55 protein-coding genes, 1 tRNA gene, 1 pseudogene and 1 other annotated feature (2 of these 58 cut by a window edge) are annotated in these 57671 nt (G+C 51.2%); of the genes and pseudogenes, 24 read left to right on the forward strand and 33 right to left on the reverse strand.

The genetic code is table 11. From position 1 onward, the window contains the following. Both rfaG and rfaQ read right to left on the reverse strand, forming a co-directional pair. Nucleotides 1–721, reverse strand: the 5' portion of a protein-coding gene (gene rfaG / locus C3D30_RS15255) for a lipopolysaccharide glucosyltransferase I (RefSeq protein ID WP_105287088.1). It extends 404 nt beyond the left edge of the window; 721 of the gene's 1125 nt are visible here — the first part of the coding sequence; its start codon is at nt 719–721; its stop codon lies beyond the left edge, outside the window. A gap of 2 nt (nt 722–723) precedes the next feature. After that, the gene (gene rfaQ, locus C3D30_RS15260) at nt 724–1788 is read right to left on the reverse strand and encodes a lipopolysaccharide core heptosyltransferase RfaQ (protein ID WP_010351059.1); all 1065 of its coding nucleotides are present in this window, start codon (nt 1786–1788) and stop codon (nt 724–726) included. Nucleotides 1789–2200: 412 nt separating this feature from the next. Here rfaQ and waaA point away from each other — a divergent pair, with 412 nt between their 5' ends. Both waaA and coaD read left to right on the forward strand, forming a co-directional pair. Further along, a complete protein-coding gene (waaA, locus tag C3D30_RS15270; RefSeq protein ID WP_000891556.1) occupies nt 2201–3478 on the forward strand; it encodes a lipid IV(A) 3-deoxy-D-manno-octulosonic acid transferase in 1278 nt (425 codons plus the stop codon). Nucleotides 3479–3485: 7 nt separating this feature from the next. Beyond that, nucleotides 3486–3965 carry a pantetheine-phosphate adenylyltransferase gene (gene coaD / locus C3D30_RS15275; RefSeq protein ID WP_001171866.1) on the forward strand — a complete coding sequence of 160 codons (480 nt, stop codon included), beginning with the start codon at nt 3486–3488 and terminating at the stop codon, nt 3963–3965. A gap of 38 nt (nt 3966–4003) precedes the next feature. Here coaD and mutM read toward each other — a convergent pair whose 3' ends face one another. The 4 genes from mutM to radC form a co-directional block, all read right to left on the reverse strand. Beyond that, nucleotides 4004–4813 (reverse strand): bifunctional DNA-formamidopyrimidine glycosylase/DNA-(apurinic or apyrimidinic site) lyase, encoded by an 810-nt coding sequence (gene mutM, locus C3D30_RS15280; protein WP_016159945.1) that lies wholly within the window; start codon nt 4811–4813, stop codon nt 4004–4006. A 97-nt stretch (nt 4814–4910) separates the two neighbouring features. Then, on the reverse strand, nt 4911–5078 hold the full coding sequence (rpmG, locus tag C3D30_RS15285) for a 50S ribosomal protein L33 (protein ID WP_001051798.1): 168 nt from the start codon (nt 5076–5078) through the stop codon (nt 4911–4913). A 20-nt stretch (nt 5079–5098) separates the two neighbouring features. After that, complete coding sequence (rpmB, locus tag C3D30_RS15290; RefSeq protein ID WP_000091955.1) at nt 5099–5335, reverse strand: 50S ribosomal protein L28; 237 nt, start codon at nt 5333–5335, stop codon at nt 5099–5101. Between the two features lie 216 nt (nt 5336–5551). Further along, nucleotides 5552–6220 carry a RadC family protein gene (gene radC / locus C3D30_RS15295; protein WP_010356042.1) on the reverse strand — a complete coding sequence of 223 codons (669 nt, stop codon included), beginning with the start codon at nt 6218–6220 and terminating at the stop codon, nt 5552–5554. A gap of 171 nt (nt 6221–6391) precedes the next feature. Between radC and coaBC the strand changes: the two genes are divergently transcribed. From coaBC to slmA, 3 genes are all read left to right on the forward strand, one after another. Continuing rightward, complete coding sequence (coaBC, locus tag C3D30_RS15300; protein ID WP_000050164.1) at nt 6392–7612, forward strand: bifunctional phosphopantothenoylcysteine decarboxylase/phosphopantothenate--cysteine ligase CoaBC; 1221 nt, start codon at nt 6392–6394, stop codon at nt 7610–7612. After that, nucleotides 7590–8048, forward strand: coding sequence for a dUTP diphosphatase (dut, locus tag C3D30_RS15305; RefSeq protein WP_000976068.1), 459 nt, complete (start codon nt 7590–7592; stop codon nt 8046–8048). Before coaBC ends, dut begins: the two co-directional genes overlap by 23 nt. A gap of 106 nt (nt 8049–8154) precedes the next feature. Next, on the forward strand, nt 8155–8751 hold the full coding sequence (gene slmA / locus C3D30_RS15310) for a nucleoid occlusion factor SlmA (protein ID WP_000818603.1): 597 nt from the start codon (nt 8155–8157) through the stop codon (nt 8749–8751). Nucleotides 8752–8787: 36 nt separating this feature from the next. Here the strand turns inward: slmA and pyrE are convergent, their stop codons facing one another. Both pyrE and rph read right to left on the reverse strand, forming a co-directional pair. Beyond that, a complete protein-coding gene (pyrE, locus tag C3D30_RS15315; RefSeq protein ID WP_000806178.1) occupies nt 8788–9429 on the reverse strand; it encodes an orotate phosphoribosyltransferase in 642 nt (213 codons plus the stop codon). 65 nt (nt 9430–9494) lie between these two features. Beyond that, a complete protein-coding gene (gene rph / locus C3D30_RS15320; RefSeq protein ID WP_001247086.1) occupies nt 9495–10211 on the reverse strand; it encodes a ribonuclease PH in 717 nt (238 codons plus the stop codon). A gap of 126 nt (nt 10212–10337) precedes the next feature. On the opposite strand from rph, the gene C3D30_RS15330 reads away from it, so the two are divergent. Next, complete coding sequence (locus C3D30_RS15330; RefSeq protein WP_000621334.1) at nt 10338–11201, forward strand: YicC/YloC family endoribonuclease; 864 nt, start codon at nt 10338–10340, stop codon at nt 11199–11201. Between the two features lie 249 nt (nt 11202–11450). Further along, a complete protein-coding gene (locus C3D30_RS15335; protein ID WP_000924289.1) occupies nt 11451–12068 on the forward strand; it encodes a trimeric intracellular cation channel family protein in 618 nt (205 codons plus the stop codon). Here the strand turns inward: C3D30_RS15335 and ligB are convergent. Next, complete coding sequence (ligB, locus tag C3D30_RS15340; RefSeq protein ID WP_105287090.1) at nt 12065–13750, reverse strand: NAD-dependent DNA ligase LigB; 1686 nt, start codon at nt 13748–13750, stop codon at nt 12065–12067. The two genes, C3D30_RS15335 and ligB, sit on opposite strands and share 4 nt — an antisense overlap. A gap of 257 nt (nt 13751–14007) precedes the next feature. Between ligB and gmk the strand changes: the two genes are divergently transcribed. Genes gmk through recG form a run of 5 tightly spaced genes read left to right on the forward strand, consistent with a single transcriptional unit; the run spans nt 14008 to nt 19871 of the window. After that, nucleotides 14008–14631, forward strand: coding sequence for a guanylate kinase (gene gmk, locus C3D30_RS15350; RefSeq protein ID WP_010344504.1), 624 nt, complete (start codon nt 14008–14010; stop codon nt 14629–14631). Nucleotides 14632–14685: 54 nt separating this feature from the next. Further along, the gene (gene rpoZ, locus C3D30_RS15355; protein WP_000135057.1) at nt 14686–14961 is read left to right on the forward strand and encodes a DNA-directed RNA polymerase subunit omega; all 276 of its coding nucleotides are present in this window, start codon (nt 14686–14688) and stop codon (nt 14959–14961) included. A gap of 18 nt (nt 14962–14979) precedes the next feature. Next, nucleotides 14980–17088 (forward strand): bifunctional GTP diphosphokinase/guanosine-3',5'-bis pyrophosphate 3'-pyrophosphohydrolase, encoded by a 2109-nt coding sequence (spoT, locus tag C3D30_RS15360; protein WP_000280472.1) that lies wholly within the window; start codon nt 14980–14982, stop codon nt 17086–17088. A gap of 6 nt (nt 17089–17094) precedes the next feature. After that, nucleotides 17095–17784, forward strand: a complete 690-nt coding sequence (gene trmH, locus C3D30_RS15365) for a tRNA (guanosine(18)-2'-O)-methyltransferase TrmH (RefSeq protein WP_001070180.1) — start codon at nt 17095–17097, stop codon at nt 17782–17784. 5 nt (nt 17785–17789) lie between these two features. Beyond that, on the forward strand, nt 17790–19871 hold the full coding sequence (gene recG, locus C3D30_RS15370; protein ID WP_105285026.1) for an ATP-dependent DNA helicase RecG: 2082 nt from the start codon (nt 17790–17792) through the stop codon (nt 19869–19871). A gap of 190 nt (nt 19872–20061) precedes the next feature. Here the strand turns inward: recG and gltS are convergent, their stop codons facing one another. Continuing rightward, nucleotides 20062–21267, reverse strand: coding sequence for a sodium/glutamate symporter (gene gltS, locus C3D30_RS15375; protein WP_000468835.1), 1206 nt, complete (start codon nt 21265–21267; stop codon nt 20062–20064). A gap of 279 nt (nt 21268–21546) precedes the next feature. Between gltS and xanP the strand changes: the two genes are divergently transcribed. Together xanP and C3D30_RS15385 are read left to right on the forward strand one after the other, a co-directional pair. Next, nucleotides 21547–22938, forward strand: coding sequence for a xanthine/proton symporter XanP (gene xanP / locus C3D30_RS15380; RefSeq protein ID WP_010352595.1), 1392 nt, complete (start codon nt 21547–21549; stop codon nt 22936–22938). A 120-nt stretch (nt 22939–23058) separates the two neighbouring features. Continuing rightward, a complete protein-coding gene (locus C3D30_RS15385; RefSeq protein ID WP_105287091.1) occupies nt 23059–24768 on the forward strand; it encodes an AsmA family protein in 1710 nt (569 codons plus the stop codon). A 52-nt stretch (nt 24769–24820) separates the two neighbouring features. On the opposite strand, the gene yicI is transcribed toward C3D30_RS15385, so the two are convergent. After that, entirely contained in the window at nt 24821–27139 is a 2319-nt protein-coding gene (gene yicI, locus C3D30_RS15390; RefSeq protein WP_105287092.1) for an alpha-xylosidase, read from the reverse strand. Between the two features lie 305 nt (nt 27140–27444). Here yicI and C3D30_RS15395 point away from each other — a divergent pair. After that, nucleotides 27445–27539 (forward strand) — tRNA-Sec (locus C3D30_RS15395). Nucleotides 27540–27701: 162 nt separating this feature from the next. Here the strand turns inward: C3D30_RS15395 and fliB are convergent. After that, nucleotides 27702–28919, reverse strand: coding sequence for a flagellin lysine-N-methylase (fliB, locus tag C3D30_RS15400; protein ID WP_001586186.1), 1218 nt, complete (start codon nt 28917–28919; stop codon nt 27702–27704). 484 nt (nt 28920–29403) lie between these two features. On the opposite strand from fliB, the pseudogene C3D30_RS15405 reads away from it, so the two are divergent. Beyond that, a pseudogene (locus tag C3D30_RS15405) lies at nt 29404–30328 on the forward strand (carboxylate/amino acid/amine transporter). Nucleotides 30329–30331: 3 nt separating this feature from the next. Here C3D30_RS15405 and nlpA read toward each other — a convergent pair. Beyond that, nucleotides 30332–31150 carry a lipoprotein NlpA gene (gene nlpA / locus C3D30_RS15410; RefSeq protein WP_000779442.1) on the reverse strand — a complete coding sequence of 273 codons (819 nt, stop codon included), beginning with the start codon at nt 31148–31150 and terminating at the stop codon, nt 30332–30334. 219 nt (nt 31151–31369) lie between these two features. Here nlpA and yicS point away from each other — a divergent pair, with 219 nt between their 5' ends. Next, nucleotides 31370–31663 carry a protein YicS gene (yicS, locus tag C3D30_RS15415; protein WP_105287093.1) on the forward strand — a complete coding sequence of 98 codons (294 nt, stop codon included), beginning with the start codon at nt 31370–31372 and terminating at the stop codon, nt 31661–31663. Nucleotides 31664–31704: 41 nt separating this feature from the next. Here the strand turns inward: yicS and nepI are convergent, their stop codons facing one another. From nepI to adeQ, 3 genes are all read right to left on the reverse strand, one after another. Further along, nucleotides 31705–32895: a purine ribonucleoside efflux pump NepI gene (gene nepI / locus C3D30_RS15420; RefSeq protein ID WP_105287094.1), complete on the reverse strand. Its 1191-nt coding sequence runs from the start codon at nt 32893–32895 to the stop codon at nt 31705–31707. Between the two features lie 210 nt (nt 32896–33105). Beyond that, nucleotides 33106–33558: a DUF1198 domain-containing protein gene (locus C3D30_RS15430; RefSeq protein ID WP_010350501.1), complete on the reverse strand. Its 453-nt coding sequence runs from the start codon at nt 33556–33558 to the stop codon at nt 33106–33108. A gap of 52 nt (nt 33559–33610) precedes the next feature. Beyond that, nucleotides 33611–34945 carry an adenine permease AdeQ gene (gene adeQ / locus C3D30_RS15435; protein WP_016159934.1) on the reverse strand — a complete coding sequence of 445 codons (1335 nt, stop codon included), beginning with the start codon at nt 34943–34945 and terminating at the stop codon, nt 33611–33613. 174 nt (nt 34946–35119) lie between these two features. Between adeQ and adeD the strand changes: the two genes are divergently transcribed. Continuing rightward, nucleotides 35120–36886 (forward strand): adenine deaminase, encoded by a 1767-nt coding sequence (adeD, locus tag C3D30_RS15440; RefSeq protein ID WP_105287095.1) that lies wholly within the window; start codon nt 35120–35122, stop codon nt 36884–36886. Between the two features lie 43 nt (nt 36887–36929). Here the strand turns inward: adeD and uhpT are convergent, their stop codons facing one another. The 7 genes from uhpT to ivbL all read right to left on the reverse strand — a co-directional run bounded on the left by uhpT (nt 36930) and on the right by ivbL (nt 44209). Beyond that, nucleotides 36930–38321 (reverse strand): hexose-6-phosphate:phosphate antiporter UhpT, encoded by a 1392-nt coding sequence (gene uhpT / locus C3D30_RS15445; protein WP_000879190.1) that lies wholly within the window; start codon nt 38319–38321, stop codon nt 36930–36932. 202 nt (nt 38322–38523) lie between these two features. After that, nucleotides 38524–39843, reverse strand: a complete 1320-nt coding sequence (uhpC, locus tag C3D30_RS15450; protein ID WP_010350496.1) for an MFS transporter family glucose-6-phosphate receptor UhpC — start codon at nt 39841–39843, stop codon at nt 38524–38526. A gap of 9 nt (nt 39844–39852) precedes the next feature. Further along, complete coding sequence (gene uhpB / locus C3D30_RS15455) at nt 39853–41361, reverse strand: signal transduction histidine-protein kinase/phosphatase UhpB (RefSeq protein ID WP_010350494.1); 1509 nt, start codon at nt 41359–41361, stop codon at nt 39853–39855. After that, nucleotides 41361–41951, reverse strand: a complete 591-nt coding sequence (gene uhpA / locus C3D30_RS15460; protein ID WP_000633666.1) for a response regulator transcription factor UhpA — start codon at nt 41949–41951, stop codon at nt 41361–41363. Before uhpA ends, uhpB begins: the two co-directional genes overlap by 1 nt. A gap of 72 nt (nt 41952–42023) precedes the next feature. Then, nucleotides 42024–42314 (reverse strand): acetolactate synthase small subunit, encoded by a 291-nt coding sequence (ilvN, locus tag C3D30_RS15465; RefSeq protein ID WP_001181709.1) that lies wholly within the window; start codon nt 42312–42314, stop codon nt 42024–42026. Nucleotides 42315–42317: 3 nt separating this feature from the next. Beyond that, nucleotides 42318–44006 carry an acetolactate synthase large subunit gene (ilvB, locus tag C3D30_RS15470; RefSeq protein WP_000168415.1) on the reverse strand — a complete coding sequence of 563 codons (1689 nt, stop codon included), beginning with the start codon at nt 44004–44006 and terminating at the stop codon, nt 42318–42320. A gap of 104 nt (nt 44007–44110) precedes the next feature. After that, nucleotides 44111–44209: an ilvB operon leader peptide IvbL gene (ivbL, locus tag C3D30_RS15475; RefSeq protein ID WP_016159932.1), complete on the reverse strand. Its 99-nt coding sequence runs from the start codon at nt 44207–44209 to the stop codon at nt 44111–44113. A gap of 563 nt (nt 44210–44772) precedes the next feature. Between ivbL and tisB the strand changes: the two genes are divergently transcribed. Both tisB and emrD read left to right on the forward strand, forming a co-directional pair. Next, entirely contained in the window at nt 44773–44862 is a 90-nt protein-coding gene (gene tisB / locus C3D30_RS15495) for a type I toxin-antitoxin system toxin TisB (protein ID WP_000060506.1), read from the forward strand. Between the two features lie 282 nt (nt 44863–45144). Further along, nucleotides 45145–46329 (forward strand): multidrug efflux MFS transporter EmrD, encoded by a 1185-nt coding sequence (emrD, locus tag C3D30_RS15505; RefSeq protein WP_021551668.1) that lies wholly within the window; start codon nt 45145–45147, stop codon nt 46327–46329. Nucleotides 46330–46335: 6 nt separating this feature from the next. Here emrD and C3D30_RS15510 read toward each other — a convergent pair whose 3' ends face one another. Genes C3D30_RS15510 through C3D30_RS15520 form a run of 3 tightly spaced genes read right to left on the reverse strand, consistent with a single transcriptional unit; the run spans nt 46336 to nt 47529 of the window. Further along, nucleotides 46336–46833: a radical SAM protein gene (locus tag C3D30_RS15510; RefSeq protein ID WP_105287096.1), complete on the reverse strand. Its 498-nt coding sequence runs from the start codon at nt 46831–46833 to the stop codon at nt 46336–46338. Continuing rightward, complete coding sequence (locus tag C3D30_RS15515) at nt 46830–47192, reverse strand: DUF202 domain-containing protein (RefSeq protein ID WP_001113439.1); 363 nt, start codon at nt 47190–47192, stop codon at nt 46830–46832. The genes C3D30_RS15510 and C3D30_RS15515 overlap by 4 nt, the downstream gene beginning before the upstream one ends. Beyond that, complete coding sequence (locus tag C3D30_RS15520; protein WP_000703955.1) at nt 47182–47529, reverse strand: YidH family protein; 348 nt, start codon at nt 47527–47529, stop codon at nt 47182–47184. Before C3D30_RS15520 ends, C3D30_RS15515 begins: the two co-directional genes overlap by 11 nt. A gap of 107 nt (nt 47530–47636) precedes the next feature. Between C3D30_RS15520 and yidI the strand changes: the two genes are divergently transcribed. After that, a complete protein-coding gene (gene yidI, locus C3D30_RS15525) occupies nt 47637–48086 on the forward strand; it encodes an inner membrane protein YidI (protein WP_000352014.1) in 450 nt (149 codons plus the stop codon). A gap of 66 nt (nt 48087–48152) precedes the next feature. On the opposite strand, the gene C3D30_RS15530 is transcribed toward yidI, so the two are convergent. The 3 genes from C3D30_RS15530 to ibpA form a co-directional block, all read right to left on the reverse strand. Further along, nucleotides 48153–49814 carry a putative transporter gene (locus C3D30_RS15530; RefSeq protein WP_105287114.1) on the reverse strand — a complete coding sequence of 554 codons (1662 nt, stop codon included), beginning with the start codon at nt 49812–49814 and terminating at the stop codon, nt 48153–48155. A gap of 195 nt (nt 49815–50009) precedes the next feature. Then, entirely contained in the window at nt 50010–50438 is a 429-nt protein-coding gene (gene ibpB, locus C3D30_RS15535; protein ID WP_089583465.1) for a small heat shock chaperone IbpB, read from the reverse strand. Nucleotides 50439–50549: 111 nt separating this feature from the next. Further along, nucleotides 50550–50963, reverse strand: a complete 414-nt coding sequence (gene ibpA / locus C3D30_RS15540; protein ID WP_001243437.1) for a small heat shock chaperone IbpA — start codon at nt 50961–50963, stop codon at nt 50550–50552. Then, nucleotides 50957–51029, reverse strand: a sequence feature (ROSE (Repression Of Heat Shock gene Expression) occurs in the 5'-region of heat shock genes and acts as an RNA thermometer to modulate expression.). (Overlaps the previous gene by 7 nt.) A 238-nt stretch (nt 51030–51267) precedes the next feature. Here ibpA and C3D30_RS15545 point away from each other — a divergent pair. After that, a complete protein-coding gene (locus C3D30_RS15545) occupies nt 51268–51600 on the forward strand; it encodes a YceK/YidQ family lipoprotein (RefSeq protein ID WP_064732606.1) in 333 nt (110 codons plus the stop codon). On the opposite strand, the gene C3D30_RS15550 is transcribed toward C3D30_RS15545, so the two are convergent. Then, on the reverse strand, nt 51601–52815 hold the full coding sequence (locus tag C3D30_RS15550; protein ID WP_202861596.1) for a YidR family protein: 1215 nt from the start codon (nt 52813–52815) through the stop codon (nt 51601–51603). A 100-nt stretch (nt 52816–52915) separates the two neighbouring features. On the opposite strand from C3D30_RS15550, the gene cbrA reads away from it, so the two are divergent. After that, on the forward strand, nt 52916–54019 hold the full coding sequence (gene cbrA, locus C3D30_RS15555) for a colicin M resistance lipid reductase CbrA (protein ID WP_105287115.1): 1104 nt from the start codon (nt 52916–52918) through the stop codon (nt 54017–54019). 53 nt (nt 54020–54072) lie between these two features. Next, a complete protein-coding gene (locus C3D30_RS15560; protein WP_105287098.1) occupies nt 54073–54729 on the forward strand; it encodes a YidX family protein in 657 nt (218 codons plus the stop codon). A gap of 43 nt (nt 54730–54772) precedes the next feature. On the opposite strand, the gene yidA is transcribed toward C3D30_RS15560, so the two are convergent. The 3 genes from yidA to gyrB form a co-directional block, all read right to left on the reverse strand. After that, entirely contained in the window at nt 54773–55585 is an 813-nt protein-coding gene (yidA, locus tag C3D30_RS15565) for a sugar-phosphatase (RefSeq protein ID WP_000985554.1), read from the reverse strand. 114 nt (nt 55586–55699) lie between these two features. Continuing rightward, nucleotides 55700–56098 carry a YidB family protein gene (locus C3D30_RS15570; protein ID WP_105287099.1) on the reverse strand — a complete coding sequence of 133 codons (399 nt, stop codon included), beginning with the start codon at nt 56096–56098 and terminating at the stop codon, nt 55700–55702. Between the two features lie 244 nt (nt 56099–56342). Beyond that, nucleotides 56343–57671, reverse strand: the 3' portion of a protein-coding gene (gene gyrB, locus C3D30_RS15575) for a DNA topoisomerase (ATP-hydrolyzing) subunit B (RefSeq protein WP_000072052.1). It continues 1086 nt past the right edge of the window; only the last 1329 of its 2415 coding nucleotides appear in the window; the start codon falls outside the window, past its right edge; its stop codon occupies nt 56343–56345.

The following is a 57671-nucleotide window of genomic DNA, read 5'->3' on the forward strand; positions in this document are numbered from 1 at the left end:
TGCGTGGTTTATCCTGACCAACGACAAACAAAAGCGTATTGTGGCGTAATGATTCCGGTAACGATGCCAAAGCCTTAATTGAGCGATCCACACCTTTACGACCGAAATCTGACCCAACCTGTAGCAATAAATTTTGTTGTTCGGTTATGCCATTTTTCTGACGATATATTTCACGACTGTTTGGGATTTGCTCGCTGTATTTCCTGTCCGGATAGATGCCGGGGGGAAGAATTTGAAAACGTTCTGGTTCAGTCTGGTAATGCTTCTGGAAATCGGCGATTTGCTTATCGGTCAGCATCATGAGTTTCGTCGATTTACCATGTTCGAAAGTCGCTCGCTCAAATGCAGCATAATGGCGATAGCGTGATGTTAAACGATAGAAAAATCCCTTTTCTTGCGCCACTTTCTCGGCATAACAGACATCGGCGGCAAAATAGACATCCAGCCCAGGCATCTTATTAAACCCAACGACACGATCAGCAGGATGTACCTTCAGATGGTTTTGAACCCAGGCATAATATTCTGCATTACGTCCATGGTTAGTATGGGATTTAACCGGTACGCGAATAAGCTCAAATGATTCCGGACAATCGCCTTCCCACGACTGTGTATATACACGAACATGGTGGCCCCGTGCGGCAACTGTTGACGCAATACGCATAAAGTCCCGCTGTAGACCACCAAATGGAAAATATTTATATAAACAAAACGCCACGATCATAATTATGCATTCCTGTTAGCTGAAGGAGCATCTTCTGGCAACAGCTTTTCCGTAGCGGCAATGACATCTTCCGCTGGAATAACAGAAAGATATTTTTTGTTGCGGTCAAGTTCGTGCCGGGTAGGCATTTGTTGATAATTACCCGCCCAGAACTGAATAATATTATCGGTCCATGGACGCCAGAATACATGATCAGTGGCCCCAAATAGGCTAATAACTGGCGTCTTCACCGCCGCCGCAATATGCCCTGGCGCAGAATCCACACCAATAAAGAGTACGGCATGATCAATTAACGCACCCAGTTCAGGAAACCGTGTTTTACCTGCAAGGCCAGTGATAGGTTTTGTTTGGCAGCCTTGCGCTATTTCATCTACACAGGCGAGATCATCTGCCGAAGGCCCACAGGTCAGCACAACCTGATAACCGCGCCGTTGCAAAGCATCGATAACCATAGAAAACTTATCGTTATCCCAGCACTTAAATATCTGACGAGCTGTCGGTTGGATGACGACATAATGATCTTTCACGCCCAGAGCATCTAATTCCTGCCGCATTTTCTTCCAGCAATCCTCGGCGTAACTCATTGTTGTGTCGGTGTAGAAATCGGTAATACCTAATGGCTCAAGGACCGATAAATTACGCTCAACAATATGTGTACCGTGTATTGGCGCTAAGTGTGTAAAGCTTTTTTTCCAAATACTATGCTGCCGATGACCATAAAGTTGCGATATTTTCATACGTGCAGGTAAACAACGTACCAGCAGTGCTACCATCCATTGATCCGTAAGATTAATGACCAGGTCATAATTATTCGCACGCAGAGTTTTTATCAACGAAAGCACATTTTTAATTTTATCGAATGTTCCCGCACCTTTATTGCTTATACCGTAGAGTGCATTAATTTCTGGGTTTTCAGATAAAATCGGAATTGTATCCTGGTAAAGCAGCATATCGATTTTTGCAGCGGGATAATTCTGCTTGAGTGTACTGATTACAGGAGTAGTTAATAACATATCTCCGTGATATCGCATCTTTATGACCAGGATATTTCGAAATGGCTTTTCCACTAGCGACTCTTTTGTATGATTGTCTGGTTAAGTTAAGCAGAAAAAAAGCACGCTACCGCCCCAGGCTCAACAGCTACCTGAATACTGATAACGCACTTACTTTGGCGTGCTAGTGTATCATTTCTTTCGCAGCAATCCGACCCGAATGTTTTTTATACACAAAATAGTTTTTAATCATAAAAATCATACAGATAAAAAAGAATATACAGATAATTCTGGTACGAACGATGCCTATATAGAGTTGCAAATTGGGTTGAGTTTCAATGAATCGCATAAAAATACAAAAAAACTGAAGATGTCGCGGCAGATCAGACCAAACAGAAGCTATTTAAGTCAAAAACGGGAAAAGTAATGGTAAAGCCCCAGCTAAATACATAGAATCCCCAGCACATCCATAAGTCAGCTATTTATTATGCTCGAATTGCTTTACACCGCCCTTCTCTACCTTATTCAGCCGTTGATCTGGATACGGCTCTGGGTGCGCGGACGTAAGGCTCCGGCCTATCGAAAACGCTGGGGTGAACGTTACGGTTTTTACCGCCATCCGCTGAAACCAGGCGGCATTATGCTGCACTCCGTCTCCGTCGGTGAAACCCTGGCGGCGATCCCGTTGGTGCGCGCGCTGCGTCATCGCTACCCTGATTTGCCGATTACTGTTACGACCATGACGCCAACCGGTTCGGAGCGCGTACAATCGGCGTTTGGGAAAGATGTTCAGCACGTTTATCTGCCTTACGATCTGCCCGATGCGCTTAACCGTTTCCTTAATAAAGTCGACCCTAAACTGGTGTTGATTATGGAAACCGAGCTATGGCCTAACCTGATTGCGGCGCTACATAAACGTAAAATTCCGCTGGTTATCGCCAACGCGCGACTTTCTGCTCGCTCTGCGGCAGGTTATGCAAAACTGGGCAAATTCGTTCGTCGCTTACTGCGTCGTATTACGCTGATTGCCGCCCAAAATGAAGAAGATGGCGCGCGTTTTGTGGCGCTGGGCGCAAAAAACAATCAGGTTACCGTTACCGGTAGCCTGAAATTCGATATCTCTGTAACGCCACAACTGGCTGCTAAAGCAGTAACGCTGCGCCGCCAGTGGGCACCGCATCGCCCGGTATGGATTGCCACCAGTACTCATGATGGTGAAGAGAGCGTGGTGATTGCCGCGCATCAGGCGCTGTTAAAGCAGTTCCCGAATTTATTGCTCATTCTTGTTCCACGCCATCCGGAACGCTTCCCGGATGCGATTAACCTGGTCCGCCAGGCTGGACTAAGCTATATCACACGCTCTTCCGGAGAAATCCCTTCCGCCAGTACACAAGTGGTAGTTGGCGATACGATGGGCGAGTTGATGTTGCTGTATGGCATTGCCGATCTCGCTTTTGTTGGCGGTTCATTGGTCGAACGCGGTGGGCATAATCCGCTGGAAGCCGCTGCACACGCCATTCCGGTACTGATGGGGCCGCATACCTTTAACTTTAAAGACATTTGCGCACGGCTGGAGCAGGCAAGCGGGCTGATTACCGTCACTGATGCCGCTACGCTTGCAAAAGAGATTTCCTCTTTACTCACCGACGCCGATTACCGTAGTTTTTATGGCCGTCATGCCGTTGAAGTGCTGTATCAAAACCAGGGCGCGCTGCAGCGTCTGCTTCAACTGCTGGAACCTTACCTGCCACCGAAAACGCATTGAGGTTGTTATGCAAAAACGGGCGATTTATCCGGGTACTTTCGATCCCATTACTAATGGTCATATCGATATCGTGACGCGCGCCACGCAGATGTTCGATCACGTTATTCTGGCGATTGCCGCCAGCCCCAGTAAAAAACCGATGTTTACCCTGGAAGAGCGCGTGGCGCTGGCACAGCAGGCAACCGCGCATTTGGGAAACGTTGAAGTGGTCGGGTTTAGTGATTTGATGGCCAACTTCGCGCGTAATCAACACGCTACGGTGCTAATTCGTGGCCTGCGCGCAGTTGCAGATTTTGAATATGAAATGCAGCTGGCGCATATGAATCGCCACTTAATGCCAGAACTAGAAAGTGTCTTTTTGATGCCTTCAAAAGAGTGGTCGTTTATCTCTTCATCGCTGGTTAAAGAGGTGGCGCGCCATCAGGGCGATGTCACCCATTTCCTGCCGGAAAATGTCCATCAGGCATTGATGGCAAAATTAGCGTAACTTTTATGCCGGATGGTATACCATCCGGCTCGCATGAATTACTTCTGGCACTGCCGGCAATAAAACGTCGCCCGCTGCGCATGTTTAGTCGCCACAATCGGCGTACCACACACCCGACACGCCTCGCCTTTACGCCCGTAAACCTGCAATTCCTGAGCGAAATAACCCGGTTTACCGTCACTTTGTAGAAAATCTTTCAGAGTTGTACCGCCCTGCTCAATCGAACGCAGCAACACCGCTTTAATCACCCGAGCTAACAATTCGCACTCCGCCAACGACAGTGATGACGCCAACCGATCCGGATGGATCCCCGCCGCAAACAGTGATTCGCTGGCATAGATATTCCCCACGCCCACCACCAGCTTGTTATCCATCAGCCAGGGCTTAATCGCCGTTTTTTTCTTCGCGCACTTCTGATGCAGGTACTCACCGTTGAAATCGTCGCTAAGCGGCTCAGGCCCAAGATGAGCCAGCACATTGTGCCCCTCCAGCTCTTTGGTCCACAGCCAGGCACCAAAGCGGCGCGGATCGGTATAGCGCAGCACTTTGCCGTTGCTCATCACCAAATCAACATGGTCATGCTTTTCAGGGGGAAGTTCTTCTGGAAGGATACGCAGGCTGCCAGACATACCCAGATGAATGATAATCCAGCCCTCTGGCAGCTCCAGCAGCAGATATTTAGCCCGGCGCTGCACGCTAAGCACTGGTTGGTCGCTTAAACGGTAGATTTCTTCCGAAACCGGCCAGCGCAAGCGTCCGTTGCGCACCACCGCATGAAGAATAGTCGCACCAACGAGATGCGGTTCTATTCCGCGACGGCTGGTTTCAACTTCTGGTAATTCAGGCATAGCATCTCCGGGAATGAACAGATGCAGTCAATATGGGGGCAAACAGATAACAAAAAACCCCGCCGGAGCGAGGTTTTTCGTTACATTAAAGCGAGAATTATTTAATTTTCGCTTCTTTGTAGATCACGTGCTGGCGAACAACTGGATCGAATTTCTTCAGTTCCAGTTTTTCCGGCTTAGTACGTTTGTTCTTCGTAGTGGTATAGAAGTGACCAGTACCAGCAGAAGAAACCAGCTTGATTTTCTCACGAATACCTTTAGCCATGATTTATTTCCTCTAAGTACTTAGTACTTTTCGCCACGGGCACGCAGTTCAGCCAGAACTGTATCGATGCCTTTTTTATCGATTACACGCATACCTTTAGCAGATACGCGCAGGGTGACAAAACGCTTTTCGCTCTCAACCCAGAAACGGTGAGAGTGCAGGTTCGGCAGGAAACGGCGTTTAGTCGCGTTCAGTGCGTGGGAACGGTTGTTACCGGTCACCGGACGCTTGCCAGTAACTTGGCAGACTCGGGACATGTCTATTCTCCAAAAATCAAATTAGCTCGAGCTTCGTATGGGGTATTGGCGCCTCGTCAGGCTTTACAGCCCGGTCATCGCAGTTCTATGTGAACTCTCGATTGCCAGGCCCAAATGCCAAACCCGAGATTCTCAAAGGTGGCGTAGTATACGCTGACTCGGCGATGTGCTCAAGTCCCGAACAGACAAAGATCCCGAAGGATCGCGCATAGCGGGTTAAATCCAGCCGCGTTCGGCAAAAGAAACATATTCTCCACGCCCAATCACGATATGGTCGAGCACGCGTAATTCCATGAACTGACAACTTTTTATTATCCGTTCGGTGATGAGTTTATCCGCTTTACTGGGTTCAGCACAACCCGAAGGGTGATTATGGGCAAGGATCAGTGCCGACGCGTTTATTTTTATCGCTTCGCGAACAATCTCACGCGGATGGACTTCTACATGGTTTAGTGTGCCGGAGAACAATCTGCTGTGGGTAAGTACCCTGTGTTGTGAGTCGAGAAAGATCACCATAAAGATCTCACGCTCCTCGCCCGTAAGCTGGCTTTGTAAAAATTCCCTCGTCATCTCTGGGCTGAGTAACGGGCTTTCTTCGCGCATCCTCACGTTGTAGTAACGTCGCGCCAGTTCGGCAATTCCCTTTAACTGGGCGAATTTCGCCACACCAATTCCATGAACGCCACTAAATTGTTCGTATTCGGAGGATAACAATCCGTAAAGAGAACCGAAATTCTCCAGCATCTCTTTCGCCAGGGTTAACACATCTTTACCGCGCGTTCCTGTACGCAGAAATAGCGCCAGCAGTTCAACATCCGTTAACGAGCTAATGCCCAACTTCAGCATTTTTTCGCGTGGCATCAACAATTCTGCATTGCTTTTCACCTTCACCTCCTTTGTGGAGAGCGCATCCTGTCATGGTCGACCGATTAAATCGACGGTCAGTTTTCAGTACTGGAAAGCGCCTCGCAAAGTGATTCTCAGGTGAAAGCACGACAACAAAAGTATTGTGATAAAATCGCCAACTTCTGGTGTCACCCAACAGGAAAAATCATCATGAGTCTGGCCGGTAAAAAAATCGTTCTCGGCGTCAGCGGCGGTATTGCTGCCTATAAAACCCCTGAACTGGTGCGTCGTTTGCGCGATCGCGGGGCCGACGTCCGTGTGGTAATGACCGAAGCGGCAAAAGCCTTTATCACTCCACTTAGTTTGCAGGCGGTTTCTGGGTATCCCGTTTCCGACAGTCTGTTGGATCCGGCAGCCGAAGCGGCAATGGGCCACATTGAGTTGGGGAAATGGGCTGATTTAGTGATTCTCGCCCCTGCCACGGCAGATTTGATTGCCCGTGTTGCTGCCGGTATGGCGAATGATTTGGTATCGACGATTTGCCTTGCGACTCCTGCACCTGTTGCCGTGCTGCCAGCGATGAACCAGCAGATGTATCGTGCTGCTGCCACCCAGCATAATTTAGAGGTGCTTGCCTCGCGCGGTTTGCTGATCTGGGGGCCAGATAGCGGCAGCCAGGCCTGTGGTGATGTCGGCCCAGGGCGAATGCTCGATCCGTTAACCATTGTTGATATGGCGGTCGCCCATTTTTCACCCATCAACGACCTGAAACATCTGAACATTATGATTACCGCAGGTCCGACGCGTGAACCGCTCGATCCGGTGCGTTACATCTCCAATCACAGCTCCGGCAAGATGGGGTTCGCCATTGCCGCAGCCGCTGCACGTCGTGGAGCAAACGTCACGCTGATTTCTGGCCCAGTTTCGCTACCGACTCCACCGTTTGTTAAACGTGTTGATGTGGTAACCGCACTGGAGATGGAAGCCGCAGTAAAGGCATCCGTGCAACAGCAAAATATATTTATCGGTTGTGCTGCCGTCGCAGATTACCGCACAGCCACCGTTGCCAGCGAAAAAATCAAAAAGCAGGCTACGCCGGGTGATGAATTAACAATAAAAATGGTTAAAAACCCCGATATTGTCGCCGGTGTTGCCGCATTAAAAGACCATAGGCCTTATGTTGTTGGATTTGCCGCCGAAACAAATAATGTGGAAGAATACGCCCGGCAAAAACGTATCCGCAAAAACCTTGATCTGATCTGCGCTAACGATGTTTCCAGAAAAAATCAGGGATTTAATAGCGACAAAAACGCATTACACCTTTTCTGGCAGGATGGCGATAAAATCTTACCGCTTGAGCGAAAAGAGCTCCTTGGCCAATTATTACTCGACGAGATTGTGACCCGTTATGATGAAGAAAATCGACGTTAAGATTCTGGACCCGCGCGTTGGGAAGGAATTTCCACTCCCGACTTATGCCACTTCTGGTTCTGCCGGACTTGACCTGCGCGCCTGTCTCGACGACGCCGTAGAACTGGCACCGGGCGACACTACACTAGTGCCGACCGGACTGGCGATTCATATTGCCGACCCTTCACTGGCGGCGATGATGCTGCCGCGCTCCGGGCTGGGCCATAAGCACGGTATCGTGCTCGGTAACCTGGTGGGATTGATCGATTCCGACTATCAGGGTCAGCTGATGATCTCCGTGTGGAACCGTGGTCAGGACAGTTTCACCATTCAACCTGGCGAACGTATCGCGCAGATGATTTTTGTTCCGGTGGTACAGGCCGATTTTAATCTGGTGGAAGATTTTGACGCCACCGACCGGGGTGAAGGCGGTTTTGGTCACTCTGGTCGTCAGTAACGCATACGCATCCAAATAACGTCATAACATCGCCGCAAACATTTCGTTTGCGGTCATAGCGTGGGTGCCGCCTGGCAAGTGCTTATTTTCAGGGGTATTTTGTAACATGGCAGAAAAACAAACTGCGAAAAGGAACCGTCGCGAAGAAATACTTCAGTCTCTGGCGTTGATGTTAGAATCCAGCGATGGAAGCCAGCGTATCACGACGGCGAAACTGGCCGCCTCTGTCGGCGTTTCCGAAGCGGCTCTGTATCGCCACTTCCCCAGTAAAACCCGCATGTTCGATAGCCTGATTGAGTTTATCGAAGATAGCCTGATTACTCGTATTAACCTGATTCTCAAAGATGAAAAGGACACTACCGCGCGCCTGCGCCTGATTGTGTTGCTGCTTCTCGGTTTCGGCGAACGTAATCCAGGCCTGACCCGTATCCTCACTGGCCATGCGCTAATGTTCGAACAGGATCGTCTGCAAGGACGCATCAACCAACTGTTCGAGCGTATTGAAGCACAGCTGCGTCAGGTATTGCGTGAAAAGAGAATGCGTGAGGGTGAAGGTTACACCACCGATGAAACGTTGCTGGCAAGCCAACTTCTGGCGTTCTGCGAAGGTATGCTGTCTCGTTTTGTCCGCAGCGAGTTTAAATACCGCCCGACGGATGACTTTGACGCCCGCTGGCCGCTGATTGCCGCGCAGTTGCAGTAATATGACGCCGGATGACCTACCATCCGGCGTTTCTTATCAAACCCCGTACTCTTCGCGATAAGCCTTAACCGCCGCCAGATGTTCCGCCATTTCCGGCTTCTCTTCGAGGTAAGCAATAAGATCTTTCAGAGTGATGATAGAAATCACTTTGCAGTTGTAATCACGCTCAACTTCCTGAATCGCGGAAATCTCACCGCGACCACGTTCCTGACGATCGAGTGAAATCAACACGCCAGCAAGCGTCGCGCCATTGGCCTGAATAATTTCCATCGACTCACGAATCGCCGTCCCGGCGGTGATCACATCATCTACCAGCATTACGCGTCCTTGTAACGCGCTACCGACCAGATTGCCGCCCTCGCCGTGGTCTTTTGCTTCTTTGCGGTTAAAGCAGTATGGCAGGTCAAGGTCATGATGCTCCGCCAGCGCCACAGCGGTAGTGGTGGCAATCGGAATCCCTTTGTAAGCAGGGCCAAACAGCAGATCGAACTCAATGCCAGAATCCACCAACGCTTCAGCGTAAAAACGGCCTAACAGTGCCAGGTCGCGCCCGGTATTAAACAGCCCGGCGTTGAAGAAATAGGGGCTTTTGCGCCCGGATTTCAGCGTAAACTCGCCAAACTTTAATACCTGCTTGCTAAGCGCAAATTCAATAAACTGGCGCTGATATGGTTTCATGCCTTCGCTCCTCATCTTACTTTTCTACAGACAAAAAAAAGGCGACTCATCAGTCGCCTTAAAAATCAGTTTGCCAGCGCCGCCTTCTGCGTCGCTACAATGGATTCGATTCCCCCTCGGGCCAGCGCCAACAAAGTGAGGAGTTCTTCGTGAGTGAACGGCTCGCCTTCCGCCGTGCCCTGAACCTCAATGATGCGCCCATCTTCGGTCATCACCACGTTCATATCCGTTTCTGCGGCAGAGTCTTCGACGTATTCCAGATCGCAAATCGCTTCGCCGTTAACGATACCCACCGAAACCGCTGCCACCATGCCTTTCATCGGGTTGGTTTTCAGTTTGCCATTCTCAACCAGCTTATTCAGTGCATCTGCCAGCGCCACGCAGGCACCAGTGATTGAAGCAGTGCGCGTGCCGCCATCGGCCTGAAGTACGTCGCAATCCAGCGTAATGGTGAACTCACCCAACGCTTTCAAATCAACCGCCGCACGCAATGCACGGGCAATCAGACGCTGGATTTCCATCGTGCGTCCGCCCTGCTTACCTTTCGCCGCTTCACGGGCGTTACGAGTGTGGGTAGAGCGCGGCAGCATACCGTATTCTGCGGTGATCCAGCCTTGCCCCTGTCCTTTCAGGAAGCGCGGCACACCTTCTTCAATAGAGGCGGTACACAACACTTTGGTATCGCCAAATTCGACCAGCACCGAGCCTTCTGCATGTTTTGTATAGTTACGAGTCAGGGTAACGGGACGCACCTGATTATTGCTACGGCCTGCTGGACGCATATTGAAATCTCCGGCTTGAAACAAATGTGGCTGCGCATTATACGGACTTCCGGCGGTTATTCCTATCCTGACAAGGCATCGATGGCTATAATCCTTCCACCTCTCCTTTTATAAACAGGAACGTCTATGATCCGCAGTATGACCGCCTACGCCCGGCGTGAAATCAAGGGTGAATGGGGGAGCGCAACCTGGGAAATGCGCTCGGTAAACCAGCGTTATCTGGAAACTTACTTTCGTCTGCCGGAGCAGTTCCGTAGCCTGGAACCTGTCGTTCGCGAGCGTATTCGTTCTCGCCTGACGCGCGGTAAAGTGGAATGTACCCTGCGCTATGAGCCAGATGTCAGCGCACAAGGTGAACTGATTCTCAACGAAAAACTGGCTAAACAGCTGGTAACTGCTGCGAATTGGGTAAAGATGCAGAGCGACGAAGGGGAAATCAACCCCGTTGATATCCTGCGCTGGCCGGGCGTAATGGCAGCCCAGGAACAGGATCTCGACGCTATTGCCGCTGAAATTCTTGCTGCTCTTGATGGTACGCTGGACGACTTTATCGTCGCGCGCGAAACCGAAGGTCAGGCGCTGAAAGCGTTGATCGAGCAGCGTCTGGAAGGTGTCACCGCCGAAGTGGCTAAAGTGCGCGCCCATATGCCGGAAATCCTGCAATGGCAGCGTGAACGTCTGGTCGCGAAGCTGGAAGATGCTCAGGTTCAGCTGGAGAACAATCGTCTGGAGCAAGAGCTGGTGCTGCTGGCGCAACGAATTGATGTTGCTGAAGAGCTGGATCGCCTCGAAGCGCATGTCAAAGAGACCTACAACATTCTCAAGAAAAAAGAAGCCGTTGGTCGTCGTCTGGACTTTATGATGCAGGAGTTCAACCGCGAGTCGAACACCCTGGCCTCGAAGTCTATCAATGCCGAAGTGACGAACTCCGCGATTGAGTTGAAAGTGTTGATTGAGCAGATGCGCGAACAGATTCAGAATATCGAGTAAGCGGCATCGCATTGTAGGCCATTGTTAATTTCAGCGGCTCTACGTACATCTACCCAAAAAACGTCAAAAACCCCATACTTTTTCTAATGCATTTTTCTTAACACAACATCAGAAAAATGCATTAGCTTTGCAGAAAGTACCAATTTCACATAACTATAAATTATCAATCCAAACTCACCTTAAAAAATCTCAATCGTGACAATGTGCACAAATCGCTACCCTGCCAGACAGATTTTTAGGGAGAGAACCATGCTTTTACACATTTTGTATTTGGTTGGTATTACCGCCGAAGCCATGACGGGGGCGCTGGCGGCTGGGCGACGCCGAATGGATACATTTGGCGTAATTATCATTGCGACCGCCACCGCAATCGGTGGTGGCTCAGTGCGGGATATTCTTTTGGGCCACTATCCGCTCGGTTGGGTCAAGCATCCGGAATATGTGATTATTGTCGCCACAGCCGCCGTACTGACCACTATTGTTGCCCCGGTGATGCCTTATCTGCGCAAAGTCTTTCTGGTGCTTGATGCGCTCGGGCTGGTAGTTTTTTCTATTATTGGTGCACAAGTCGCGCTGGATATGGGGCACGGTCCGATCATTGCCGTTGTCGCGGCGGTGACGACCGGTGTGTTTGGCGGCGTTTTGCGCGATATGTTCTGTAAACGCATCCCGCTGGTCTTTCAGAAAGAGCTGTATGCTGGGGTTTCATTTGCCTCCGCCGTACTCTATATCGCGTTGCAACACTACGTCTCTAACCATGATGTGGTGATTATTTCCACTCTGGTGTTTGGCTTTTTCGCTCGCTTGCTGGCGCTGCGTCTTAAGCTGGGTTTACCCGTCTTTTACTACAGCCACGAAGGTCACTAAGGTACAAAACCTGTGATCTGCTGGGCAGCCAGCCAGTTGCCCAGCATCTTGATTTGCCCATTATCTTTCCATTCAATAAGTTGGCTGGCACGACGAGATCCTGTCTCTGGCAGTTGCCGCCAATGCTGTTCGCTTCTCTGCAAAACTTGCTCCCAAGTGCTGGAATCGCTGGCGTTAAGCGCCGCCTGGGTTAAGGGTATTCCCATTGCCATCACCCAGCGGATAAAAGGCTGCTTACGTGCCAGATTAAACTGATGCCATAACTGCTCGCTTTTGCTTTTCGCTATCCCCGGCGTGTTCTGTAATTGCTCTGGCGTTAACTGAAGCCATGAAAAGATATGCTCAAAACGATGAGTCTGATGCAGCGCACGCCAGCCAGCTTCACCAATGCCGTCCAGACCCAAAACCTGTTTTGACCCCAGCCAGACTAGCCGTGAAACGAATTGCTCCTGACAAACATCAGAAGCAAAGTAGCAGGTCAACGAATTAAAGCGGTTTTCTGGCGGCATTGGTTTAGTACGTTCCGTTCCGCGCCAGACCACATCATCAATGCGTGGAATACCCTGACCGGCGAGACTGACGAGAATTTGATCGCCAGGCGCAATATCCCATTCCTGCCAGCGCCTGACGGAACCAATATTCACCCGCTGAACTTTTTTATCATCCAGCATGACAGGCGCGAGTGACGCCACCACCGATATTTTGCCGCTCTTACCCACCGCAAACTGAATCGCATTCACTTCGGCAACCTGTGCCACGGGTTGATATTTCCACGCCACCAACCAGTTCGCCTGACCCGGTAGCCAATGGATGGATTCGGGTTCTTTCGCCGCTCGCACAACGACACCATCGGTAACAAAGGGTAACGCTGTTTTCCACCACTCATTACGTATCCGCTCAACCTCATCAGCATTTTTGACTGCGCGAGTGTACGCCTGCGTCAGACTAAACCCTGCGGCTGCAAGCTGTTGCAATCGCTCGGTCATTAACTGCGGTCCATCCGGCCACGCCCAGATAAACACGCCAAGTGAATTTTGCGCGTCAGTATTGTTCTGCCGCATCATCATGCCCGCGACTTTCGAGCGCGCATTCATTCCCCCCATTTGTTGTTGGATATGCCCCTCACGCTGGAGAAATATTTCGCCCTGCAGCGTACTGTTGGCTAAAGGTCCGCTGACGGATTGTGGTACAGAAGGAATCGAACGTACTTTCTGCGTCCAGTCTTCGCCTTTCAGACCATTACCACGACTGATCGCTTTAATCAGTTTTCCCTCACGGTAGACCAGAGTTACCGCAACACCATCAACTTTTGGTTGCACCCAAAGATCGCTGCGTTCACGCATCCACAGGCTTAACGCATTTTTATCCGCCATTTTGCGTACGCCCGTATGTGCAACCGGATGGATAACCGTGCCGTTTAAAAGCGGCATCATGGCGTCACGATGCGTCTCTTCACCAAAACAACGTTGCCACTGCGTAAGACGGGCACTTATCTGATCGTAAACACTGTCTTCCACGTCACTTTTCCCTAATTTCCAGTAATCATCGTCCCACTGTTTTATTTGTTGTTGCAGGCGGGAAATTTCTTCATGCGCTCTGGCGGGCGACCAGGCTGGGCAGACGGCCTGCGCCGATGATTGCCAGCACAAAATCCCCATTAACACCGCTATCCATACTTTCATCATCACCTCCGCTGTAGTCAGGCGGGCAGGTATACAACGTGGTGAATGTAAATCCGAGTGGCAAAAACGAAGTGTGCGAGGACGCTTCCAGAGAATCGTTCTGATTGCAGCAAATGACAGGGAATTGCGGAAACAGCTACGCAAAACGCAACAACTTTGCGCAAAAAGTATGAGCAAGGGCTACGTCACGTGACCGCGCCGTGTATAATAAGCTCGTATGTAGGCTTTATTTCGCTAATCACATACGAAAGATACTCATGGCTCAAGGCACGCTTTATATTGTTTCTGCCCCCAGTGGCGCGGGTAAATCCAGCCTGATTCAGGCTTTATTAAAAACCCAACCGTTGTATGACACCCAGGTTTCTGTTTCACACACCACGCGCGCACCGCGTCCAGGTGAAGTACACGGTGAGCATTACTTCTTTGTTAATCATGATGAATTTAAAGAGATGATTAGCAGAGATGCATTCCTTGAGCACGCGGAAGTGTTCGGTAATTACTATGGCACTTCGCGCGAAGCCATTGAGCAAGTACTGGCAAGTGGCGTAGATGTTTTTCTGGATATCGACTGGCAGGGTGCGCAACAAATTCGCCAGAAGATGCCACATGCGCGTAGTATCTTTATTTTACCGCCGTCCAAAATCGAGCTGGATCGCCGTCTACGCGGTCGCGGTCAGGACAGCGAAGAGGTCATTGCAAAGCGTATGGCGCAAGCAGTTGCAGAAATGAGCCATTACGCCGAATATGATTATTTGATTGTGAATGATGATTTTGACACCGCACTGGGTGATCTGAAGACCATTATTCGCGCCGAACGCTTGCGCATGAGTCGCCAAAAGCAACGTCATGACGCTTTAATCAGCAAATTGTTGGCAGACTGAACCTTCTTTCAGTATCATGCCCAGTCATTTCTTCACCTGTGGAGCTTTTTAAGTATGGCACGCGTAACTGTTCAGGACGCTGTAGAGAAAATTGGTAACCGTTTTGACCTGGTACTGGTCGCCGCGCGTCGCGCTCGTCAGATGCAGGTAGGCGGAAAGGATCCGCTAGTACCGGAAGAAAACGATAAAACCACAGTAATCGCGCTGCGCGAAATCGAAGAAGGTCTGATCAACAACCAGATCCTCGACGTTCGCGAACGCCAGGAACAGCAAGAGCAGGAAGCCGCTGAAATTCAAGCCGTTACCGCTATTGCTGAAGGTCGTCGTTAATCACAAAGCGGGTCGCCCTTGTATCTGTTTGAAAGCCTGAATCAACTGATTCAAAACTACCTGCCAGAAGACCAAATTAAGCGTCTGCGGCAGGCGTATCTCGTTGCACGTGATGCTCACGAGGGGCAAACACGTTCAAGCGGTGAACCCTATATCACGCACCCGGTAGCGGTTGCCTGCATTCTGGCCGAGATGAAACTCGACTATGAAACGCTAATGGCGGCGCTACTTCATGACGTGATTGAAGATACTCCCGCCACCTACCAGGACATGGAACAGCTTTTTGGCAAAAGCGTCGCCGAGCTGGTAGAGGGGGTGTCGAAACTTGATAAACTCAAGTTCCGCGATAAGAAAGAGGCGCAGGCCGAAAACTTTCGCAAGATGATTATGGCGATGGTGCAGGATATCCGCGTCATCCTCATCAAACTCGCAGACCGTACCCACAACATGCGCACGCTGGGCTCACTTCGCCCAGACAAACGTCGCCGCATCGCCCGCGAAACTCTCGAAATTTACAGCCCGCTGGCACACCGTTTAGGTATCCACCACATTAAAACCGAACTCGAAGAGTTGGGTTTTGAGGCGCTGTATCCCAACCGTTACCGCGTAATTAAAGAAGTGGTGAAAGCCGCGCGCGGCAACCGTAAAGAGATGATCCAAAAAATCCTCTCTGAAATCGAAGGACGTTTGCAGGAAGCGGGAATACCGTGTCGCGTCAGTGGTCGCGAGAAACATCTTTATTCGATTTACTGCAAAATGGTGCTCAAAGAGCAGCGTTTTCACTCAATCATGGATATCTACGCCTTCCGCGTGATCGTCAATGATTCCGATACCTGTTATCGCGTGCTCGGTCAGATGCACAGCCTGTATAAGCCGCGTCCAGGTCGCGTGAAAGACTACATCGCCATTCCAAAAGCGAACGGTTATCAGTCTTTGCACACCTCAATGATTGGCCCCCACGGCGTTCCGGTTGAAGTCCAGATCCGTACCGAAGATATGGATCAAATGGCGGAGATGGGTGTTGCCGCACACTGGGCTTATAAAGAACACGGCGAGACCAGCACCACTGCGCAAATCCGCGCCCAGCGTTGGATGCAGAGCCTGCTGGAGCTTCAGCAGAGCGCCGGTAGCTCATTTGAATTTATCGAGAGCGTTAAATCCGATCTCTTCCCGGATGAGATTTACGTTTTCACACCGGAAGGACGCATTGTCGAACTGCCTGCCGGTGCCACGCCTGTTGACTTCGCGTACGCGGTGCATACCGATATCGGTCATGCCTGCGTGGGTGCGCGAGTTGATCGTCAGCCTTACCCGCTGTCGCAGCCACTCTCCAGCGGACAAACCGTTGAAATCATTACCGCACCGGGCGCTCGCCCGAATGCCGCCTGGCTGAACTTTGTCGTCAGCTCGAAAGCACGCGCCAAAATTCGCCAGTTGCTGAAAAATCTCAAGCGTGATGATTCCGTCAGTCTGGGTCGTCGCCTGCTCAACCACGCGTTGGGTGGCAGCCGTAAGCTGAATGAAATCCCGCAGGAAAATATTCAGCGCGAACTGGATCGCATGAAACTGGCGACGCTTGACGATTTGCTGGCAGAAATCGGTCTTGGCAATGCAATGAGCGTAGTGGTAGCAAAGAATCTCCAGCAGGGAGACGGTTCCATTCCACCAGCAACCCAAAGCCACGGGCATCTGCCGATTAAAGGCGCTGATGGCGTGTTAATCACTTTTGCGAAATGCTGCCGCCCTATTCCCGGCGACCCGATCATCGCCCATGTTAGCCCCGGTAAAGGTCTGGTGATCCACCATGAGTCCTGCCGTAACATCCGTGGTTACCAGAAAGAGCCAGAGAAGTTTATGGCTGTGGAATGGGATAAAGAGACGGCGCAGGAGTTCATTACTGAAATCAAGGTGGAAATGTTCAACCATCAGGGTGCGCTGGCAAACCTGACAGCGGCGATCAACACCACCAATTCCAATATTCAAAGTTTGAATACGGAAGAGAAAGATGGTCGCGTCTACAGTGCCTTTATTCGCCTGACCGCCCGGGATCGCGTACATCTGGCAAATATCATGCGCAAAATCCGTGTGATGCCAGACGTGATTAAAGTCACCCGAAACAGAAATTAATGTTTTATGAACCCAACACGTTATGCACGCATCTGTGAAATGCTCGCCAGGCGGCAGCCTGATCTGACCGTCTGCATGGAACAGGTTCACAAACCCCATAACGTTTCTGCGATCATTCGTACCGCAGATGCCGTTGGCGTACATGAAGTTCATGCCGTCTGGCCTGGCAGCCGGATGCGCACTATGGCCTCGGCTGCGGCTGGCAGCAACAGTTGGGTACAGGTGAAAACGCACCGCACCATTGGCGATGCTGTCGCCCATCTGAAAGGCCAGGGAATGCAGATTCTGGCTACACATCTTTCTGATAACGCCGTCGATTTCCGCGAAATTGATTACACCCGCCCGACCTGTATTTTGATGGGTCAGGAGAAAACGGGCATCACGCAGGAAGCGTTAGCACTGGCGGATCAGGACATCATCATTCCGATGATCGGCATGGTGCAGTCGCTGAACGTCTCCGTCGCATCAGCACTCATTCTTTACGAAGCCCAGCGTCAGCGGCAAAACGCTGGCATGTATCTGCGTGAAAACAGCATGTTACCGGAAGCAGAACAACAACGCCTGCTGTTTGAAGGCGGCTATCCGGTATTGGCGAAAGTCGCAAAACGCAAAGGTCTGCCCTACCCCCACGTCAATCAGCAAGGTGAAATTGAAGCCGATGCTAACTGGTGGGCCACCATGCAGGCTGCAGGGTAAGCGCCATGAAAGGTCGCCTGTTAGATGCTGTCCCGCTCAGTTCCCTAACGGGCGTTGGCGCGGCGCAAAGTAACAAGCTGGCGAAAATCAACCTGCATACCGTGCAGGACTTACTGTTACACCTTCCTCTGCGCTACGAAGATCGCACCCATCTCTACCCCATCGGTGAGCTACTGCCGGGCGTTTATGCCACGGTGGAAGGCGAAGTGCTGAACTGTAATATCTCCTTCGGCGGTCGGCGGATGATGACCTGCCAGATTAGCGACGGTTCCGGCATTCTCACCATGCGCTTTTTCAATTTCAGCGCGGCGATGAAAAATAGCCTGGCGACGGGCCGCCGCGTGCTGGCCTACGGCGAAGCAAAGCGCGGCAAATATGGCGCGGAGATGATCCATCCGGAATATCGCGTACAGGGTGATCTCAGTACCCCGGAGCTACAGGAAACGCTTACGCCGGTTTACCCAACGACTGAAGGCGTTAAACAGGCAACGCTGCGTAAATTAACCGACCAGGCGCTGGATCTGCTCGACACCTGCGCTATTGAAGAACTGTTGCCGCCGGAACTGTCACAAGGGATGATGACGCTGCCGGAAGCCTTGAGAACGCTGCATCGCCCGCCGCCGACACTGCAACTTAGCGATCTGGAAAGCGGGCAGCATCCGGCACAACGTCGTCTGATTCTGGAAGAACTGCTGGCGCACAACCTCAGTATGCTGGCGTTACGCGCTGGAGCACAACGTTTTCATGCCCAACCGCTTAGCGCCAATGAGGCGCTGAAAAATAAACTCCTTGCCGCCTTACCGTTCAAACCAACGGGCGCTCAGGCACGTGTGGTGGCGGAGATCGAGCGCGATATGGCGCTGGATGTTCCCATGATGCGTCTGGTACAAGGCGATGTAGGTTCCGGTAAAACGCTGGTTGCTGCCCTCGCCGCGCTGCGTGCAATTGCTCACGGTAAACAGGTGGCGCTGATGGCACCAACCGAGTTGCTCGCCGAACAGCACGCCAATAACTTTCGCAACTGGTTTGAGCCGCTGGGTATTGAAGTGGGTTGGCTGGCTGGTAAGCAGAAAGGTAAAGCGCGACTGGCGCAGCAGGAAGCCATCGCCAACGGTCAGGTGCAGATGATTGTCGGCACTCACGCCATCTTCCAGGAACAGGTACAGTTTAACGGTCTGGCGCTGGTGATCATCGACGAACAGCATCGTTTCGGTGTGCATCAGCGTCTGGCATTGTGGGAAAAAGGCCAGCAGCAAGGCTTCCATCCTCATCAGTTGATCATGACCGCCACGCCGATCCCCCGCACGCTGGCAATGACCGCCTATGCCGATCTCGATACCTCGGTCATTGATGAACTGCCGCCAGGGCGTACACCAGTGACTACCGTTGCTATCCCGGATACACGCCGCAACGACATTATTGACCGCGTGCGCCACGCCTGCATGACTGAAGGTCGTCAGGCTTACTGGGTTTGTACGTTGATTGAAGAGTCAGAGTTACTGGAAGCGCAGGCAGCGGAAGCCACGTGGGAAGAGTTGAAACTGGCACTACCAGAGTTGAATGTTGGCCTGGTACATGGGCGTATGAAACCTGCCGAGAAACAGGCGGTGATGGCGTCGTTTAAACAAGGTGAGTTACACCTGTTGGTTGCCACTACCGTCATTGAAGTCGGCGTTGATGTGCCTAACGCCAGCCTGATGATTATCGAAAACCCGGAGCGCCTGGGTCTGGCGCAGTTACACCAGCTTCGCGGGCGCGTGGGACGTGGCGCGGTGGCTTCTCACTGCGTGCTGCTCTACAAAACGCCGCTCTCCAAAACGGCGCAAATTCGCCTGCAAGTGCTGCGTGACAGCAGCGACGGGTTTGTGATTGCACAAAAAGATTTGGAGATTCGCGGCCCTGGTGAATTGTTAGGTACGCGTCAGACGGGTAATGCCGAATTTAAAGTGGCAGATTTATTGCGCGATCAGGCCATGATCCCAGAAGTTCAGCGCCTGGCACGGCATATTCACGAACGTTACCCACAACAGGCAAAAGCCCTGATAGAACGCTGGATGCCGGAGACGGAACGCTACTCAAATGCATAAAGACGGCGGAGAGAAGACCGCCGTTTCAGGTTGATTTACCTTCCTGCCGAATGCGGCGTGAACGCCTTATCCGACCTACAAAAAAAACCAAAAAAATCAATAAATTGATAATCATTACGCAGGCCAGATAAGCGAAGCGTATCTGGCATTTGTCTTTGTTGCGGCGGCACACATACCGCCGCTTCATCGGTTACCCCGCAAAAATCGGCAACATCAAATACAGCTTAATCACCAGGGCGTTAACGATATCGATAAAGAACGCACCGACCATCGGCACCACCAGGAAGGCCATGTGCGACGGGCCAAAGCGTTCGGTAATCGCCTGCATGTTGGCGATTGCCGTTGGCGTTGCACCAAGGCCAAAACCACAGTGACCCGCAGCCAGCACCGCCGCATCGTAGTTTTTGCCCATCATGCGCCAGGTGACGAAGATAGCGTACAACGCCATGAAGATAGTCTGTGCGACCAGAATCGCCAGCATCGGCAGCGCCAGCGAAGCCAGCTCCCACAGCTTCAGCCCCATCAACGCCATCGCCAGGAACAACGACAGGCTTACGTTACCCAGAACCGATACCGCACGCTCAAAGACACGGTAAAAGCCCATCATGGACAAACCGTTGCTCAGAATCACGCCCACAAAAAGCACGCAAACGAAGGTTGGCAATTCAAAAGCGGTGCCAGCCAAAAGTTGCGCAACAATTTTCCCCACCGTCAGACAGATAGCAATCAGCGCGATGGTTTCAATTAGTACCAGCGAAGTGATCATGCGCCCCACGTCCGGCTTTTCAAATGCGGTGGGGACTTCCTGGTCATCCGGAATACCGTTCGGCGTGGTGGAGTGCTTCACCAGATACCGCGCCACCGGCCCCCCAATCAAGCCGCCCAGCACCAGACCAAAAGTTGCACAGGCCATCGCCACTTCCGTCGCGTTGGTGAAGCCATAACGTTCAATGAACAATTTACTCCACGCAGCTCCCGTACCGTGTCCGCCAGAAAGCGTAATAGAACCGGCCAGCAGCCCCATCAGCGGATCAAGCCCTAACAGGCTTGCCATCCCAATGCCGATAGCATTTTGCATCACCAACAGGCCAACAACCACGATGAGGAAAATCCCCACCACACGCCCACCGGCACGCAGGCTGGCAATATTGGCATTCAGACCAATGGTTGCGAAGAATGCCAGCATCAACGGATCGCGCAGGGACATATCAAAATTGACTTCCCAGCCCATACTTTTTTTCAGCACCAGCAGCGCCAGTGCCACCAGCAACCCTCCGGCAACTGGTTCAGGTATGGTGTATTTCTTCAGAAAGGAGACGGAATGGACCAACTTGCGCCCGAGCAGCAACGTCAGCGTTGCAGCAACAAGCGTTGCTAAAGTATCGAGATGAAACATAGTTACTCCTTTGTGTCCGCACCACTCTTTCACACTCGTCATACTTCATCGCGCATGTGCATTAGGGCGAAATATGACGAGTATCGAGTCATGCTATCCCGGTTCGAATTCTCAGCTGAAAATAAAAAAATGGCATGGATTTTAAGCAGAAAACAACCAAAAGTTATATAAAAAAGTGCATTTATCGCATTTAAATATTTAGAAGAATGCATGGCAAACGTTTGCTTTTACCTTTCGGTCAGCTAAAATGCCCGCTTTGCCACCACGGGATTGTTTTCGATGTCTGTTTCCACCCTAGAGTCAGAAAATGCGCAACCGGTTGCGCAGACTCAAAACAGCGAACTGATTTATCGTCTTGAAGATCGTCCGCCGCTTGCTCAAACTCTGTTTGCCGCCTGTCAGCATCTGCTGGCGATGTTTGTCGCGGTAATCACGCCAGCACTGTTAATTTGCCAGGCGCTGGGTTTACCAGCACAGGACACGCAACACATTATTAGTATGTCGCTGTTTGCCTCCGGTGTGGCGTCGATTATTCAGATTAAAGCCTGGGGGCCGGTTGGTTCCGGGTTGTTGTCTATTCAGGGCACCAGCTTTAACTTCGTTGCCCCGCTGATTATGGGTGGAACGGCACTGAAGACTGGTGGCGCCGATGTTCCAACCATGATGGCGGCGCTCTTCGGCACACTGATGCTGGCAAGCTGCACCGAAATGGTAATCTCCCGCGTTTTGCACCTGGCGCGCCGCATTATTACGCCGCTGGTTTCTGGCGTAGTGGTGATGATTATCGGCCTGTCGCTAATACAGGTTGGGTTAACGTCCATTGGCGGCGGTTATGCGGCCATGAACGATAACACCTTTGGCGCACCGAAAAATCTGCTGCTGGCGGGTGTGGTCTTAGCTTTAATCATTCTGCTTAACCGTCAACGTAACCCTTACTTACGCGTGGCCTCGCTGGTGATTGCGATGGCAGCCGGATATGCGCTGGCGTGGTTTATGGGCATGTTGCCAGAAAGCAACGAGCCGATGACGCAAGAACTGATTATGGTGCCAACACCGCTCTATTACGGGCTTGGTATTGAATGGAGTCTGCTGTTGCCGCTGATGCTGGTCTTTATGATCACCTCGCTGGAAACTATTGGCGATATCACCGCCACCTCCGACGTTTCCGAACAACCGGTTTCTGGTCCGCTGTACATGAAACGTCTGAAAGGCGGCGTGCTGGCGAATGGCCTGAACTCGTTTGTGTCGGCGGTATTTAACACCTTCCCGAACTCCTGCTTCGGGCAGAACAACGGTGTGATCCAGTTGACCGGTGTTGCCAGCCGTTATGTCGGTTTTGTCGTTGCGCTGATGCTGATTGTGCTCGGCCTGTTCCCGGCTGTGAGCGGTTTTGTGCAGCATATTCCTGAGCCGGTACTTGGCGGCGCTACGCTGGTGATGTTTGGTACTATCGCCGCATCCGGTGTGCGTATCGTTTCTCGTGAGCCGCTGAACCGTCGGGCCATTCTGATTATCGCGCTGTCGCTGGCGGTCGGTCTGGGCGTTTCTCAGCAGCCGCTGATTTTGCAGTTTGCCCCTGACTGGCTGAAAAACCTGCTCTCCTCCGGGATCGCCGCTGGCGGTATCACTGCCATTGTGCTGAACCTGATTTTCCCGCCAGAAAAACAGTAACCCACTCACGGCGGTAAAATTCTTTACCGCCGTAGCCACTCGCTTTCTCCATTCCCGCCTTGAGGAATGCGCGTAAATCGTGCATAACTCCCTTATGTGCATTTCACGGGATGGAAGACCATGAAATTTATTGGGAAGCTGCTTCTCTACATTTTCATCGCGCTATTCGTGGCGATCGCTGGCCTCTATTTCCTGCTGCAAACCCGCTGGGGAGCAGAGCATATCAGCGCATGGATATCCAGGAATAGCGACTATCATTTGACCTTCGGGGCGATGGATCACCGCTTTTCCGCGCCATCTCATATCGTGCTGGAGAACGTCACGTTTGGTCGTGATGGTCAGCCCGCCACTCTGGTGGCGAAAAGTGTCGATATTGCGCTAAGTAGTCGACAACTGAGCGAACCACGCCATGTTGATACTATCCTGCTGGAAAACGGGACGCTGAATCTCACCGACCAGACCGCACCGCTACCGTTCAAAGCGGATCGTCTGCAACTGCGTGATATGGCGTTTAACAGCCCCAATAGCGAGTGGAATCTCAGCGCACAGCGAGTAAATGGCGGCGTCGTTCCGTGGTCGCCGGAAGCCGGTAAAGTCCTGGGCACGAAGGCTCAAATTCAGTTCAGTGCCGGCTCTCTGTCGCTCAACGATGTTGCTGCTACCAATGTACTGATTGAAGGCACTATTGATAACGATCGCGTCACGCTTACGAATCTGGGCGCCGATATCGCCCGTGGCTCATTAACCGGTAATGCGCAGCGTAATGCCGATGGTAGCTGGCAGGTAGAAAATCTGCGCCTGGCCGATATCCGTCTGCAAAGCGAAAAATCTCTGACCGATTTCTTTGCACCTTTGCGCTCTGTCCCGTCGTTGCAGATTGGTCGCCTTGAAGTGATCGACGCTCGCCTGCAAGGTCCGGACTGGGCGGTGACCGACCTCGATCTCAGCTTGCGCAACATGACCTTCATTAAAGATGACTGGCAGACGCAGGAAGGCAAGCTGTCAATGAACGCCAGCGAGTTTATTTATGGTTCGCTGCATTTATTTGACCCGATTATGAACGCGGAGTTTTCCCCACAGGGCGTGGCGCTTCGCCAGTTCACCAGCCGCTGGGAAGGCGGAATGGTCCGAACGTCAGGGAACTGGCAACGCGACGGGAAAACGCTGATCCTCGACGATGCAGCGATTGTCGGGCTGGAATATACCTTGCCGAAAAACTGGCAACAGTTGTGGATGGAAGCGACCCCAAGCTGGTTAAACCGCCTACAACTGAAGAGATTTAGCGCCAGCCGTAACCTGCTCATTGATATCGATCCGAACTTCCCGTGGCAGCTCACTGCGCTGGATGGTTATGGCGCGAATCTGACGCTGGTTGCCGATCATAAGTGGGGCGTCTGGAGTGGCACGGCGAACCTGAATGCCGCCGCCGCAACGTTCAATCGTGTCGACGTTCGTCGCCCGTCGCTGGCGCTAACCGCCAATAGCAGCACGGTGAATATCAGCGAACTTAGCGCGTTTACCGAGAAAGGCATTCTTGAAGCTACTGCCAGCGTCTCACAAACGCCGCAGCGCCAGACCCATATCAGCCTGAACGGACGCAGTGTGCCGATGAACATTTTGCAACAGTGGGGATGGCCAGAGTTACCGATTACGGGCGATGGCAATATTCAGCTCACCGCCAGCGGCGATATTCAGACCGATGTACCGCTAAAACCTACGGTTAACGGACAACTCCATGCTGTGAACGCAGAAAAGCAGCAGGTAACACAAACCATGAATGCTGGCGTCGTTTCCAGTGGCGAAGTCACATCAACGGAGCCAGTGCAGTAAAAATCAATCTCGCCGGGCACGACATAGCCGTACCCGGCATTTTTTCAACAAATTACAGCATAATTGTCAGTGAGTTACCCACTGGCGACACCACCACACCCAACTCAGTTTCGGTCTGCGAACCGCCTTGCAAACCATTTACTTTCGCAATATTACGCAAGCATAGTGTCCAGTTATTCGCCTCGCCCGCGCCTGTCACGGTAATCGTATTGCCAGTACGCGTCGCTTTCAGGGTGAAGATCACCGAACCATCGGCGGCGGGCACTTCACAGACAGCTTCACGCCCGTCTTGCAGATTAAAGAGTTGGAAAGCCGTGCCTTCATGCCACGCGTAGTCGGGGCGTTGATCATTGTTCCCCAGCGCCAGTAAGGTGTTGTCACGCACGTAAACCGGCAAACTAAGAAAATCATGCTGCTGTTTATGCCAACGGCTGCCTTCTGTTTCATCGTTATGCCACAGATGCGTCCAGCGACCTTCTGGCAGGTAAAACTGTACATCGCCCGCTTCAGAGAACACTGGCGCAACCATCACGCTGTCGCCCAACATGTATTGACGGTCAAGATAATCACAGGCTGGATCGTCCGGGAACTCCATCACCATTGCGCGCATCATCGGCGTACCCAGCGCGTTAGCACGAGCGGCTTCGCGGTACAGATACGGCATCATGCGGCATTTAAGCTGTGTGAAATGGCGCACGACATCGCAGGATTCATCATCATAGGCCCACGGCACACGATAAGATTTGCTGCCATGCAAACGGCTATGGCTGGAGAGCAAACCAAATGCGCACCAGCGTTTGTAAACGTGTGCCGGAGCGGTATTCTCAAAGCCACCGATATCGTGGCTCCAGAAACCAAAACCGGAAAGGCCAATAGATAACCCGCCGCGCAGGCTTTCCGCCATCGATTCGTAATTGGCGTAGCAGTCTCCGCCCCAGTGCACGGGAAATTGCTGTGCGCCCACAGAAGCGGAACGGGCAAACAGGACGGCCTCTTCCTCACCGACAGTGTCTTTCAGGACGTTCCATACCAGTTCGTTGTAGATGTACGCATAATGATTATGCATTTTCTGCGGATCGGAACCGTCAAACCACTGAACGTCTGTTGGAATACGTTCGCCAAAGTCGGTCTTAAAGCAATCGACGCCCATCGCTACCAGGCCTTTCAGTTTATCGGCGTACCATTTGCAGGCATCTGGGTTGGTAAAATCATAAATCGCCAGACCTGGCTGCCATTTATCCCATTGCCATAACGAGCCGTCCGGGCGTTTGAGTAAATATCCTTTCTCTTGCAACGCTTTAAATACCGGCGATTTTTGCCCTATATAGGGGTTAATCCAGACGCAGATTTTCAGCCCTTTCGCTTTCAGGCGGCGAATCATCCCTTCCGGGTCAGGGAAAGTGACCGGATCCCACTCAAAATCGCACCACTGGAAGGCTTTCATCCAGAAACAGTCGAAGTGGAAAACATGTAGCGGCAGATTACGTTCCGCCATGCCGTCGATAAAGCTGTTTACCGTAGCTTCGTCATAATTAGTGGTAAATGAAGTCGTTAACCACAAACCAAAGGACCATGCTGGCGGCAGTGCCGGACGCCCGGTAAAACGGGTATAACGATCGAGCACCGCTTTCGGCGTCGGGCCATCGATAACAAAGTATTCGAGATATTCACCCTCGACGCTGAACTGCACTTTGGAGACTTTCTCCGATCCCACTTCAAATGAGACGCACTGCGGATGATTCACCAGCACGCCGTAGCCACGGTTGGTGATATAGAACGGGATGTTTTTGTACGCCTGTTCGGTGCTGGTTCCGCCGTCACGGTTCCAGGTTTCCACCGTCTGACCGTTACGCACCAGCGCGGTGAAGCGTTCCCCCAGACCGTATACTGTTTCACCGACACCGAGATCCAGGCGCTCAAACATGTAGCTACGGTTGGTGTTGGTGTCCTGTATATAGCCGTTATTTTTCAACTGGCTACCGGTAATACGCACACCATTGCGCAGAAAATCGAGCGACCAGAATTCACCTTTGGTAACACGAACACTCAAATTACCGCTCTTCAGCTCGGCATATTCAACCGTGTTTTGCATCTCCACCGGAACATCATGCAACACATTAAGCGGGTAGTGCGGACCGTTATCCCGCGCCCCTTGAAAATGCTCAATCCGCACGCCAACCACACCTTCCTGAGGTGAAAAAAAGCGCAGCGTAAACAGTGGCGTATCCAACTGCCAGGTACGCTCCCGCACATCACGCGGCGCGGCATAAACCACCATCTCCTTTCCCCGCTGCTCAACATCAAAAACCTGGATGGGGTGAATCAAATTAAGACCAGGTTGAATAAGCCAGTTTCCATCGCTGATTTTCATAATCCGTTCCTTTCGTTCTGAAATTTTTGTTACCGCAAGCATGACAAGTGAAGAAGGCGCCAGTCAGACAGCCCGAAAGTAAACCATCCTTAAGAGTGCGGATATTGCTATTTTTTGTTATCAACTTACGTTTCTTGTTTTCTGTGATCGCGGTAGCGCCAAAATGTAACTTATGGATTTGCTGAAGGTTTCTGTGAAAGGGATCATGGCAAGACGAAACGATACGGAAAAAAGTGTGATGGGGGATGTGATAAGGCGAGGAACTAGCTATAATGCGCCCCGCCTCCATGTAGCAATCGAGGCGCGGAAGATCGTCGTCTCCGGTGAGGCGGCTGGACTTCAAATCCAGTTGGGGCCGCCAGCGGTCCCGGGCAGGTTCGACTCCTGTGATCTTCCGCCAAAATGCCTCTTCTGACGTTCACCAATCCCTTGTAATACGATTAAAACCAGACATTTTCTTCTGTTCATGATTCAATCGGCTTAACCGAGTTCTTTCATAACATTTATTGCAATGGCGGCGACATGTCAGACATAGACTTAACCCAGTCTCCGGCAGGCGAATTTAACAAATCAACAGCAGGCAGGAGAGATCGTCCCCGGCATTGATCATGTCAATCGCTTTATCCATCCGCTGATTGATAATTGGCGAATGCAAGGTTTTCTCGGCAAGGCTCGCCACAATCTTTAACACCGTTGCCTCATCAGGAGTTACTTCCAGCGATGTCACACTCAACAAATGCTTAATATAGAAATAATCGAGGATTAAACGGTAAACCTGGCGCATGATCGTTGAGAAATCAGCATCCGGAAAATGACAGTGGTAAATTTTGTAGGTCAGTAAATTGCGCAATACATGCGGGGCGCTAAGGATAGAATCCTGGCAAAGTTGCTGCCATTGCTTATCCAGAACTGCAAACTTGTCGACCAGATCCTGCTTATCCGTACTGGCTGTAATGTTTAAATACGCCGCCATCTTCCGATGCACCCCAGCGATAATGTTATCCCTGGCGCCTTCATTCGCGATAAGTGAACCCAATGCCGACAGCGCGCGCACCTTCAATCCAACCGACTCCGTTGACGTTGAGCGATGAATCAAACTTATACCTGCCGCCAGCTCGCTTAATAGTTCCTGATGATACTGTTCGGCCTGCGCAAAATGGCGATGCAGATCGAACTCAATGCGTTGCAAGTAAACCATAAACTGTGCCAGCGCCATCAGGTTCTCTTCAACGTTCAACGATGGCGCCTGTAGAAGGTGCCAGGCAAAGAGATGCACAATCTGTTGGATCTGATTAACCGGCTGCTGCCGGGCGATGATATTGTTTTTCGCCTTCGCCAGCAGCTCATCTTGTTCATGCACTAACATGCTGTCGGCATCGAACAATACCAGCCGGGCTACTTCTGGACATGAAAGCGTCATCGAATAACGAGTTGTATCCGCGTAGTGCTTTTTACAACGTGGATAAGTAGAACAGGTAACTGAAAGCGCGTTGCCTCCCAGCTCGCGATGAACCAGGCAGAGTTTATTTTCGTCGAGAAACGGACACTGCCCCTGCGCGTCCAGCTTAATTCTCGAATATCTTTGTTTACCTTTTCGCACCAGCATCAAATTCTCTTTCGCCAGGCTGGAGATTTCCGGATGGTGTGCGTTGAGGTAATCATGATGAGTTTTCTTGTCGATATCTATTTGCCATCCCTGACAACAGGAAATCAGGCAGTCAGGACCGACACAGGAAAACTTCTTCACAAACTCGGGTTTGATCACTTTATGGATTTGCATAGCATTCTTCGCGTTTAAAAAGCGAACAGTAGCATGTTGTTAGAAAAAAATGATAACGCCATAACATGACGGTTTAATAAGCATTTCACGCGTTTCATAAAGATAAAGAATAATGCTCGACCTCATCAAATTACCCACGCTATTTGTCAGCGACGCTAATGCGCAATATTTCATTGCGACGTGATAAAAAACTTCGATGCTTTTGAATAACGACCTACGCAAACCATGAAGGATACTTATGAGAAGAATATTCATGGTTTCGACGAGAATAATATAAAAGCCTCACGGTCGATTTTATTTTTAGATTGCTTCTGGCTGGCGATAATAATGTCAGACGTATCAACGGCCTGCCTGTTATTGATAAAGATGCGTAACTATTGCTGAAAGGCAACATAAATATGCTTTATATGAACAGAGCCATCCTTGCCATTTTTGCTATCATGCCTGCATACATAAACGACAAAACCGTATGCAGAGGGGAAAAATGGGTTCCACCAGAAAGGGGATGCTGAACGTTCTAATTGCCGCCGTATTGTGGGGAAGTTCAGGTGTCTGCGCACAATACATCATGGAGCAAAGCCAGATGTCATCGCAGTTTCTTACCATGACGCGACTGATATTTGCCGGTTTTATTCTGCTAACGCTCTCCTTTGTCCACGGCGATAAAGTCTTCTCAATCATTAAAAATCATAAAGATGCCATCAGCCTGCTGATTTTTTCCGTTGTTGGCGCACTGACCGTCCAGCTGACTTTCTTACTGACAATTGAAAAATCCAATGCCGCTACAGCAACGGTGCTGCAATTTTTATCACCAACGATTATCGTGGCATGGTTCTCACTGGTACGTAAATCACGCCCCGGCATCCTGGTTTTTTGCGCCATTCTGACATCGCTGATTGGTACGTTTTTATTGGTGACACACGGTAATCCGACGTCATTATCGATCTCTCCTGCTGCGTTATTCTGGGGTATCGCCTCGGCATTTGCTGCCGCATTCTATACGACATACCCCTCAACGCTCATTGCCCGTTACGGCACGCTGCCAGTGGTTGGCTGGAGTATGCTCATTGGTGGTCTGATCCTGCTGCCCTTTTATGCCGGACAAGGAACAAATTTTGTGGTTAATGGCAGTCTGATTCTGGCGTTTTTCTATCTGGTGGTAATTGGAACTTCGCTGACTTTTAGTCTGTATCTGAAAGGCGCACAGTTAATTGGCGGGCCAAAAGCCAGCATTTTGAGCTGTGCAGAACCATTAAGTAGCGCGCTGCTCTCTTTACTGCTGCTGGGGATCACTTTCACATTACCTGACTGGCTGGGAACGCTGCTGATTCTGTCATCGGTGATTTTGATTTCAATGGATTCCCGCCGCCGCGCCAGAAAAATGTAATCGTCCGGCGCGGCGCGGTTGATAATTACCAGCCCGGCACCGCGCCACCGTTAAAGATAGTTTCTGCCGCTTTAGCAACTTCCGGTGATTGATAAGATTGCAAAAATTCCTTCACGTTTTCTGCATCCTTGTTATCTTCCCGCGCCACCAGAATGTTCACATACGGCGAATTTTTATCTTCAATAAATACGCTGTCATGCACCGGAGAAAGCCCGGTTTGCTGAATATAAGTCGTGCTGATAATCGCCACATCCACTTTCGGGTCGTCCAGTACGCGCGGCAACTGTGCCCCTTCCAGTTCCATAATCTGTAAATGACGCGGGTTATCGGTAATATCCAACGCCGTTGGCAGTAAACCTTTCCCCTCTTGCAACGTAATCAGTTTCTCTTTTTGCAACAGTAACAGCGCCCGCCCAAGGTTGGTCGGATCATTCGGAATCGCCACTGTCGCCCCATCTTCTAGCTGATCGACCGTTTTGATTTTTTTCGAATAGCCCGCCATGGGGAAGACAAAGGTATTCCCCACCGCCACCAGTTTATAACCGTGCGCCTGATTATCCTGTTCAAGGAAAGGGCGATGCTGGAATACATTGGCATCCAGTTCACCATGATTTGTTGCATCGTTCGGCAGCAATGAACCGCTAAATCCAATCAGTTCAACCTCAAGGCCATACTTCTCTTTAGCCACTTTTTTAGCGACTTCCGCCACATCCTGTTCGGCACCGTTTATGACCCCAACTTTAATGTGTTTTGTATCGCTACTTTGCTGGTCGCAGCCTGCCAGTAGTATTCCTGCCAGTAATAACGCTACTCCTGTTCGTAGATGATGTGTTGTCAGTTTCATTTTTTATCCTTTTATTAATGATTACCTGACTATAGCGGTAAGGTCGCTGCGGTTAAAAAACGAAATGCTATCGATAAGAAGAAAAAGGAATAAAAGAGGAATATAAGGTCTGGCACTTCTTACTGAATACAAAAACGCGTTTCGTACAGCATGATTAGAGCGATGAAAACAAACTACACTTATGCTTCATTCGATGCCATTTGTAAAAAGGTAGAACTCATGAAACCAACGACGCTGCTTCTTATTTTCGCTGTTTTCGCGATGCCGGGTATCGTGTATGCCGAGTCGCCTTTTAGCTCGTTACAATCGGCGAAAGGGAAAAATACGGTATTACAGGATTTGCGAAAAATTTGTACCCCTCAGGCATCGTTATCAGATGAAGCGTGGGAAAAGTTAATGTTGTCTGATGAAAGCAATAAACAACACATACGCGAAGCCATCGTGGCGATGGAGCGTAATAATCAGAGTAACTACTGGGAAGCGTTGGGCAGGGTAGAATGCCCGGATATGTAAGAGCGGCAACAGCCGCTGACCAACACTTCTTTAGCCTGATATCAGGATTTCTTCATTTTCACTTTTGCAGTAACCAACAGCGCGGTAAGCAACATCAACGTGCCGGACAATATTAACGGCGAAGTCAGGCCAATGTTATCCAGTGCATAACCGCCAATTGCCGCGCCGCAGGTATTGGCAAGCTGAATAACAGCCACCTGAATAGATCCCGCCTTTTCTGCCTGGTCGGCTAATGAGCGGGTGATCCACGTTGACCAGCCCACGGGAATTAAAGCAAAGGTCAGCCCCCAGATAATCGCCACGCCGGTAGCAACAATTTTATCGCTTCCCCACAACGTCAGTACCAGCGCACTAAGAGCAAGCACTAACGGTGCTCCCGCTAAGGCCAGTTTTACTGAACGTTTAAGAATGATCGACGAAAGCGACGTACCGACAAAACTGGCGATACCAAAACTCAGCAGTACCAGTGTTAAGCCATCCACGCCGAATCCCGCCAGATTCATATACACAGGCCGAATATACGTGAAGAAAGCGAACTGCCCCGCAAAGGACATAAAGATAGCAATCATCCCGGCCATCACCCCCGGACGCTGCAACAGGCGGAAGGTATTTTGTTTCTGATGCGAGGGTTCGCCAGGCAGCGAAGGCAATGATTTGATAATCCAGATAATACACAGCACGCCCATCACCGCTGCCGCATTAAAGACATTGCGCCAGCCGATAAGCTCGCCTAAAAAGCTGCCTAACGGCGCGGCAATCACCAGCGCAATAGAAACCGCGCCGAAGATCACCGACAGCGCCTTCGGCACCGTACGAGGCGGCACCAGACGCATAGTCAGCGACGCTGACATCGCCCAGAATCCGCCCAGCGCCAGCCCGAGACAGGCTCGACCGATTAATAACATTCTGAACGAGCTGGCAAAGGAAACCAGCAAGCAAGAGAGCGTCAGCAAGACGGCGAACAGAATGACAACGTAGCGGCGGTCGGTGGACTGAATTGTCTGGGTAATAAACAAACTGGAAAACATCGCCACAAAGGCGGTCACAGTCACCGATTGCCCGGCAAGCCCTTCCGAAATACCTAAATCCTGCGCCATCGGCGTCAGCAAACTAACAGGCAAAAACTCAACGATAATCAGGCAGGCGACGCAAAACGCCACCGAGAAAACGGCTGACCAGTTCGGTCGGGTGATGGCATCCGCGCCACAGTTTTCTTCGATATGTTCACTCATGGTGTTACCCGTGGCATGTTTCAGGGGAAAAGCCGGTCAGTTTAGCATTGAAATGTGTGACGCATTTAACGTTTTTGCAACTTTTACGGTGTTGCTTGAGCTGGAGTTAAGATCGAAACGGAACAGGGCAAAGATTACCGAATGCGGCATGAACGCCTTATCCCCCCTACAGGTCAGGCGCGGTCTGTAGGCTGATAAGACGAAGCGGTTTTAATGCAGCCAGTGAACGCCCTCGGCAGGCTGAAAGAATGCGTTATAGCGCATCTGAAAAGCATTAATATCCTGCATTTCAGGTTCGGTTTCGTGCAGAAAACCCAGCGCCAGCCTGACCTGAGCGTCGGTAATGGGAGCTGCGAGGCGGGCTTTTTGTAAAATCCGATGCCATTGCAACAGATTCTGTTCGCTGCCATCGACAATGACAATTTGCCAGATGAGCAACACCTGCGCAGCATTTTGCAGGTGCGACTCATCCGGGCGATGCAGATAACGTAAAAATTCGTCACCCGCTGACTTTCCCATCTGATCGACCATCGATTCGATGGGTACGACATCAATATTCAGCCGATCGCTCAGGCGGCGAATCGCCTTTCTGGCTCCGGATGTCAGCACCCGAAAACCAACCACAAACACCACCGCCAGCGTAGCGAGCATTATCCAGATCATGAGTTCTCCTGCGTAACTGACACTCATGATATCTGGAAACACTTATCAGATACTAATCCACCAGGATGATTTTCAGCGCAAACAGCGCCGCTACAACCACCACACACAGGTTCAGATCACGCCAGCGCCCGGTACAGACTTTCATAATGCAGTACGACATAAAGCCCAGCGCGATACCTTCGGTGATCGAGAAAGTAAAGGGCATCATCACAGTAGTAATAAATGCGGGCACCGATTCGGTAAAATCATCCCAGTTAACGCGCGCCAGACTTGAGGTCATTAACACGCCCACGAAGATGAGCGCCCCGGCAGTCGCATAGGGGGGAACCATTGCCACCAGCGGTGAGAAGAACATAACCAACAGGAACATAACGCCGACCACAACCGCAGTCAGCCCCGTGCGGCCACCGACCGCCACACCTGAAGTACTTTCAATATAGGCGGTAACAGACGAGGTGCCGATAAACGCACCCGCCACCGAACTGACGCTATCGACATACAGCGCCTTATTCATATTGGGGAATTTACCGTTACTATCTATTAAGCCAGCTTTATCAGTTACACCAATTAATGTTCCTGATGAATCAAATAGGTTGATCAGCATAAAGGAGAAAATGATACCGGCAAGTTCAAGCGACAACGCGCCGCTCAAATCGACTTCACCAATGACACCGCTAATATCGGGTGGAATGGAATAGATGCCGCTAAAATGAACATCACCGAAAAATAATCCACAGCAGGAAGTAACAACAATAGAAACCAACACCGCCGCATGAAAATTACGTGATGACAACACAGTTATAATAAAAAAACCTAAAATACCTAACAACACGCCGTGAGAACTTAAATCGCCAATCATAACCAGCGTATCTTTATTGGCGACAATAACACCGGTATTTTTTAATCCCATCAAGGCAATAAATAACCCGATACCACTGGTGATACCAATACGTAAACTTAACGGAATGTTGGAAATCATCCAGTAACGGATACGAAAGAGCGTGAGCAAAAACAGTCCGATTGCGCCCCAAAATATGGCTCCCATCCCGGTCTGCCAGGAGATCCCCATCGCCCCCACGACCACGAACGCGAAGAAGGCGTTCAGCCCCATTGCCGGTGCCAGCGCCACGGGCAAGTTAGCAAATATCCCCATCGCAATGCTGCCAATACCGGCAATTAAACAAGTGGTGACAAATACCACTTTCGGGTCCATTTGTGCCGCACCGAGGATTTGCGGGTTAACAAAAACGATGTACACCATGGTTAAAAAAGTGGTCATCCCCGCAATCAATTCTGTGCGGACGGTGGTTCCATGTTGAGGAAGTTTAAATAATCGCGAAAGCGTCCCTGATTCATTACTCACGTAATCGGTATTGTCATTATTCATTTTTTTGTCCATTGAAGGAATTTTAAATCCTTGCTTTTGTAAAACAAATGACAACACTGGTTCAGTGATAATTATCACATTTCAATTGCACATTAATGGATATTCTTTAATAATCTCGCGACGTTTCTTTATGATAAATAATAATCAATTTGATAAAATCAAAATGAGAAAAACATGAATAATTCTATTAGCCATAAATTTCATTACATTAGTCGGAGCGAATACCAGGAATTGTTAGCCGTTTCCCGTGGCGAAACCGTTACCGATTATATTATTGATAATGTCTCTATTCTGGATCTGATCAATGGCGGAGAAATTTCCGGCCCGATTGTGATTAAAGGGCGTTACATTGCCGGTGTTGGCGAAGAATACGTCAACGCTCCAGCTTTACACCGAATTGATGCTAACGGCGCAACGGCAGTACCAGGATTTATTGATGCTCACCTGCATATTGAATCCAGCATGATGACGCCGGTCACCTTTGAAACAGCCACCCTGCCACGCGGCCTGACAACTGTTATTTGCGATCCCCATGAAATCGTCAATGTCATGGGCGAAGCCGGATTCGCCTGGTTTGCCCGCTGCGCCGAACAGGCAAAGCAGAATCAGTATTTGCAAGTCAGCTCTTGCGTACCCGCACTGGAAGGCTGCGATGTAAACGGCGCCAGTTTTACTCTCGAACAGATGCTCGCCTGGCGAGATCACCCGCAGGTTACTGGCCTCGCGGAGATGATGGACTACCCAGGCGTAATTAGCGGGCAGGATGCGCTGCTCGATAAACTGGACGCATTTCGTCATCTGACGCTGGACGGTCACTGCCCCGGTTTAGGCGGTAAAGAACTTAACGCCTATATTGCCGCCGGTATTGAAAACTGCCATGAGAGCTATTTGCTGGAAGAAGGCCGTCGGAAATTACAACTCGGCATGTCGTTGATGATCCGCGAAGGGTCCGCTGCCCGCAACCTCAACGCGCTGGCTCCGTTAATCAACGAATTTAATAGCCCACAATGTATGCTCTGTACCGATGACCGTAACCCGTGGGAAATCGCCCATGAAGGGCATATCGATGCCTTAATCCGCCGCCTGATCGAACAGCACAATGTGCCGCTGCATGTGGCATATCGCGTAGCCAGTTGGTCAACAGCGCGCCATTTTGGTCTTAATCATCTCGGTTTACTGGCGCCCGGCAAGCAGGCCGATATCGTCCTGCTAAGTGATGCGCGGAAGGTCACGGTGCAGCAGGTACTGGTGAAAGGCGAACCGATTGACGCGCAAACCTTGCAAGCACAAGAGTCGGCGAGACTGGCGCAATCCGCCCCACCGTATGGCAATACTATTGGTCGCCAGCCGGTTTCCGCCAGCGACTTTGCCCTGCAATTTACGCCCGGAAAACGCTATCGGATCATTGACGTTATCCATAATGAGCTGATTACGCACTCCCGCTCCAGTGTTTACAGTGAAAACGGTTTTGATCGCGATGATGTGTGCTTTATTGCCGTGCTTGAGCGTTACGGGCAACGGCTGGCTCCGGCCTGTGGCTTGCTCGGCGGCTTTGGTTTGAATGAAGGCGCGCTGGCTGCGACGGTCAGCCATGACAGCCATAATATTGTGGTGATCGGTCGCAGTGCGGAAGAGATGGCGCTGGCGGTCAATCAGGTGATTCAGGATGGCGGCGGGCTGTGCGTGGTACGTAACGGTCAGGTGCAGAGCCATCTACCGTTGCCCATTGCCGGGCTGATGAGCACCGACACGGCGCAGTCGCTGGCGGAACAAATTGACGCCCTGAAAGTCGCCGCCCGCGAATGTGGTCCGTTACCGGATGAACCGTTTATTCAGATGGCGTTTCTTTCCCTGCCAGTGATCCCCGCGTTGAAACTGACCAGCCAGGGGTTGTTTGATGGCGAGAAGTTTGCCTTCACTACGCTGGAAATTGCAGAATAAAAAAATGCCCGGCGTCATGCCGGGCAAAAGTCACCAGTTACGTTTATGCCACTGTCAACTGCTGAATTTTTTTCTCGCGGCGGATTTTGCGTTCTTCCATTACCGCGACTATCGCCATCAGGCAGATACAGCCAATTGCGGCGATATCCAGCGCGGCGAAGGTTCCAGCCCAGCCGGTGAGGCCGAATACCGGAGTACCATCGGCAATCATCCCCAGACCCAGCTTGGCAAAGCTGTCGCCAATCAGGTAGGCGAAGGTGCCTTTAATCCCGTCGGCTGCGCCGATCGCTTTTTTCGGTACAAAGCCAACAGCCGCCACGCCAATCAACAGTTGCGGACCAAATACCAGGAAACCTAATGCAAAGAGAGAAGCCAGGTAGATATATTGATTGCTGGCGTGCTGATACACACCGAGTGTCGCGATAATCAGCGCCAGCGCGATGCAGGCGACCAGGCCACGGCGACCGTTCGCCAGGTCAGAGAGCCAGCCCCACAGCAGCGTACCGACCAGTGCGCCTGCTTCAAACAGCGTAAAGCCCTGAATCGCCACCGCTTTAGAGAGTTTCAGTTCCTGGAACGCGTACACGGTTGACCACTGGTCGATACCAATACGTACCACGTACAGGAAGATGTTGGCGAAGCACAGCAGCCAGATCACTTTGTTTTTCAGCACATACTCAACAAAGATCTGCCACTTGGTCATATCCGTGGACTCAGTCTCTTTGTCCTCTTCGCTGATCTCTTCACCAAACAGTTCTTCGGCTTTACCGAGGCCATAAGCTTCAGGGGAGTCACTGCCGTAACGCAGGCCGATAAAACCGACAATCAGCGCGATAATCGACGGGAAGATAAACATGCCGATCACATGACCGTCGAACAGGTAATTTGCACCGAACAGCGCCACACCCGCCGCGCCCGCGCCACCGAGGTTGTGGGAAATGTTCCAGAAACCGAGGAACGTCCCGCGCTTACGACGTGGCGTCCATTTGGTGATGGTGGAGTAACTGCATGAGCCGCCGGTACTCTGGAAAAAGCCGCTTAAGGCGTAGAAGGCAATCATCAGGAACAGGCTAACCGAGCCGCTGCCCATGCTGGCGCTGAAGCCCAGCATACAAATGGCGGAGAGAATCAGCATGAACGGCAGGAACTGTTTAGTGTTTTTGCCGTCGGCATAGTAGGAAACCAGCGTTTTACCCACGCCGTAAGTGATGGAGAAGCCCAGGCCAATCATCCCCAGCTGCGTCATGCTCAACCCGTAAGTGGAGATCATGTCGTTCTGCGCAATGTTAAAGTTCTTGCGAATCAGATACATCGTCAGGTAGCCAATAAAGACCACCAGGTAGGATTGCATGAACGGTTTGAACCACATTTTGCGCCGCACTTCGAGCGGAAGATCCAGAGTCGGCTTGCGAACCTGGTTGAGGAAAGCCAGCATGGGTTACTCCTGATTTCCCATCATTCTTCAAGCCGCAGGTGCTTTAGCTGCATGTATTCCTGCAACTTGAATTAATTGGGGAAAGAATTAATGAATGATGGCATTGTAAAAATCAGCAGCCAATCAGGCCTGAGATAGTGTCCAGGCAAAACCTGGAAAATTTCTTAGTTTTGCCGGATATGAGGTAAAAAGGTGAGATGTATCACGCTTCGCGGGGTGCCTGAGCATTCAAAAAGGGCAGTAATAGCAAGGCCGAAATCCCGGCGGCAATAGAGATAACCACAAAAAAACCACTCCAGTGCCAGGTATCGAGCACTTTCGCCAGCGGCCAACCAGCAAGCGACGCCCCCAGGTAAGCAAACAAGCCGACAAACCCCGTCGCCGCCCCTGCCGCTTCTTTGTGGGAACACTCTGCCGCCGCCATACCGATTAACATCTGTGGGCCAAAAACAAAAAAACCAATGGTGAAGAAGCAAGTCGCCTGCATCACGTAGCTGGCAAAAGGCATCAGCCACAGCGAGCCGACTGAAAGCAAAATCCCGGCGGCGAAAATCAAATTCATCGGCCCACGATTACCATTAAATAGTTTGTCCGAACCCCAACCGGCAACCAGCGCACCGATAAATCCGCCCAGTTCAAACATCGTCACTGCTGTATTCGCCGTGACCAGATCGACGCCAAGCGTCTCGGACATGTACAAGTTGCCCCAGTCGTTGATCGCTGCGCGAACCACGTAGACCAGCACGTAGCAGAACGAAAGCAACCAGATATACGGATTCAGCAACACATATTTGGTGAGGATCTCTTTACGCGTCAGCCCTGCTCCTTCCTGCTGCTGGGCAACCTCCAGCGCGTCGTGCCGCCATTCGCCGACCGCCGGTAAACCTAATGCCTGCGGGCGATCGCGCAATCGCCAGCAGAGAAAAATCCCCACAACTATCGCCATACAGCCGGCAACCATCATCCCGATACGCCAACTGTAATGCAGCGCGACTGCCGCCATCACAATAGGGATTAACGCGCCGCCAACGTTGTGCGCCGTGTTCCATAACGCCCACCAACCGCCGCGCTCGGTACGTGAATACCAGGCGGTTAACAGCCGCGCACAAACTGGCGAACCCCAGCCCTGGAAAAAAGCGTTCAACACCCAGAGCACGGCAAACGCCCATAGCGAAGTGGAAAATCCAAACAGAATGTTGATGATGCCAGTCGCAATAAGCCCCATCCCCATAAAATAACGCGCATTTGAGCGGTCGCTGACAATGCCGGAAACAAACTTCGACAAGCCGTAGGTGATGTAAAACAGAGTTGCTAACAGGCCGATATCGCTACGACTTAGCACGCCAGTGGCGAGGATTTCCGGCATCGCGGCGTTAAAACTCTTACGCGTGAAATAAAACAGCGCATAGCCCAACCAGATTGTCAGCAAAATATGCCGACGCCAGTAGCGATAGCGGGCATCAATTTCACGTTTATCGCTTATCAGCGGCGCGTCGGCAGGCGCTTTCAGGAACTGCAACATCATCAAGCCTTACACATAACGTTGGGGTAGAGAGACACTGACGCGCGTGCCGTGCAGACAAGATATGGTCAAGGTGCCGCCCAACGCCGTTACGCGCTCGCGCATTCCGGTGAGACCAAAACCGTGTTGACCTGAATCTGGCGGCAAACCGCTACCATCGTCGTCAATCACCAGCATCAATCGCTCATCCTGCTGCCAGCCTTGCAGCGTGACCGCACTGGCATCGGCATGTTTCACAATATTGTTCAGCCCTTCCTGGCAGACTCGAAACAGCGTCACACGCTGGTTTTCACTTAATGCTGATTCATCTATCCGCCATTCGAGATGACTGACAATGCCGCGACCTTCCAGCTCCATTTCTCGCATCAGTGAACGGATAGCCTGCTCCAGGGTGAGATCATCCAACTGGCGCGGACGTAACCGCCCTAACAAGCGGCGCACCGCGTCGTAAACTCCCAGCGACAGTTGTTCGATTAACTGCCCGCTCTGCTTCACGCTGGCGTTATCTGCCGCCAGCCGCTGAACAATGCCCGCCTGAGTACGAATGGCAGTGATGGTCTGACCGATATCGTCGTGCAGTTCACGCGCCACATCGCGGCGCACGCTCTCTTCGGTTTCCAGCAAACGTTCGGCAAGATGCTGATTGCGTGCCAGCTCCTTCTGTAGCGACTGGTTAAGCTCACGCAGTCGCTGAATACCTGCACCAAGTAACAGCCCCGTCAAACTTTGCACCAGAAGCGAGAGCAATAAATCTACCGGATGATCGCGCCATGTCTGGCTGGCAATCAGCGCAATGGCATTCATCAACGTCGCAATCAGCGCCCCTTGCCAACCATAGTGCCAGGCCAGAGCGATAATCGGCAGCGCCAGGCAGAATGGCGTAAAACGCGACAGTTCGTTCGGCAACCCCAGTTGCAGCCAGAGGCTGATAACAAACAGCAGCAAGTACCAAATCAGATGCCGCCCACGCCAGTTTATCGGCTGAGAAACCAGCGACGGCCCCAGCGGCAGCCAGGTGTTATTCGCCAGGTAGTGCCAGAACACAAGGCAAACAGGAGCCAGCGTCAGGCCACCAGTTAAGGTTAATAACAGCGCGTTCCACGATTCGTTACCATACCCGTGCCAAAGCCAGGGCAGCGACTGTAACAACGCTGCCGCCGTCAACGCAGCCCCCTGTAACAACAATGTGCGCCAGTCACGCTGATGGCGAAAGCGGGAAATCAACGCCACGGGCAGTAACGTCAATAAACTACCGATCATCAATAACGGAAAATGCGTTAACCCGACAGCCTGCGTCAGCCAGTAAATCAGCAGCCATTCCGCGCCCAGCAACACGGGCCAGTATCCGCGCGGGCATTGCAACATCAGCCCCAGTCGCAGACCAAACGGAAACAGCAATACCGCCAGATCCGGTCGTTCAACCAGATGCAGGCTAATACTCCACAGGCAAAACCATGCTGCAGAGAAGATAAAAAAGCAGGAAATTACAGTATTTAAGCGGGAGAAAAATGTCTTCATCACCAGCCATCAAACATGCGGCGAGCCAGTTCAACATCGTTACTGACGCCCAGTTTGTCCATCAGATTAGCGCGATGTACGTGCACAGTTTTCGGCGACAAGCCCAGTTCAGCGGCAATCTCTTTCACCGCCATCCCTTGCGCCAGCTTTTCCGCCACCTGACGTTCGCGTTTGGTCAGCGGATCCTGGCGACCGGATGCCAGTTTAATGGCGATATCTGGCGTCAGATAACAGCCGCCCGTGGCAACGGTATGCACCGCAGCGATCAGTTCGTCCGGGCTACAGCGTTTGGAGAGAAAGCCGCGTGCGCCCGCATTGAGCGCCTGTTCAACCAGCGCCGGACTGTCATGAACGGAGAGCATAATCGTCGCCATACCTTTTGGAAGCTGGCTTAATAACTCCAGTCCGGAAATATCCGGCATGGAGATGTCGCAAATACACACCTGCACACCGCGCCCTGGCAACCCGGCCAGCGCCTCGCGCCCCGAACCAAACTCGGCAACTACCTGCAAATCAGGTTCCAGCCCCAGCAACTGCGCAAAGCCGGAGCGGACGATAAGGTGATCGTCTATAAGGGCAACGGTTATCATGGTCTTGTCCTGGCGGGTAAAAAAACGCGCTTACCTTAACGATAAGCGCGCCGCTGTTCAAGCCTTGAGCGGTTACTGAAAGAACACAGCAATCTTGTTAAACATGGTCGGGTCGGACTGATTACGCTGCACTTTTACCACATCTTCCAGTTTGTCGATCTGGCTTATCATCTGCTCCAGCCGCTGATCATCATTCACCAGTAGCCAGATATGGCTTTTGTCGCTGTCCTGAACAGGCAGACAGAGAATGCCTTCAACGTTAAAGGCGCGGCGGGCAAAAAGCCCACAAACATGCGTCATTACACCAGGATGGTTGCGAACGGTGAGTTCCAGAATCACGTTGTCATGAGTTGTATTTTGCATGGTTTATTCCCCCACCATTTCAGTATTCGCCGCACCTGGCGGCACCATCGGGTAAACTTTTTCTTCCGCATCAATCCGTACATGAATCAGTGCCGGACCAGGGCGATTAATAATTTCTTGCAACGCGGCCTGCGGATCGGCTTCATTATTCAAATCACACGTTTCGAGGCCGAATCCGGCGGCAATCTGCATAAAATTGATTTTGCCCGGATAGGTAGCGGCAAAAACACCCTGCTTGTAGAACAGACTTTGTTGCTGATGCACCAGCCCCAGAGCTTCGTTGTTCATCAGAATGATTTTGACATCAAGCTGGTTTTCGCTGGCGGTGGCCATCTCCTGAATATTCATCATCAGACTGCCGTCACCGGAAAAACACAACACTTTGCGATCAGGGTTCGCCAGCGCCGCGCCAATCGCCGCAGGCAGACCAAAGCCCATCGTTCCCAGCCCGCCAGAGGTCAGCCACTGACGTGGACGATTGAGCGGATAGGCCTGCGCCGTCCACATCTGATGTTGACCAACATCGGTGGTAATAATCGCGTTGTCATCCACGCAGGCGGCAACGGCATTAATCAGGCCGTAATGTGTTAAGGGATCGCACGCTTTTGGAATTGGACACGGGTATTCGCGCTGTAAATCAGCCACCAGTTGATGCCACTCTTCTCGCGGCTGGGCTTCCACCTGCGGGATCAGTTGCGCCAGCACGTCATCGACATCCGCCTGAATCGCTACATGCGGTTGCTTCACTTTACCCAGCTCTGCGCGGTCGATATCCACATGGATGATTTTGGCGTTCGGACAGAACTCCTCGGTTTTGCCAATCGCCCGGTCATCAAAACGTGCTCCGAGAACAATCAGCAGATCCGCCTCCTGCAAGATATAGTTGGTGCTGCGCACGCCGTGCATCCCCAGCATACCCAGCGACAGTGGATGCGCTTTTGGCAACATGCCCAGCGCCATTAAGGTCATAGTGGTGGGCAATTGCGCTTTCTCTGCCAGTTCACGCACCCGCTCAGGTGCGTTGATCACACCGCCGCCCAGATAAAGTATCGGACGTTTGGCAGCGTTAATCATCGCTGCCGCATCACAAATACTCTCTTCGCTAAAGGCGGGTGCGGCGGCTTTTTCTGCCATAGCCGGCTGTTCTTCAATCTCAAAAACCGCTGTTTGCACATCCTTAGGAATGTCTATCCACACCGGGCCAGGACGGCCTGATTGCGCAATGCGGAAGGCATCGCTCATGACCTGCGGGAGTTCTTCGATATGCCTGACCAGATAGTTATGTTTGGTGATGGGGATAGAGATGCCGTAGGTATCGACTTCCTGGAAGGCGTCGGTGCCAATCATCGAGGCCGGAACCTGACCGGTGATGCAAATCAGCGGGATGGAGTCCAGCCGCGCATCGGCAATGGCGGTCACCAGGTTAGTCGCCCCCGGCCCACTACAGGCCATGCAAACCGCTGGTTTGCCGTCGGTACGCGCCATCCCCTGGGCGATAAATCCCGCGCCCTGTTCGTGACGAGCCAGAATATGGCGGATTTGCGTGCTTTGGCTTAAGGCGTCATAGACAGGGAGAATCGAGCCGCCCGGTATCCCCGTCACAATCTTAATGCCCTGCTGCTCCAGAAAATGAACGATAAATTCTGCGCCGGTAAAACGCTTGCGTGTCGATGTTATGCCCGAACTTGCCATGCTCCAGTCCTTTTCTTTTGAGCCGACTTTCCGGGGGTGCTTAAACGAAAAACCCCGCCCGGTTTGCGCCGGCGGGGTTTTGGAATCGTGTGTTGTTCCAGTCCCTACGGCGCATTGCCGACGACCACCACCACACGCACGACGACCACTGCGGCGGATGGCGCAGTTGGTAGTAGTTTTGCGTTGAGCATGGAAATAGTCATTGGGGACCTTGTTGGTTTTGTGTTTAACAATATTTATACAAGCACAGGTTTACAGGGGAGACAATGGAAAATTTTTCATCAAGGGAAAATTGAGGGATTGATCACGTTTTGTACTGAAATCGCAGGTAACAAAAAACCCCGCCGGAGCGAGGTTTCGTCAGCCGCTTGCAGCTGGTAACCGCAAAGCACACTGTATTATGTCAACACTGAAAGTATACGCATTCTATGAAGAACGCGCAATTTCGGCACGAATTTTGACTTATTTAGCGCATAGTTGAGTATCGATCACAGTTTGCGTTTTGTCTAAAAATTACTGTTTATTTATACAGTGCAATTCTATAATATCACTGTACGCAATGTGTTATGCGGGGCCGCATCGTTACCCGGCGCACTAAGTCCTGGCTGAAACGGGTGGTGCCGTCAGCGCCTTAACCCCGCGTGAGCACACTGTGTTATGTCAACAGCACAACGTTTCTCCTTGAGATACCGCGTGCACAACAGCCGACCACAGGCAGCGGAAAGGTACGTCGGCTGGTAGTGCTCCTGAACCACAGGAGACGCGTATGAGCCTGGTGGATATCGCCATTCTTATCCTCAAACTCATTGTTGCAGCACTGCAACTGCTTGATGCTGTTCTGAAATATCTTAAGTAATTCAGATTCAAGCCGCACTAAAGGGGAGCGGGAAACCGCTCCCCTTTCATATTCTGCTTGCAAATGAGTGGCGGATGCGATGCTGGCGGATGTGGCGTTAAGGTTTTATCCCTATTCCGGCAACATTTATTGCCGCTTTTGTTTATATATTCTGCCGTTTTTCTTATTACTATTCCTCATATATATCTGGCTAACATTTATCAATGTGATAGATTTCTCTCCCGCATTTATTCGAATGCGTAGTAACTTATTCTAAATATATTTTTATAAGCGTCTGTGATAATGAAAAGGCATAGAAACGTCAATTTATTATTGATGTTGGTATTACTCGTGGCCGTCGGTCAGATGGCGCAAACTATTTATATTCCTGCTATTGCCGATATGGCGCGCGATCTCAACGTCCGTGAAGGGGCGGTGCAGAGCGTAATGGGCGCTTATCTGCTGACCTACGGTGTCTCACAACTATTTTATGGCCCAATTTCCGACAGGGTTGGTCGTCGGCCGGTGATCCTCGTCGGAATGTCCATTTTTATGTTAGCGACGCTGGTTGCGGTCACCACCTCCAGCCTGACGGTATTGATTACTGCCAGCGCAATGCAGGGGATGGGAACCGGTGTCGGTGGTGTGATGGCGCGTACATTGCCGCGTGATTTGTATGAACGGACACAGCTACGCCACGCTAATAGCATGTTAAATATGGGTATTCTGGTCAGCCCTTTGCTCGCACCATTAATTGGCGGCCTACTGGATACCATGTGGAACTGGCGAGCCTGCTACCTGTTTTTACTGGTGCTTTGTGCTGGTGTGACCTTCAGTATGGCGCGCTGGATGCCAGAAACGCGCCCTGTCGATGCACCGCGTACGCGTCTGCTCACCAGCTACAAAACGCTCTTTGGAAATGGCGGTTTTAACTGCTATTTACTGATGCTGATTGGCGGTCTGGCAGGGATTGCCGCCTTCGAAGCCTGTTCTGGGGTGCTGATGGGCGCAGTATTAGGACTGAGCAGTATGACGGTCAGTATTTTGTTTATTCTGCCAATTCCGGCGGCATTTTTCGGTGCATGGTTTGCCGGACGCCCAAATAAGCGGTTCTCTTCGTTGATGTGGCAGTCCGTTATCTGTTGCCTGCTGGCAGGACTGATGATGTGGCTCCCCAGCTGGTTTGGCGTGATGAATGTCTGGACGCTGCTCGTTCCCGCAGCATTGTTCTTTTTCGGTGCCGGGATGCTATTTCCGCTGGCAACCAGCGGCGCGATGGAGCCTTTCCCCTTCCTGGCGGGCACGGCTGGCGCACTGGTCGGTGGTCTGCAAAACATTGGTTCCGGCGTGCTGGCGTCGCTCTCCGCGATGTTGCCGCAAACCGGTCAGGGCAGCCTGGGGTTATTGATGACCTTAATGGGATTGTTGATCGTGCTGTGTTGGCTGCCGCTGGCGACGCGGATGTCGCAGCAGGGACAGCCCGTTTAACTCACCTCACCACAGCATCGTCATCAACTCCACTGGAGAACGATGCTGCTTTATCAAGTCGCGCATTACCCGCATGTGCGGCGCGGAGTGGGAATAAAAAGCCTGATAGCCAGCACAAAGTACCTTGCCCGACTGACCATCCCTGGCATGAGGGCACAGGAGATACCAGTCACACTCCTGACAGCCCCGCCGTGGTTGTTGGCTGTCGTTCCCGCACCATTTTTGCAGCGTGGCATCAAAAAGCTCGATTGATATACGACTGATATCTGTCCGCACCCAACACTCGAACAGGGCGATTAAAAATTGTCCCCATAACTCGGTTGTCACCGACGCTGCCGTCAGCTCGCCCCGGTCATCAAATTCTATATGGGGAATGAGTTGCACGGCGCGGATGCCCCTCTGTTTGAAATTCTGATAAAAATCACCTGGTTGTAATGCATCTTTATACTCTACAACCAGTTTATGCCTGTCCTCTTTAGCATTTATAACCTGACTTCCTGTCATGTGATTCTCTCAATTAATACGATAAGTTGGTGTATATGCGTAACAGCAAACAGTATTGCGAGAGATAACACCGCGAGGGAGATCATAAATTTGTCACGGATTACGCAAATTTGGGAAAAATCGCTATTAGCCACATCCATTAAATTACGATTTCGTGTATAGCGCCAGAGGATTAGTGCCACAAAGGCGAGGATGCCAATAGAAATCCAGAACAATATGCCTGACTGATGCCAATTGTGTTTGATGGCCAGCGCCATCAACGCGCCATAGCCCAACATGGTGCGAAACCATGCCAGCGATGTGCGTTCCGGCTGAAGACCTGGATCGGCAATCCTTCTGGCTTTGCGGCTATCCGGCATACAAAACCAGTCCCATAACGATCACCGCCACGATCATCAATATTAAGCTGATGATTAATAAGCTGTTAGTGTAGGGTAAATCTTCTTTCAGACGCATCGCTTTTTCATTGCGTAACCAGCGCAGGTAACCATACATTGCCAGTCCGCCAGAAAATAAGCATAGCAATAACGCCAGCAGCTCGCGAATGACTGGCGTGGCGAAATCCGGCGCAAGCTGATCCAGCCCCACACCTGCTGCCAGAAACCCTAATGCAGTACGGATCCACGCCAAAAATGTACGCTCATTAGCCAACGAGAAGCGGTAATCGGGTGCTTCACCGAGCCGGGATATTTTCATTGTGGCTCCTTTGCAATTTCACAATAGCGGTGTTTTATCCGTCTATTTTTAGGAATTTCGGTCGATGTTTTCTTGATATGCTTTGCCATCCGCTACAAGGAGGTCAGATGGATATCTTAGCGCAAAATAAAATCAGTTCACTGGGTATGCTGTTCGGTGCCATCGCTTTAATGATGGGCATTATCCACTTTTCCTTCGGCCCTTTTTCCGCACCGCCGCCAACGCTTGAAAGCATCGTGGCGGACAAAACGGCTGAAATTAAAAGAGGTCTTCTCGCTGGAATAAAAGGTGAAAAAATTACGACAGTGGAGAAAAAAGAGACGCCTGATATCGATAAAATCCTCGATCAAGGCGGCATCGCACTGGCCATTGCCGCGCTACTTTGCGCATTTGTTGGCGGTATGCGTAAGGAAAATCGCTGGGGCATTCGCGGCGCTCTGGTTTTTGGCGGCGGGACGCTGGCTTTCCATACCTTGCTTTTTGGTATCGGCATCATCTGCGGTCTTCTGCTGATATTCCTGATCTTTTCCTTCCTGACCGGCGGTTCACTGGTTTAAGCGGCTCGGTGGTGTTCTGAAATGCCGGGTGGTGTGCCGTTTACGGCAACTCCACCCGCAAAAGAATTAACCGATACTCCAGAAAAGCACCGCAAGTAACTGTGGTGTGATAATGCGCAGGAACATGACTAACGGATACACCGTGGCGTAAGAGAGTGCCGCCGCACCGCTGGTAGGATGAAGATTATTGGCAAACGCCAGCGCCGGAGGATCGGTCATAGAACCAGCCAACATCCCGCACATGGTCAGGTAATTCATTTTGGCTAACATCCGCGCCAGAATGCCGACTGTAATCAGCGGAATTGCGGTGATCAGGGCACCATAACCAATCCAGCTTAGCCCCTCGCCATTGACCAGGGTATCGACAAAATTCCCACCGGATTTCAGACCCACTACCGAGAGGAACAGTACGATCCCCAGCTCCCGCAGCGCGAGGTTGGCGCTTGGTGGCATAAACCAGTAAAGCTTGCCGATACTGCCGATACGCCCAAGGATCAACGCCATAATCAGCGGCCCCCCCGCCAGCCCCAGCTTCAATGCCGCCGGGAATCCAGGCACAAACACGGGAATGGAGCCTAACAACACGCCAAGACCGATACCAATAAACACCGGTAACATTTGAACCTGTTGCAGTTTTTGCTGCGCATTACCTAATACATTGGCAACGGCATCAATAGCAGAAGGCCGCCCCACCAGGTTGAGGATATCGCCAAATTGCAGGCTAATATCGCCACTGGCGACCAGTTCAACCCCGGCACGGTTCAGGCGCGAGATAACAACGTCATAGCGTTCTTTAAAGTGCAGGTCGCGAATACGTTTACCGAGCACATTTTCATTGGTGACCACCACGCGTTCGACGCACAAATCGGTGCCTTTCGTTGATAGCGAAGTATCCACCTCCTGACCAATCACCAGTTGTGCATTATGCAAATCCGCAGGCTGTCCCACCAGATGCAGCAAATCGCCAAGTTGAATAACGGTCTCTGGCGAAGGCACTTTTAGGGTTTCTTCTCGTTTCAATCGTGAGCAGATAACTTTATCGCCATTAAGAATCGGCACATCTTTAATGGCTAAATTATGCAAATTAGGGTTCTCAACACGGATGTTAATCGTCCTGATTAGCGCACCGCCGTTGGTTCGCGTGGACTCGTGCTGCTGGGCCTCAGTCTCAACATTGACGCGGAAAATAACTCGCAGCATCCACATGGTGAACAAAATCCCACAAATGCCGAATGGATACGCCATCGCGTAACTCATCCCCATCTGATCGACCATCTCCATCGGTGTGCCGAGATCGCGTAAGATTTGCTGACCTGCCCCCAATGCTGGCGTATTGGTGACCGCGCCAGAGAAAATCCCCAGCACCACAGGCAGTGGAATATCGAAAAGTTTATGCAGGATAGCGGTAACCAGACCGCCGATAATGACTATCAGAACAGCAAACAAGTTGAGGCGTAACCCGGAGACGCGCAATGAGGCAAAGAAGCCCGGCCCCACCTGAATCCCGATGGTATAAACAAACAGGATCAGGCCAAATTCCTGGATAACATGCAGCATATCGCTACTTAATGTCATCCCAGCCTGAGAAACGAAATGGCCGACGATGATCCCACCAAACAGCACGCCGCCAATGCCTAATCCTATGCCGCGAAACTTGACGTTGCCGATAAACAAACCGACAACCGCCACCAAAGCCAGAATACTGACTGTTAATGCTATATCACTCATCGTCCATTTCTCTTGAAATAACATTTTAATTACCAGGGATTATGGCTGAATCGGTGAAGCAGATTTGCCTTATGGCGCACATTATCACGGGAAAGAGAGTGCCGGAACATCTTAACCTGGCGAAAATTAATACAGAGTTGGAGATGGTAGATAAAAAAAGCCCCACCAGACTGGCGGGGCAAAAAGAATAGCTAATTAGCTATTTAACGCGGGACGTTCGCTGATAGCGATACGCTGCGCTGCGATGGGTTCAGGCTCATTACGAATTAAATCAATATGCAGCAAACCATTAACGAAGGTTGCGCCAGAGACTTCCATATTTTCAGCCAGCGTAAAACTCAGACTAAATGGCTGATTCATAAGCCCTTGATGCAACCATTTTTTCTCTTCTTTTGGCAGCTCAGGCGTGCCTTTTACGCTCAGGCGCGTACCTTCCAGTTGAATCTCTAAATCTTCCTGACGGAAACCAGCCAACGCCAGAGTAATGCGGTAGTGGTTATCGTCGCTTTTCTCAATGTTGTACGGCGGGAAGCTCTGGCTTTCACCGGCGTTTTGCAATGCGTTGGCCAGTTTGTCAAAACCGATCCATTGACGCATCAGTGGGGATAAATCGAAGTTACGCATAGTCATTTCTCCTTCTAAGAAGCGAGTAAGTACCTGCAAATCCGAAGATTCGCATATGCTCCCTGACGGCGAGCATGGAAATGTCAGGCCGCGCCTGGCGGCCTTAGGGAATTAGTTGATTTCGATACGGCGCGGTTTTTTCGCTTCCGGGATCACACGTTCGAGATCGATATACAGCAGACCATTTACCAGGTTAGCACCACGAACATGAATGTTCTCGGCTAACTGGAATTTGCGTTCAAAGTTGCGTTCAGCGATGCCCTGGTACAGATAGGTGCGCTCTTTTTGTTCGTCAGCATGAGCACCTTTCACCACCAGCAGATTGTCCTGGGCGGTAATTTCCAGTTCACTCTCAGCAAAACCCGCGACTGCGATAGCAATGCGGTAATGGTTTTCGTCTACCAGTTCAACGTTATACGGAGGGTAGCCACCATTACTCTGGCTCTGGTTGTTTTCTAAGTGGTTAAACAAACGGTCAAATCCAATAGCAGAACGGTAAAGCGGGGATAAATCAAAGTTACGCATAATCAATAGCTCCTGAAATCAGCGAGAATATAAGACCTTCCACAATGGACAGGTCGGGTAGCCAGAACACCCATCAGGCGCGTTCTCATCAGCTACGGTATAAAAATGGGTCTGGATATGCACTTTTCAAGCCTTTCCAACGGACTTTTTTTTGCAGTTTGTGGTCTATTGCATAGACTGGAGGACAGCACGAAACGTTAAAGTGCGATAGCCGCCACAGTGCGACATGATGATGATGTTATTTTCGGCAAGGGATCGCTATAACACATCATGCCAACACCCACGATTAACAGATGAATTTATTATGATAAGAAATGTGTTGTTAGCGTCCATGATATGCAGCGGAATGACATTACTCGGAGGATGCTCCAGCGTAATGTCCCATACCGGAGGTAAGGAGGGAACGTATCCCGGCACCCGCGCTAGTGTCACCATGATTGGCGATGACACGACAAACTGGGGAACCAAATCGCTGGCGATTCTCGATATGCCATTTACCGCAGTCATGGACACACTTTTGCTGCCGTGGGATGCGTTCCGCAAAGACAGTTCGGTGCGCTCGCGCGTGGAAAAAAGCGAAGCCGATGCGCAAGCCATCAATGCCGTCATTCCACCAGCCAGAATGCCAGCGAACTGACTAGCGACCCGTTTCGGTGATCCACAGCTGACCTGCTTCCATCCACGCCAGCCATTTACCGTCCGGCGAGAAGACCACGGCGTCTGCCGAAGGTGGGTTGGCGTGATTATCAGTTAAATACTCAACCTCGCCACTTTGAGCATGGGCACAAGCAATCCGATTATCCAGCACAAAGCCCAACCATTCTCCTGACGGATGCCAGTTAAATGCAGACTGAATATCCGTTTTGTTATGAGTTAACTGGCGCGGCTCACCGCCCTTTGGCGAGATAAGCCACAGTTGCACAATGCCGTTATCATCACGCATTAAAAACGCGATTTGCGTCCCCTGCGGGTTACAGCGTACCCAGTGGCGCGGGATGTTGACTAACCCCGGATAAGTCCGATGGTGTGTAAAGGTTAAACGTCGCTGCACGACGCCGCGCGGTGGCGCAGGCAGGGTTGTTTCTGTTCCGCTTAACGGCGCATCACTTGTTGCTTTCCAGCCTGTTTCATCTTGCGGCAGCTCAACAATAAACAGCTCCGGCACTTTCTCGCCCTTTTGCGAAAGCGTGTCGCCAATAAACGCCAGTGCGTGGTTTCCTACCCATCCTTCTTCATAAGCGCGATTGATTTCATCACTGCCAGGCTGCGGCGTGGGCGTAGTTTTACTCACCAGCACGCACCAGTGGCTACCGCTGTATTCACGCGGATGCTGCTTTTGTACGTTGACCGGGCCAAACGGTGACGCCACCCCGACGTTTCGCAAATCCAGCGCCGAATCAAGTTCATGCATTACATGGTCGTTATAAGTAAAACTCACCATTTCACCGTTCGGGCTAAAAACATGCACATGGCTGCCGCCGCGTAGCGCCCCTGGAGTGTACGGAACGGTAATATCCATTGCATCGAGATTACTCACTTTGCCGCCTTCAGCAATCACACCTCGACGATGATGGAAATCGTAATGCCATATTTCATCAGGATTTTCAGGGCCGTGGATGAAGACATATTTCTCTGACTTCGGATGAACGGTCACCACGCCGACGTGTGCGCCCTGTGACGCCCGGTAGATAACCTCGACCTCGCCGGTATGGATATTCACGCGCTCAATGGTCTCGCCGGTAAACGACGCGCCAGAAGGGCGCACATCAAACACCAGCCACTGGCTGTCGGGTGTCCAGGTATTGGTATTGGTGAGCAAGTGATTTCGTGAAGCGTTGGTGAGTTGTTTCATGGCGTGATCCTGATACAAAACGGTTCCCGCCATCATACTTCACAAGGACTTCACTTTCAGACAATAGTCTTTTGCCATCGTGATGAATGTGAGTAAAAAGATGGAACATTTCGACGTGGCGATTATTGGCCTCGGCCCGGCAGGTTCGGCGCTGGCGCGGCAGTTAGCAGGCAAAATGCAGGTCATCGCACTGGATAAAAAGCACCAGTGCGGTACTGAAGGTTTCAGCAAGCCTTGTGGCGGTCTGTTGGCACCGGACGCACAGCGTTCTTTTATTCGCGATGGACTGACGCTTCCTGTCGATGTGATCGCCAATCCGCAGATTTTCAGCGTCAAAACCGTCGACGTCGCCGCATCGCTCACGCGTAACTACCAGCGAAGCTATATCAATATTAATCGCCATGCTTTCGACTTGTGGATGAAGTCACTGATCCCCGCCAGCGTTGAGGTTTACCACGACAGCCTGTGTCGAAAAATCTGGCGTGAGGATGATAAATGGCATGTCATTTTTCGCGCAGACGGCTGGGAGCAGCATATTACCGCCCGCTATCTGATCGGTGCCGATGGTGCCAACTCGATGGTGCGGCGACATCTCTACCCGGATCATCAGATTCGTAAATATGTCGCTATCCAGCAGTGGTTCGCAGAGAAACATCCGGTGCCGTTCTACTCCTGTATCTTTGATAATGCGATAACGGACTGTTATTCATGGAGTATTAGCAAAGACGGTTATTTTATCTTTGGCGGAGCCTATCCGATGAAAGACGGTCAGGCGCGTTTCGCGGCGCTGAAAGAAAAAATGAACGCCTTTCAGTTCCAGTTTGGCAAAGCGGTGAAAAGCGAAAAATGCACGGTGTTATTTCCCTCACGCTGGCAGGATTTTGTCTGCGGTAAGGACAACGCCTTTCTTATTGGTGAAGCGGCGGGATTCATCAGCGCCAGCTCGCTGGAGGGGATTAGCTATGCGCTCGATAGCGCAGACATTCTTCGTTCGGTATTGCTGAAGCAGCCAGAGAAGCTCAATGCCGCTTACTGGTGCGCCACCCGCAAATTGCGTTTAAAACTCTACGGCAAGATATTAAAAAGCCGATGCCTGACTGCACCTGCCTTAAGAAAGTGGATTATGCGCAGTGGTGTGGCGCATATTCCGCAGATGAATTGCGCCGGGCACTATTCTGAAAGCAGGATGCTTTATCCTAAATAAGTGAAAAGAAAGGTATGCTTTCAGCTGTTTCATTGTTGTTTAAAGGATTAATCATGGGTTTGAATTTTAAGGGATTTTTTAAGGCTGCCGGTTTGTGTTTTTTGGCATTTGCGTTGACCGGATGTATCACCTGGGGGTTGGTTTCCAATACCGCAAGCCGTCCACATGCCCAGCAATGGCGGTCAGACACGATTAAGGGGTTATCGCTGGCTGAAGACAGTAACGGAACGAAAGGCTATGTTTTTGTTGGCGAATCGCTGGACTACCTGTTGACCACCGGCGGCGGTGAGGTGGTTAAAATGCTGAACGATCCGGCAATTCATGGCGAAAGAATCACCGTTTCCGATAATGCGAAATTTATTTTAAGCAGCAGTGATACGAATTTTTCTGGTGCAATAACGCTCTATTACGACTGGGATAACGAGGAAGATAAAGCACTGGCGACACAATATGGCTTTGTGTGTGATTCTCAGCGTTGTACATGGATGCTGGACGGCCTGAAAGGCTCTATCCACCAGAAAAATAAAAAAGCGGATTACTCAAACGTGATGGTTTTCCATCAGCCCTTTACGGTGGGATTTTATGAGTACAAAACAACAAATGGCGTCCCGCGCGGACTCGCTAATGTGCTGCTGCCAGTCACCATTACGCTGGATATTGTGACTTCACCACTCCAGTTCCTGATTTTATGCACGACCAGAAATTGTTAATCGCTGCGGGCAAACACATTTATGCTGTTTGCCCGCCCATTGATTAATTCAGCACATACTTTTCGATTGCAAACGCCACTCCATCTTCCAGGTTGGATTTGGTGACAAAGTTCGCCGCTTCTTTCACCGAAGGAATAGCGTTATCCATCGCCACACCGATGCCTGCATATTCAATCATCGCGATGTCGTTTTCCTGATCGCCAATCGCCATAATTTCTTCCGGCTTAATGCCCAACACATCAGCCAGCGATTTCACGCCGGTGCCTTTATTGACGCGTTTATCGAGGATTTCGAGGAAGTACGGTGCACTTTTCAGCACGGTGTATTTCTCTTTTACTTCCTGCGGAATGCGCGCGATGGCCTGGTCGAGGATGGCGGGTTCATCAATCATCATCACTTTCAGGAACTGGGTATCAGGGTTCATTTTCTCCGCTTCGCAGAATACCAGCGGAATGGTGGCCACAAACGACTCATGCACCGTGTAGTAACTGATATCGCGGTTGGCGGTGTACAGCGTGGTGCGATCCAGCGCGTGGAAGTGAGAACCGACTTCACGAGAGAGTTTTTCCAGGAAACGGTAGTCGTCATAGCTGAGAGCGGTTTGCGCTACGGTGCTACCATCAGCGGCCTTCTGCACCAGCGCGCCATTGTAAGTAATGCAGTAGTCGCCCGGCTGTTCCATATGCAGTTCTTTCAGGTAGTTGTGAACGCCTGCATAAGGACGCCCTGTTGTCAGCACAACATTCACGCCACGGGCGCGAGCGGCGGCAATCGCGTTTTTAACAGCGGGAGAAATGGTGTGATCGGGCAGCAGAAGGGTGCCATCCATATCGATAGCAATGAGTTTGATAGCCATGAGTTCCCCAGGTAGATTGGTTCCTGACCCATGCTAACGCGATTCCGCTCAAAAATCAGTACAACACCCGAGGGAAAAGGGGGATGCAACGCGCGTTGCGTGCTCCCCTTTTGCTTAGCGGAAGAGTTTCCCTTTCAGCAACTCCATGCCTGCGGAAAGCAGAGCGTTATTGGCTTGTGGTGACACTTCACCCTGCGGCGAGAGGGCATCAATAATCTTCGGCAATTGTTCCGCCAGCATGTTGGAAGCAACACTGGTATCTACGCCGAGTTTTTGCCCGAGATCGGACACCGCGTTTGTGCCGAGCGCCGACTCCAGTTGCTCGCCGCTCACCGGCTGATTGCCTTGTTGATTACTCAACCAGGTTGAGAGAATGGCACCTAAACCGCCACTTTGCAGTTTTTCCAGCAGCACCTGGATGCCTCCCTGTTCCTCAACCCAACTTAAAATCGCCTGATATTTTCCCGCATCGCCTTTCAGAAAGGCACCGACAACTTCATCAAAAAGCCCCATGATATTCACCTGTAAAGCGTTACGTGTTGACTCAAAAAGTATAGTTCTGCGGGATGATAATTGCGGATTGCAGAAATAAAAAGAGCGGAGATTATCTCCACCCTTTTTATTACTTATAGCTTCTTACCGGATGTGGCGTAAATGCCTTATCCGACCTACAAAAAATTGCAAATTCAATATATTGCAGAAATCCTGTAGGCCTGATAACCGTAGCGCATCAGGCACGCGCGCATTGTTAATGCCATTAAATATCGATATTCGCCGCCTTCAGGGCGTTTTCTTCGATAAACGCACGACGCGGTTCTACGGCGTCGCCCATCAGCGTGGTGAACAGCTGGTCGGCGGCAATCGCATCCTTAACGGTAACGCGCAGCATACGACGGCTTTCCGGATCCATAGTGGTTTCCCACAGCTGTTCCGGGTTCATCTCGCCCAGACCTTTATAACGCTGGATGGAGAGGCCGCGACGGGACTCTTTCACCAGCCAGTCCAGCGCCTGCTCGAAGCTGGCTACCGGCTGACGACGTTCACCACGTTCAATAAACGCATCTTCTTCCAGCAAGCCACGCAGTTTCTCGCCCAGCGTGCAGATACGACGATATTCGCCGCCGGTGATAAACTCGTGATCCAGCGGATAGTCAGTATCCACGCCGTGGGTACGCACGCGAACAATCGGCTCGAACAGGTTTTTCTCGGCATTGGTGTGGACATCAAACTTCCACTGGCTGCCGTGCTGTTCTTTGTCGTTCAGTTCGCTGACCAGCGCGTTCACCCAGCGGGTCACAATCTGCTCGTCAGAGAGATCCGCTTCCGTCAGCGTCGGCTGATAGATAAGCTCTTTCAGCATTGCTTTCGGATAGCGACGTTCCATGCGAACGATCATTTTCTGCGCCGCATTGTACTCCGACACCAGTTTTTCTAACGCTTCGCCAGCTAAAGCTGGTGCACTGGCGTTGGTATGCAAAGATGCACCATCCAGAGCGATAGAAATTTGGTACTGATCCATCGCTTCATCGTCTTTAATGTACTGCTCTTGCTTGCCTTTCTTCACTTTGTACAGCGGCGGTTGAGCAATGTAGACATGACCGCGTTCGATGATTTCCGGCATCTGACGATAGAAGAAGGTCAACAGCAATGTACGAATGTGCGAGCCGTCGACGTCCGCATCGGTCATGATGATGATGCTGTGATAACGCAGTTTGTCCGGATTGTATTCGTCACGACCGATACCACAACCAAGCGCGGTGATAAGCGTCGCCACTTCCTGGGAAGCAAGCATCTTATCGAAACGGGCTTTCTCAACGTTGAGGATTTTACCCTTCAGCGGCAGAATCGCCTGGTTCTTGCGGTTACGCCCCTGTTTTGCAGAGCCGCCCGCAGAGTCCCCTTCCACAAGGTACAGTTCAGAAAGCGCCGGGTCGCGCTCCTGGCAGTCCGCCAGTTTGCCCGGCAGGCCAGCTAAGTCCAGCGCGCCTTTACGACGAGTCATTTCACGGGCGCGACGCGCAGCTTCACGCGCACGGGCAGCATCAATGATTTTGCCGACCACGATTTTCGCGTCAGTTGGGTTTTC

Origin of the sequence: Escherichia sp. MOD1-EC5433 (genome assembly GCF_002966005.1) — a bacterium.
In the GTDB taxonomy this organism is placed as follows: Bacteria; Pseudomonadota; Gammaproteobacteria; order Enterobacterales; family Enterobacteriaceae; genus Escherichia; species Escherichia ruysiae.

Coding starts and splice junctions, on each gene's coding strand:
- uhpA (WP_000633666.1), bottom strand. CDS start 41,951: ATGATAACCGTTGCCCTTATAGACGATCACCTTATCGTCCGCTCCGGC.
- yicI (WP_105287092.1), bottom strand. CDS start 27,139: ATGAAAATCAGCGATGGAAACTGGCTTATTCAACCTGGTCTTAATTTG.
- ibpA (WP_001243437.1), bottom strand. CDS start 50,963: ATGCGTAACTTTGATTTATCCCCGCTTTACCGTTCTGCTATTGGATTT.
- yicS (WP_105287093.1), top strand. CDS start 31,370: ATGAAACCAACGACGCTGCTTCTTATTTTCGCTGTTTTCGCGATGCCG.
- yidA (WP_000985554.1), bottom strand. CDS start 55,585: ATGGCTATCAAACTCATTGCTATCGATATGGATGGCACCCTTCTGCTG.
- uhpC (WP_010350496.1), bottom strand. CDS start 39,843: ATGTTGCAGTTCCTGAAAGCGCCTGCCGACGCGCCGCTGATAAGCGAT.
- coaBC (WP_000050164.1), top strand. CDS start 6,392: ATGAGTCTGGCCGGTAAAAAAATCGTTCTCGGCGTCAGCGGCGGTATT.
- C3D30_RS15510 (WP_105287096.1), bottom strand. CDS start 46,833: ATGACAGGAAGTCAGGTTATAAATGCTAAAGAGGACAGGCATAAACTG.
- cbrA (WP_105287115.1), top strand. CDS start 52,916: ATGGAACATTTCGACGTGGCGATTATTGGCCTCGGCCCGGCAGGTTCG.
- mutM (WP_016159945.1), bottom strand. CDS start 4,813: ATGCCTGAATTACCAGAAGTTGAAACCAGCCGTCGCGGAATAGAACCG.
- C3D30_RS15430 (WP_010350501.1), bottom strand. CDS start 33,558: ATGATCTGGATAATGCTCGCTACGCTGGCGGTGGTGTTTGTGGTTGGT.
- gmk (WP_010344504.1), top strand. CDS start 14,008: ATGGCTCAAGGCACGCTTTATATTGTTTCTGCCCCCAGTGGCGCGGGT.
- ligB (WP_105287090.1), bottom strand. CDS start 13,750: ATGAAAGTATGGATAGCGGTGTTAATGGGGATTTTGTGCTGGCAATCA.
- rph (WP_001247086.1), bottom strand. CDS start 10,211: ATGCGTCCAGCAGGCCGTAGCAATAATCAGGTGCGTCCCGTTACCCTG.
- ilvB (WP_000168415.1), bottom strand. CDS start 44,006: ATGGCAAGTTCGGGCATAACATCGACACGCAAGCGTTTTACCGGCGCA.
- C3D30_RS15520 (WP_000703955.1), bottom strand. CDS start 47,529: ATGAAAATATCCCGGCTCGGTGAAGCACCCGATTACCGCTTCTCGTTG.
- dut (WP_000976068.1), top strand. CDS start 7,590: ATGATGAAGAAAATCGACGTTAAGATTCTGGACCCGCGCGTTGGGAAG.
- ibpB (WP_089583465.1), bottom strand. CDS start 50,438: ATGCGTAACTTCGATTTATCCCCACTGATGCGTCAATGGATCGGTTTT.
- emrD (WP_021551668.1), top strand. CDS start 45,145: ATGAAAAGGCATAGAAACGTCAATTTATTATTGATGTTGGTATTACTC.
- C3D30_RS15545 (WP_064732606.1), top strand. CDS start 51,268: ATGATAAGAAATGTGTTGTTAGCGTCCATGATATGCAGCGGAATGACA.
- adeQ (WP_016159934.1), bottom strand. CDS start 34,945: ATGAATAATGACAATACCGATTACGTGAGTAATGAATCAGGGACGCTT.
- yidI (WP_000352014.1), top strand. CDS start 47,637: ATGGATATCTTAGCGCAAAATAAAATCAGTTCACTGGGTATGCTGTTC.
- nepI (WP_105287094.1), bottom strand. CDS start 32,895: ATGAGTGAACATATCGAAGAAAACTGTGGCGCGGATGCCATCACCCGA.
- slmA (WP_000818603.1), top strand. CDS start 8,155: ATGGCAGAAAAACAAACTGCGAAAAGGAACCGTCGCGAAGAAATACTT.
- C3D30_RS15515 (WP_001113439.1), bottom strand. CDS start 47,192: ATGCCGGATAGCCGCAAAGCCAGAAGGATTGCCGATCCAGGTCTTCAG.
- uhpT (WP_000879190.1), bottom strand. CDS start 38,321: ATGCTGGCTTTCCTCAACCAGGTTCGCAAGCCGACTCTGGATCTTCCG.
- C3D30_RS15335 (WP_000924289.1), top strand. CDS start 11,451: ATGCTTTTACACATTTTGTATTTGGTTGGTATTACCGCCGAAGCCATG.
- rpmB (WP_000091955.1), bottom strand. CDS start 5,335: ATGTCCCGAGTCTGCCAAGTTACTGGCAAGCGTCCGGTGACCGGTAAC.
- fliB (WP_001586186.1), bottom strand. CDS start 28,919: ATGCAAATCCATAAAGTGATCAAACCCGAGTTTGTGAAGAAGTTTTCC.
- ivbL (WP_016159932.1), bottom strand. CDS start 44,209: ATGACTATTTCCATGCTCAACGCAAAACTACTACCAACTGCGCCATCC.
- trmH (WP_001070180.1), top strand. CDS start 17,095: ATGAACCCAACACGTTATGCACGCATCTGTGAAATGCTCGCCAGGCGG.
- xanP (WP_010352595.1), top strand. CDS start 21,547: ATGTCTGTTTCCACCCTAGAGTCAGAAAATGCGCAACCGGTTGCGCAG.
- adeD (WP_105287095.1), top strand. CDS start 35,120: ATGAATAATTCTATTAGCCATAAATTTCATTACATTAGTCGGAGCGAA.
- gltS (WP_000468835.1), bottom strand. CDS start 21,267: ATGTTTCATCTCGATACTTTAGCAACGCTTGTTGCTGCAACGCTGACG.
- rpoZ (WP_000135057.1), top strand. CDS start 14,686: ATGGCACGCGTAACTGTTCAGGACGCTGTAGAGAAAATTGGTAACCGT.
- recG (WP_105285026.1), top strand. CDS start 17,790: ATGAAAGGTCGCCTGTTAGATGCTGTCCCGCTCAGTTCCCTAACGGGC.
- nlpA (WP_000779442.1), bottom strand. CDS start 31,150: ATGAAACTGACAACACATCATCTACGAACAGGAGTAGCGTTATTACTG.
- C3D30_RS15530 (WP_105287114.1), bottom strand. CDS start 49,814: ATGAGTGATATAGCATTAACAGTCAGTATTCTGGCTTTGGTGGCGGTT.
- tisB (WP_000060506.1), top strand. CDS start 44,773: ATGAGCCTGGTGGATATCGCCATTCTTATCCTCAAACTCATTGTTGCA.
- C3D30_RS15570 (WP_105287099.1), bottom strand. CDS start 56,098: ATGGGGCTTTTTGATGAAGTTGTCGGTGCCTTTCTGAAAGGCGATGCG.
- coaD (WP_001171866.1), top strand. CDS start 3,486: ATGCAAAAACGGGCGATTTATCCGGGTACTTTCGATCCCATTACTAAT.
- C3D30_RS15330 (WP_000621334.1), top strand. CDS start 10,338: ATGATCCGCAGTATGACCGCCTACGCCCGGCGTGAAATCAAGGGTGAA.
- uhpB (WP_010350494.1), bottom strand. CDS start 41,361: ATGAAGACATTTTTCTCCCGCTTAAATACTGTAATTTCCTGCTTTTTT.
- rpmG (WP_001051798.1), bottom strand. CDS start 5,078: ATGGCTAAAGGTATTCGTGAGAAAATCAAGCTGGTTTCTTCTGCTGGT.
- C3D30_RS15550 (WP_202861596.1), bottom strand. CDS start 52,815: ATGAAACAACTCACCAACGCTTCACGAAATCACTTGCTCACCAATACC.
- pyrE (WP_000806178.1), bottom strand. CDS start 9,429: ATGAAACCATATCAGCGCCAGTTTATTGAATTTGCGCTTAGCAAGCAG.
- C3D30_RS15385 (WP_105287091.1), top strand. CDS start 23,059: ATGAAATTTATTGGGAAGCTGCTTCTCTACATTTTCATCGCGCTATTC.
- waaA (WP_000891556.1), top strand. CDS start 2,201: ATGCTCGAATTGCTTTACACCGCCCTTCTCTACCTTATTCAGCCGTTG.
- C3D30_RS15560 (WP_105287098.1), top strand. CDS start 54,073: ATGGGTTTGAATTTTAAGGGATTTTTTAAGGCTGCCGGTTTGTGTTTT.
- ilvN (WP_001181709.1), bottom strand. CDS start 42,314: ATGCAAAATACAACTCATGACAACGTGATTCTGGAACTCACCGTTCGC.